The 57,671-nt window shown below is 34.4% G+C and carries 48 protein-coding genes (1 of these 48 cut by a window edge); 34 read left to right on the forward strand and 14 right to left on the reverse strand.

Translation table 11 applies throughout. The features are described from left to right. Nucleotides 1-775 carry the 5' portion of a DUF6268 family outer membrane beta-barrel protein gene (locus PMI10_RS05405; RefSeq protein ID WP_007805413.1) on the reverse strand. It extends 116 nt beyond the left edge of the window, so the window shows 775 of its 891 coding nt (coding positions 1-775); it begins with the start codon at nucleotides 773-775; the stop codon falls past the left edge of the window. 114 nt (nucleotides 776-889) lie between these two features. Between PMI10_RS05405 and PMI10_RS05410 the strand changes: the two genes are divergently transcribed. The 5 genes from PMI10_RS05410 to PMI10_RS05430 all read left to right on the forward strand — a co-directional run bounded on the left by PMI10_RS05410 (nucleotide 890) and on the right by PMI10_RS05430 (nucleotide 7,932). Next, nucleotides 890-1,465, forward strand: coding sequence for a Crp/Fnr family transcriptional regulator (locus PMI10_RS05410; RefSeq protein ID WP_007805415.1), 576 nt, complete (start codon nucleotides 890-892; stop codon nucleotides 1,463-1,465). A gap of 45 nt (nucleotides 1,466-1,510) precedes the next feature. Further along, on the forward strand, nucleotides 1,511-4,069 hold the full coding sequence (locus PMI10_RS05415; protein ID WP_007805417.1) for a ligand-binding sensor domain-containing protein: 2,559 nt from the start codon (nucleotides 1,511-1,513) through the stop codon (nucleotides 4,067-4,069). Nucleotides 4,070-4,185: 116 nt separating this feature from the next. Continuing rightward, a complete protein-coding gene (locus PMI10_RS05420; protein ID WP_007805419.1) occupies nucleotides 4,186-6,504 on the forward strand; it encodes a glycoside hydrolase family 31 protein in 2,319 nt (772 codons plus the stop codon). 142 nt (nucleotides 6,505-6,646) lie between these two features. After that, complete coding sequence (locus tag PMI10_RS05425) at nucleotides 6,647-6,949, forward strand: ArsR/SmtB family transcription factor (protein WP_007805422.1); 303 nt, start codon at nucleotides 6,647-6,649, stop codon at nucleotides 6,947-6,949. A 29-nt stretch (nucleotides 6,950-6,978) separates the two neighbouring features. Next, nucleotides 6,979-7,932, forward strand: coding sequence for a proline dehydrogenase family protein (locus PMI10_RS05430; RefSeq protein WP_007805424.1), 954 nt, complete (start codon nucleotides 6,979-6,981; stop codon nucleotides 7,930-7,932). A gap of 84 nt (nucleotides 7,933-8,016) precedes the next feature. On the opposite strand, the gene PMI10_RS05435 is transcribed toward PMI10_RS05430, so the two are convergent. Both PMI10_RS05435 and PMI10_RS05440 read right to left on the reverse strand, forming a co-directional pair. Beyond that, a complete protein-coding gene (locus PMI10_RS05435) occupies nucleotides 8,017-9,078 on the reverse strand; it encodes a cellulase family glycosylhydrolase (protein WP_007805426.1) in 1,062 nt (353 codons plus the stop codon). A gap of 383 nt (nucleotides 9,079-9,461) precedes the next feature. Continuing rightward, entirely contained in the window at nucleotides 9,462-10,400 is a 939-nt protein-coding gene (locus PMI10_RS05440; RefSeq protein ID WP_007805428.1) for a hydrogen peroxide-inducible genes activator, read from the reverse strand. 93 nt (nucleotides 10,401-10,493) lie between these two features. Here PMI10_RS05440 and PMI10_RS05445 point away from each other — a divergent pair, with 93 nt between their 5' ends. The 3 genes from PMI10_RS05445 to PMI10_RS05455 all read left to right on the forward strand — a co-directional run bounded on the left by PMI10_RS05445 (nucleotide 10,494) and on the right by PMI10_RS05455 (nucleotide 13,827). After that, nucleotides 10,494-12,014 (forward strand): catalase, encoded by a 1,521-nt coding sequence (locus PMI10_RS05445; protein WP_007805430.1) that lies wholly within the window; start codon nucleotides 10,494-10,496, stop codon nucleotides 12,012-12,014. A 17-nt stretch (nucleotides 12,015-12,031) separates the two neighbouring features. Beyond that, nucleotides 12,032-12,565 carry an ankyrin repeat domain-containing protein gene (locus PMI10_RS05450; RefSeq protein ID WP_007805432.1) on the forward strand — a complete coding sequence of 178 codons (534 nt, stop codon included), beginning with the start codon at nucleotides 12,032-12,034 and terminating at the stop codon, nucleotides 12,563-12,565. A 200-nt stretch (nucleotides 12,566-12,765) separates the two neighbouring features. Next, on the forward strand, nucleotides 12,766-13,827 hold the full coding sequence (locus PMI10_RS05455; RefSeq protein ID WP_007805434.1) for a glycoside hydrolase family 53 protein: 1,062 nt from the start codon (nucleotides 12,766-12,768) through the stop codon (nucleotides 13,825-13,827). 184 nt (nucleotides 13,828-14,011) lie between these two features. Here the strand turns inward: PMI10_RS05455 and PMI10_RS05460 are convergent, their stop codons facing one another. Next, on the reverse strand, nucleotides 14,012-18,376 hold the full coding sequence (locus PMI10_RS05460) for a hybrid sensor histidine kinase/response regulator transcription factor (RefSeq protein ID WP_007805436.1): 4,365 nt from the start codon (nucleotides 18,374-18,376) through the stop codon (nucleotides 14,012-14,014). A gap of 496 nt (nucleotides 18,377-18,872) precedes the next feature. On the opposite strand from PMI10_RS05460, the gene PMI10_RS21560 reads away from it, so the two are divergent. From PMI10_RS21560 to PMI10_RS05490, 6 genes are all read left to right on the forward strand, one after another. Beyond that, entirely contained in the window at nucleotides 18,873-21,596 is a 2,724-nt protein-coding gene (locus PMI10_RS21560) for a pectinesterase family protein (protein WP_007805438.1), read from the forward strand. Nucleotides 21,597-21,668: 72 nt separating this feature from the next. Further along, entirely contained in the window at nucleotides 21,669-23,615 is a 1,947-nt protein-coding gene (locus PMI10_RS22015) for a GDSL-type esterase/lipase family protein (RefSeq protein WP_007805441.1), read from the forward strand. 214 nt (nucleotides 23,616-23,829) lie between these two features. Beyond that, a complete protein-coding gene (locus PMI10_RS05475; RefSeq protein ID WP_007805445.1) occupies nucleotides 23,830-25,734 on the forward strand; it encodes a hypothetical protein in 1,905 nt (634 codons plus the stop codon). A 159-nt stretch (nucleotides 25,735-25,893) separates the two neighbouring features. Next, complete coding sequence (locus PMI10_RS05480) at nucleotides 25,894-26,226, forward strand: hypothetical protein (protein ID WP_007805448.1); 333 nt, start codon at nucleotides 25,894-25,896, stop codon at nucleotides 26,224-26,226. A 107-nt stretch (nucleotides 26,227-26,333) separates the two neighbouring features. After that, the gene (locus tag PMI10_RS05485; protein ID WP_007805451.1) at nucleotides 26,334-27,092 is read left to right on the forward strand and encodes a hypothetical protein; all 759 of its coding nucleotides are present in this window, start codon (nucleotides 26,334-26,336) and stop codon (nucleotides 27,090-27,092) included. 211 nt (nucleotides 27,093-27,303) lie between these two features. After that, the gene (locus PMI10_RS05490; protein ID WP_035631415.1) at nucleotides 27,304-27,783 is read left to right on the forward strand and encodes a hypothetical protein; all 480 of its coding nucleotides are present in this window, start codon (nucleotides 27,304-27,306) and stop codon (nucleotides 27,781-27,783) included. A gap of 102 nt (nucleotides 27,784-27,885) precedes the next feature. Here the strand turns inward: PMI10_RS05490 and PMI10_RS05495 are convergent, their stop codons facing one another. Next, on the reverse strand, nucleotides 27,886-28,638 hold the full coding sequence (locus PMI10_RS05495) for a carbonic anhydrase family protein (protein ID WP_007805455.1): 753 nt from the start codon (nucleotides 28,636-28,638) through the stop codon (nucleotides 27,886-27,888). A gap of 482 nt (nucleotides 28,639-29,120) precedes the next feature. Continuing rightward, complete coding sequence (locus PMI10_RS21565; protein ID WP_007805457.1) at nucleotides 29,121-30,824, reverse strand: family 43 glycosylhydrolase; 1,704 nt, start codon at nucleotides 30,822-30,824, stop codon at nucleotides 29,121-29,123. Between the two features lie 674 nt (nucleotides 30,825-31,498). Between PMI10_RS21565 and PMI10_RS05505 the strand changes: the two genes are divergently transcribed. From PMI10_RS05505 to PMI10_RS05550, 10 genes are all read left to right on the forward strand, one after another. Further along, the gene (locus PMI10_RS05505) at nucleotides 31,499-31,867 is read left to right on the forward strand and encodes a nuclear transport factor 2 family protein (RefSeq protein WP_007805459.1); all 369 of its coding nucleotides are present in this window, start codon (nucleotides 31,499-31,501) and stop codon (nucleotides 31,865-31,867) included. A gap of 179 nt (nucleotides 31,868-32,046) precedes the next feature. Beyond that, entirely contained in the window at nucleotides 32,047-32,664 is a 618-nt protein-coding gene (locus PMI10_RS05510; protein ID WP_007805461.1) for a TetR/AcrR family transcriptional regulator, read from the forward strand. Nucleotides 32,665-32,717: 53 nt separating this feature from the next. Continuing rightward, nucleotides 32,718-34,052: a TolC family protein gene (locus tag PMI10_RS05515; RefSeq protein WP_007805463.1), complete on the forward strand. Its 1,335-nt coding sequence runs from the start codon at nucleotides 32,718-32,720 to the stop codon at nucleotides 34,050-34,052. A gap of 11 nt (nucleotides 34,053-34,063) precedes the next feature. Continuing rightward, on the forward strand, nucleotides 34,064-35,155 hold the full coding sequence (locus tag PMI10_RS05520) for an efflux RND transporter periplasmic adaptor subunit (RefSeq protein WP_007805466.1): 1,092 nt from the start codon (nucleotides 34,064-34,066) through the stop codon (nucleotides 35,153-35,155). Between the two features lie 8 nt (nucleotides 35,156-35,163). Then, nucleotides 35,164-38,214 (forward strand): efflux RND transporter permease subunit, encoded by a 3,051-nt coding sequence (locus PMI10_RS05525; protein ID WP_007805468.1) that lies wholly within the window; start codon nucleotides 35,164-35,166, stop codon nucleotides 38,212-38,214. A 138-nt stretch (nucleotides 38,215-38,352) separates the two neighbouring features. Then, complete coding sequence (locus PMI10_RS05530) at nucleotides 38,353-39,156, forward strand: SDR family oxidoreductase (RefSeq protein ID WP_007805470.1); 804 nt, start codon at nucleotides 38,353-38,355, stop codon at nucleotides 39,154-39,156. 21 nt (nucleotides 39,157-39,177) lie between these two features. Beyond that, nucleotides 39,178-40,149, forward strand: a complete 972-nt coding sequence (locus tag PMI10_RS05535; protein ID WP_202948178.1) for an alpha/beta fold hydrolase — start codon at nucleotides 39,178-39,180, stop codon at nucleotides 40,147-40,149. Between the two features lie 5 nt (nucleotides 40,150-40,154). After that, complete coding sequence (locus PMI10_RS05540; protein WP_007805474.1) at nucleotides 40,155-41,180, forward strand: NAD(P)/FAD-dependent oxidoreductase; 1,026 nt, start codon at nucleotides 40,155-40,157, stop codon at nucleotides 41,178-41,180. Between the two features lie 71 nt (nucleotides 41,181-41,251). Next, entirely contained in the window at nucleotides 41,252-41,710 is a 459-nt protein-coding gene (locus PMI10_RS05545) for a methyltransferase family protein (RefSeq protein ID WP_007805475.1), read from the forward strand. A 130-nt stretch (nucleotides 41,711-41,840) separates the two neighbouring features. Next, nucleotides 41,841-42,278: a PaaI family thioesterase gene (locus tag PMI10_RS05550; protein WP_007805477.1), complete on the forward strand. Its 438-nt coding sequence runs from the start codon at nucleotides 41,841-41,843 to the stop codon at nucleotides 42,276-42,278. A gap of 187 nt (nucleotides 42,279-42,465) precedes the next feature. On the opposite strand, the gene PMI10_RS05555 is transcribed toward PMI10_RS05550, so the two are convergent. Continuing rightward, entirely contained in the window at nucleotides 42,466-42,873 is a 408-nt protein-coding gene (locus PMI10_RS05555; protein WP_007805479.1) for a winged helix-turn-helix transcriptional regulator, read from the reverse strand. A gap of 62 nt (nucleotides 42,874-42,935) precedes the next feature. Between PMI10_RS05555 and PMI10_RS05560 the strand changes: the two genes are divergently transcribed. The 7 genes from PMI10_RS05560 to PMI10_RS22190 all read left to right on the forward strand — a co-directional run bounded on the left by PMI10_RS05560 (nucleotide 42,936) and on the right by PMI10_RS22190 (nucleotide 48,456). Beyond that, nucleotides 42,936-43,850 carry an alpha/beta fold hydrolase gene (locus tag PMI10_RS05560; protein WP_238539444.1) on the forward strand — a complete coding sequence of 305 codons (915 nt, stop codon included), beginning with the start codon at nucleotides 42,936-42,938 and terminating at the stop codon, nucleotides 43,848-43,850. Nucleotide 43,851: 1 nt separating this feature from the next. Then, nucleotides 43,852-44,229 carry a DoxX family protein gene (locus PMI10_RS05565; RefSeq protein ID WP_007805483.1) on the forward strand — a complete coding sequence of 126 codons (378 nt, stop codon included), beginning with the start codon at nucleotides 43,852-43,854 and terminating at the stop codon, nucleotides 44,227-44,229. Between the two features lie 74 nt (nucleotides 44,230-44,303). Then, on the forward strand, nucleotides 44,304-45,164 hold the full coding sequence (locus PMI10_RS05570; RefSeq protein ID WP_007805485.1) for an alpha/beta fold hydrolase: 861 nt from the start codon (nucleotides 44,304-44,306) through the stop codon (nucleotides 45,162-45,164). A gap of 487 nt (nucleotides 45,165-45,651) precedes the next feature. Next, the gene (locus PMI10_RS05575) at nucleotides 45,652-46,689 is read left to right on the forward strand and encodes an SDR family NAD(P)-dependent oxidoreductase (RefSeq protein ID WP_007805487.1); all 1,038 of its coding nucleotides are present in this window, start codon (nucleotides 45,652-45,654) and stop codon (nucleotides 46,687-46,689) included. Between the two features lie 57 nt (nucleotides 46,690-46,746). Beyond that, nucleotides 46,747-47,577 carry a helix-turn-helix domain-containing protein gene (locus tag PMI10_RS05580; protein ID WP_007805489.1) on the forward strand — a complete coding sequence of 277 codons (831 nt, stop codon included), beginning with the start codon at nucleotides 46,747-46,749 and terminating at the stop codon, nucleotides 47,575-47,577. A gap of 89 nt (nucleotides 47,578-47,666) precedes the next feature. Continuing rightward, nucleotides 47,667-48,014, forward strand: a complete 348-nt coding sequence (locus tag PMI10_RS05585; RefSeq protein ID WP_007805491.1) for an MmcQ/YjbR family DNA-binding protein — start codon at nucleotides 47,667-47,669, stop codon at nucleotides 48,012-48,014. A 169-nt stretch (nucleotides 48,015-48,183) separates the two neighbouring features. Then, nucleotides 48,184-48,456, forward strand: a complete 273-nt coding sequence (locus PMI10_RS22190; protein WP_035631417.1) for a hypothetical protein — start codon at nucleotides 48,184-48,186, stop codon at nucleotides 48,454-48,456. A 101-nt stretch (nucleotides 48,457-48,557) separates the two neighbouring features. Here PMI10_RS22190 and PMI10_RS05595 read toward each other — a convergent pair whose 3' ends face one another. Continuing rightward, nucleotides 48,558-49,562, reverse strand: coding sequence for an NADP-dependent oxidoreductase (locus PMI10_RS05595; RefSeq protein WP_007805493.1), 1,005 nt, complete (start codon nucleotides 49,560-49,562; stop codon nucleotides 48,558-48,560). Nucleotides 49,563-49,839: 277 nt separating this feature from the next. Between PMI10_RS05595 and PMI10_RS05600 the strand changes: the two genes are divergently transcribed. From PMI10_RS05600 to PMI10_RS05610, 3 genes are all read left to right on the forward strand, one after another. Beyond that, entirely contained in the window at nucleotides 49,840-50,268 is a 429-nt protein-coding gene (locus PMI10_RS05600; protein WP_007805495.1) for a winged helix-turn-helix transcriptional regulator, read from the forward strand. A 105-nt stretch (nucleotides 50,269-50,373) separates the two neighbouring features. Then, the gene (locus PMI10_RS05605) at nucleotides 50,374-51,192 is read left to right on the forward strand and encodes an SDR family NAD(P)-dependent oxidoreductase (RefSeq protein ID WP_007805497.1); all 819 of its coding nucleotides are present in this window, start codon (nucleotides 50,374-50,376) and stop codon (nucleotides 51,190-51,192) included. A gap of 58 nt (nucleotides 51,193-51,250) precedes the next feature. Further along, entirely contained in the window at nucleotides 51,251-52,147 is an 897-nt protein-coding gene (locus PMI10_RS05610) for a helix-turn-helix domain-containing protein (protein ID WP_007805500.1), read from the forward strand. Nucleotides 52,148-52,242: 95 nt separating this feature from the next. Here PMI10_RS05610 and PMI10_RS05615 read toward each other — a convergent pair whose 3' ends face one another. The 6 genes from PMI10_RS05615 to PMI10_RS05640 all read right to left on the reverse strand — a co-directional run bounded on the left by PMI10_RS05615 (nucleotide 52,243) and on the right by PMI10_RS05640 (nucleotide 57,618). Then, complete coding sequence (locus PMI10_RS05615; protein ID WP_007805502.1) at nucleotides 52,243-53,385, reverse strand: aldo/keto reductase; 1,143 nt, start codon at nucleotides 53,383-53,385, stop codon at nucleotides 52,243-52,245. Between the two features lie 395 nt (nucleotides 53,386-53,780). Continuing rightward, the gene (locus PMI10_RS05620; RefSeq protein ID WP_007805504.1) at nucleotides 53,781-54,386 is read right to left on the reverse strand and encodes an NAD(P)H-dependent oxidoreductase; all 606 of its coding nucleotides are present in this window, start codon (nucleotides 54,384-54,386) and stop codon (nucleotides 53,781-53,783) included. A 28-nt stretch (nucleotides 54,387-54,414) separates the two neighbouring features. Then, entirely contained in the window at nucleotides 54,415-55,020 is a 606-nt protein-coding gene (locus tag PMI10_RS05625; RefSeq protein ID WP_007805508.1) for an NAD(P)H-dependent oxidoreductase, read from the reverse strand. 39 nt (nucleotides 55,021-55,059) lie between these two features. Then, nucleotides 55,060-55,752: an NAD(P)H-dependent oxidoreductase gene (locus PMI10_RS05630; protein ID WP_007805511.1), complete on the reverse strand. Its 693-nt coding sequence runs from the start codon at nucleotides 55,750-55,752 to the stop codon at nucleotides 55,060-55,062. Between the two features lie 132 nt (nucleotides 55,753-55,884). Beyond that, nucleotides 55,885-56,757 carry a helix-turn-helix domain-containing protein gene (locus PMI10_RS05635; RefSeq protein WP_007805513.1) on the reverse strand — a complete coding sequence of 291 codons (873 nt, stop codon included), beginning with the start codon at nucleotides 56,755-56,757 and terminating at the stop codon, nucleotides 55,885-55,887. A gap of 21 nt (nucleotides 56,758-56,778) precedes the next feature. Then, on the reverse strand, nucleotides 56,779-57,618 hold the full coding sequence (locus PMI10_RS05640) for an SDR family oxidoreductase (protein ID WP_007805515.1): 840 nt from the start codon (nucleotides 57,616-57,618) through the stop codon (nucleotides 56,779-56,781). Between the last annotated feature and the right edge of the window lie 53 nt (nucleotides 57,619-57,671).

Genomic DNA, 57,671 nt, shown 5'->3' on the forward strand with positions numbered 1-57,671 from the left:
CTTTTATTAAGCTAACTCCTGCTTTGGCATTTAGCCATAATATTCCGTCTATTCTTTTGGAAACATTTAATAATAACGGGATGTTAATTGTCCTGATATATTTTGCCTCAGTATTTGAATCTGAGCCTGCATTATAGACTGCTGTCTCAAGGTTAATCAGCATTCCATATTCCCAATTCTGATTTGGTAAAAATGTTAATTGTGCATTTCCGGGAAGAATTGCTTCAAAACGAAGTCTTTTTGATTCATAAGAAATTGCCAATAAAGGAGTTATATTGTTTTTAAAATAATCTTTACTGTATGACAGGCCATATCCAATTTTTAATTTATCATTCCTTTTTAAAGAATGATAAATAATCGCAGAAATAGCAGGAAAAAAATCTTTTGAATCTAGTTTGCTCTGAAGATCTGAACGATAAATAATTTGAGGCAATATAAACAGATACCGTCTTTCATCAAGATTATACCGAAATAAAGCAGACCATTTAGCATCAGTAAGTTGTTTTTTAAACTCATCGGAAGCATTTGTATTATTAGAAAAATCATATTCTGAAAATTTATAGGAAAGAATATTGTTCATCTTCATATTATTTCCAAGTTTAATAGTTGGGGTGATCAAGTAAGTATCTAATGAACCAATAGCCATTTCTGAGTTGCTGTTATTAAACTTTGCCGGAGTTGCCTGTGAATAATTTAATGAAAAGAACTCATTTTTTTCCTGTGATTTGCCTGACAATGAAAATAGAAAGATTAAAATAATAAGGTTAGTTTTCAAAATATAAAAGTTGATTTTAAAGTTTTATGATTATCTAAATTTTTGTTGCTATTTTGTACTTTGCAAATATGATCCATTCGGGATCTTTAAAATGTTGATTTGGATCAATAAAAAATGGAATTATTTAATACTTTAAATGCTATTGTCACAATTGATGAACATCATTGGAATGAGATTTCTAAATTGGCGGAGATTAGACATTTCAAAAGGAATGAATACTTCTTAAAAAAAGGAGATGCATGTACTATTATTGGATTTATTAAAAAAGGCAGTTTTAGATTTGTAATGCATAATGATGGAAATGAAAGAACTTTCGATATTTCAACAGAAAACGATTTTGTATCTGATTATTATGGAATCTTAAAATCAAGTCCTGCCTCCTTTGATATTATTGCCAATCAAAAATCAGAAGTAATTTGTCTTCCTACAGCAGATGTGCTTCAATTATTTGACACAGATATGGTGTATCAAAAAATAGGCAGGACAGTTGCAGAAAATGAATTTTGCCTGCAGCATAAAAGGCTCATTTCGATGATGTATGATAGCCCACAAAAACGCTATGAAGATTTATTAGAAAAACATTCTGATAAAATTTCTAATTTACCACAGCATTTATTAGCAAATTATTTAGGAGTAACGAAAGAAACATTGAGCCGCATAAGATCCAGAATTGTAAAAAAAGCAACCTAATCAATTGATTTGCAACAGCATATCAAACAGTATTTGTATAAAAAAATGAATCAGATAACCAGAGTAATTACAATCTTTCTTTTGTCAATGTCTATTGCTCAGGCAAACAATTTTGTTTTTTCTCCAATTAATGTTTTACAAGGATTGAGTGATAATCAGATACGTTATATACTGCAGCTTCCTGACGGAAGGATGGTTTTCAAAACAAGCGGTAATATTAATATCTATGATGGAGCACGTTTTAAATATATCCACCAAACTTCCCAACATATCTATCCATTAAAGGGTTATGATGGTTTCTATCGGATCTATCAAAGTGGAGATTCTCTTCTTTGGATCAAAGACACTCATAAACTAATGTGTGTTGACCTTCGTACAGAAAAATATGTATCCCGGCTGGACTCTTATTTCAGAAAAAAAGGATTTAAACAGCCTGTTGAAGATCTTTTCATGGATTCAAACCAGCGATTATGGCTTCTGACATCCGGCAGATTGTCACAATATAATTCTTCTGACTTTTTGAACATAGCGGCTAATCATGGGAAATTACAGGATTTAACATCTCAAAATAACAATCTATACCTGTTTTATAATACTGGTGAGATTGTCTGTTATGATTTGAAAACAAAAAGAAAGCTTTACAGTAATGCTGCTTATCCGCCACAGCAACAAATGTTTTTTAAGAATACCTCATTAGTGGTAAAAGGAAATAATGGTTTCTATCAATTGCGAAACGGAAGCAAAGGCGGTTTTTTCTTCTTTGATACCCGAAAACGTATTTGGAAAAAAATACTCAAAACTGACTATACACTTAACACATTAATCGTTAATTCCAATGACACTGCATACATCAGTTGTACCAATGGTATATGGATAATTAATTGCCGGAATGGAGAAAAGCAATATCTTCCAACATTACAAAAAATTGACGGAAGTATTCTGGATACTGAGATAAGCACTCTCTTTTATGACAAACAAAATGGCTTATGGCTGGGAACCATTAATCAGGGGCTGCTTTATTACCATCCTTTCCGGTACAAATTCACTAACATAGGACGTTCATATTTCCATGAATCTTCTACAAAGGATATTATAGTGCAAGCATTTGCCGAAGATCAGGCTGAAAATATATACGTTAAATCTCAATCGGCGATATATCGATATTCCTCTGTAAAAGGCAATAAGATATTGACAGCCCTCTCCCCTTCTTCAGTACCAAAAGAAGTATTAAAAAAACTAAATCAAAATCACACGGCCTCACTTACGGATGTGCGACACTGGAAATGGACCGGAACACAAGACGGCTTAAAGCTTTTTGACCCTGATAAAAAAGAAGAAAAAATCTTTTATACCAAAGATGGTTTGTCAAATAATTTTGTGCATGCCATATTGGAAGATCGCAACAATAATATCTGGGTAACGACCAGTTACGGAATAACGAAACTACAAATAGATTCCACAACTAGAAAAGTTCATTTGACCAGTTTCAGTTCAGATGAGGGAACACTAGAAGGAGAATATACCAATGGAGCAGCATTTGAAGCAACCGACGGCACCCTTTATTTTGGGGGCATCAATGGATTCAGTATATTGAATCCAGGTAACATGGCTGAGCAAAAACTACCCTTCAGGCCTGTCTTTACAAATCTGTTTTTGCGAGGAGAGAGAATCGAAGCAGGAAACAAATATGATGGTCGTATCATTATGCCGGAAACTGCACCATATACTAAGGACATAGAACTTTTTTATGATCAGAACTTCCTGACTTTTGAGTTTTCAGCCGTCAACTATAAAAATCCTTCTCAAACCTATTATCGTTATCAGCTGGAAGGCATCGATAATAATTGGAGGGAAACGTCTATTGGCAGACAAAATGAAAATACGGATATAGATGGTATTCTTAAAACTTCCTATACCAATCTGCCTCCGGGAGAATATAAACTTAGGGTGATGGCTTCGGGCAACAATCGTCAATGGAACGGACCGGTTTCTGAATTGCATATAACCATTCATGCACCATGGTGGAAAACTACTGTTGCCTATATTCTGTTTACATCACTTTTCATAATTATGCTGAGCACAGGCATCTATTTATATATTTATTATAACCGGAAAAAGCTTGAACGCAGTCACAAAGAAGACATCTTGTTGGTTCGTATTCGAAACCTGATAGAACAATGCGATTTTCTTCAGGCGGAAAATGAAACGTATCTTGCAAAAACAAATGTACACGCTGCCCAATCTGAGGATACCCACAATGAAAACCGGGCGGATACAGCATTTTTAGCACGGGCTTTGGAACAAGTAGAAAAGAATCTTGATGTTCCGGATTATTCTGTCGAGAAGCTTAGTCGTGATCTTTGCATGGACAGGACGGGTCTTTATCGTAAACTAATTGCATTATTAGATAAATCACCCTCTTTGTTTATTCGGAATATTCGTTTACAAAGAGCAGCCGGGTTAATTCTTGAAGGAGAACTCAGTATTACAGAGATTACTGAAAAAGTAGGTTTTAGCAGTTCCAGCTACCTGAGCAAATGTTTTCAGGAAATGTACGGATGTCGTCCGTCGGAATACCCTGAAAAAATGAAGAAATCAACATAATTGCTGTTTATTTCAACATGGTTGTTGTCGCATTTTGTTTACTGTTGGATACTTTTGACAGTAAGAACCACATATAATTAACAATTATGAAATTTTATAAAAAAACCTGCCTTTTAATGGTCTTCGTAACATTTTTGGCAATGAGCGGAAACGCTCAAACTATCCAGCCAACAAAACAAGGAGTGAAATTTTCTGTACAGGACCAGGATATTCAAATCGAATTCTACTCGAATAATATTGTACGGGTGTACAAAACTCCCAAAGCTGTCCCTTATGACAAAAAAAGTTTGTCTGTTGTCAAATCTCCCGAAACAACCTCAATAAAATTTGAGAAAAAAGGGAACAACACTTTATTAAAAAGCAATGCTGTCCAGGTTGAAGTTAATCCTGAAACCGGTGGCATTTCCTTTTATGATACATCCGGAAAATTGCTCCTTAAAGATAAGGATCATGGCGCGCAATTTTCTCCATTAGATGATGCGGGTACTCCGTCTTATACTGTCCGGGAAGGCTTTTTACTTGACAAAGACGAGGCTGTGTATGGTGTCGGACAGATTATGGATAATAAATTTAATCGCCGCAACTCGTCGCATCATATGCAAAATGAAAATATGTCAACTTACTCTCCGTATTTTATGTCTGTGAAAGGATATGGTGTTTTTTGGGATAATTATTCTATTTCGGAATTTAACGATAATCCACAAGAACTTTCCTTCGAAGGTTTGGGGCATTGTTCTGATTATTATTTTATGTATGGAAAAAATGCCGACGGGGTTATTTCTCAAGTTCGTGATCTGACAGGCAAAGCTCCTATGCTTCCTTTATGGGCCTATGGTTTTTTCCAAAGTAAAGAACGTTACCATACACAAGACGAAAGTCTGAACGTATTAAAAAAATACCGTGCACTCAAAGTCCCTCTTGATGTGGTAATTCAGGATTGGCGTTACTGGCCGGAACATAACAAGACCGACAGTACATGGAATTCACAAAGTTTTGACAAGGAAAGATTTCCAAATCCTAAGGAATGGGCAAATGAAATTCATAAGCTGCATGCAAAACTATTGATCGTTACCTGGCCCGGATTTGGTCCCAAGACAGAACAGCGTAAAGAATTTGACAGTAAGAAAATGATAATCAACTTTGATACGTGGCCGCCAAACAGCGGGGCACGACCTTATGATGTATACAATCCTGAAGCCCTGAATATTTATTGGCGTTACCTCAACAAAGGAATATTCAGCTATATTGGAAATGATGGCTGGTGGCTCGATTCAACAGAACCTGATCATATAAACAAAAAAGAATCTGATTTTACACTTCCAACTTATCTGGGTACGTATCGCAGTGTAAAGAATGCCTATAGTATGATGCATAATAAAGGAATTGCAACTAACCAACGTGCAACAAACGGCAACATTCGTCCGGTAATACTAACCAGATCAGGATTTATTGGTCAACAGCTTTATGGCTCCAATACCTGGAGCGGTGATGTGGTTTCCTCCTGGGAAATGCTTGAGAAACAAATCCCTGCAGCATTGAACTATACTTTGATGGGGATTCCTAACTGGAATAGCGATATTGGAGGCTTTTTTGCTGATCGCTGGAAAAAAGACGGAGGCAATAAAAGCCCGGAATTTCAGGAATTATATGTCCGTTGGATGCAGTTTGGTACCTTCTGTCCAATGATGCGTTCACATGGAACTGATCTTCCCCGTGAGATCTGGAACTTTGGTGATCGCGGAACATGGTGTTTTGATGCACAGGAAAAATCTATTAAGCTGCGTTATAAATTATTACCGTATATCTACAGTACATCCTGGGATGTCAGTCACAATAACGGAACATTCATGCGTCCGTTGATTATGGATTTTGCGGCAGATAAAGAAACACATAACATTGGTAATGAGTATTTGTTCGGTCACTCCCTTCTGGTGGCTCCCGTAACCCAATATAAAGCAAAAACATGGCCTGTTTATCTGCCACAAGGAAGTGATTGGTATAATTTCTGGACAAATGAATACTTTAAGGGAGGACAAACAATCAAAACCGATACACCTATAGATATGGTGCCCCTCTACGTCAAAGCAGGTTCCATTCTTCCTTTTGGACCGGAAGTACAATATTCTACTGAAAAAAAGTGGGATAATCTTGAAATTCGTATTTATCCGGGAGCCGATGGTGAATTTGTATTGTACGAAGATGAAAATGATAATTTCAACTACGAAAAAGGAATCTATTCGACTATCAAATTCAAATGGAATGACACAGCAAAAACACTTACTATAGAAAACAGACAAGGCAATTTTGCCGGTATGCTAAAATCCCGTAAGTTTAAAGTTGCCATTGCCGGCCATAATCAGGCAATAGCTGATACTCCTGCAAAACCAATTAAGACTATTTCATACAATGGAAAAGAAACAGTTATAAAACTTTAAGGGATTTTTTCCACAAACCAAAAAAAGCCTTTAAAATCAGTGATTTTAAAGGCTTTTTAAATTTTAGCTTTAAAAGATCAATTAAATTTAAAAAACATACCATCAAATCGAAATATCTCGATTTAATGATTTAAATTTGATTATGGATTTTATAGAAATAAATAAAGTATTATCAAACAAAGTGCGAATTGATATTCTTCATTGGCTTAAAACCCCCGAAGAAAATTTTCCACAGCAAGTAAATGTGCCCGATTTTAGCGATGGAGTTTGTGTTTGCCATATTCAGGATAAAACAGGTTTGTCTCAATCTACAATTTCACATTATCTCACAATGATGCATAAAGTAGATCTCGTAATTGCTAAAAGAATAGGGAAATGGACATATTACAAAAGAAATGAAGAAGAAATTCTGAACTATATAAATTCATTAAAAAAGGAACTTTAACTTTATTTAAAAAAACAAAGAACACTATAATGATGGAACAGGAATTACTTTTAATGGGAGCTCAGGCGCTACGAAAAATTGCGATGAATACTGAAGCAAAAGAATTTATTCTTTCTAATGATATATTATTTAAAACAATTAAAAAAGCAGCAGACAGATATATTGGCGGTGAAACACTTGAGGAAACAATTCTTAAAGTTAAGGATCAAAACAAACAGGATTTTAAGTGTTCGATAGAATTCATGGGAGAAAATACGCTAACTGAAAAGGAAGCAAATGAAGCCACTAATGAATTTATTACCATAGCTCAGGAGATTAAAAAACAAAAACTTAATTCGACTTTTTCACTTGATCTTTCTCATATAGGTTTAGCGATATCAAAGGATTTGTGTTTAAATAATTTAGCCTTAATATGTAAGGAAGCTGAAAAAGATAATATTGAAGTAACTATAAGCGCAGAAGGTGTAGAAAGAACCGATGCCATAATTGAAACCTATAAAACAATTTCAAAAACCTACGCAAACGTTTCTATAACATTACAGGCCTATTTGCATAGGTCAAAAGATGATTTTAAAGATTTAATTCGGGAGAATGGCAGAATCAGGATGGTAAAAGGCGCTTTTGAAACACCTCAGCATCTTTCTATTCCCAGAGGAAAGGAATTAGATGAGAGATATCTTTATTTTGTTGATCAATTATTGTCCCAAAACCATAAATGCTCAATCGGAACGCATCATCATGAAATTCAGCAGGAGGCGGTGAAATTAATTCAGCATTATAATACTAATCCCGAAATTTATGAATTTGAAAGTTTATATGGCATTCAGACTGAGCAGCTGATAAATTTAAAAAACCAGGGTTATCCAACAAAATTATACTTTGTTTATGGCAAAGAATGGTACCTCTATTTATGCAACAGAATAGCCGAATATCCCATGAATTTATTTCGGGCTTTACATGATATTGCAGAAGTTAAGAACTAAAAAAAATACTTTCATATTTCAATAAAAAACAAACCCCTATTTTAATTCAATAAAATAGGGGTTAAATATTAATTGGAGAATAACTTAATTAAGTCCCCATCCATATCTTAATCTAAATACTCCCGAAGAGTTTACCGTTTGTAACGTAATGGCAGTACCACTACCCCCTCGTCTTTGAAGGCTATAAGAATCATTATCTCTTAATCCCGGCCAGTAAACGCTGGCAATTTTATCGGTTCTGCATACATCACTGGTAGATACAATATACGCTATTTCATTGTCAGACTGTGATCCGTTTTGGTAATCTTTACCTGAATTCATAGTTGCACCAAATTCAGTAATAACAGTACGGGCACCATAATTTCCGATTCTATTACGCCAATCAGTACGCCATGCTGCTGCGGTGCGTGTAGCCCAAAATGCATAGTTGTGCAATGATAATAAACAACTGGTAAAACGACTATCAGCTCCAACACCTTTTACATCCTCGCTATATCCGGTTCCTGATAATAGTATTCTACCCCTTGGCACACCTGGATATCTTGAAAGAAATTCGGCATAAATAGGTGTTAATTGACTCAATGTATAACCATATGGCTCATTAAAGACTTCAAAATAAACTCTGCTGTTACCACTATATTTATTTACTACAGTTGACCACATATTCCAAAACTTAGTCGTGTCATCTATTTTCCCATCTCTTGCCGAGGAAGACTCCCAACAAGCTATAATCACGTTCCATCCTTTGCTGGTTGCCATGTCAATAACAGCATTATAACTATTCCACCAGCTTTCTGAAACTGATGGCGGATTGATTGGAATACGAACGGTATTTACTCCATTAATATTAGTTGTAAAAGCATTTAAAACAGAATTAGTTTTTGCTGAAACTGTGGCATAACTATCGCCAGCTTCCAAACCGGACGGAATTACCCAGCCATCAACAAAATTATCCCTGCCATCTGCCCAGTTTACACCTGCTATACCGTTAACACCAAGAGATTTACCTGTAGGACTAGGTTGTGCAACTGCTGCATTAGCTACTTCCGCCTGTTCGGTTTCGGTATAAGACTCATTTTGAGTACAAGAATTTAATGATCCCAATAAGACCGCTCCTAAAAATAAAAAGGAATTTAGTTTTTTCATAAAATAAGATATTTAATGTTAAAAATGAAAGCCAAAAATATGCTTATTTTACCCACTCAACAGGGGATGAAATTGAAAAATTAAGGGGGCAGTTTTGCCATTTTTTAATAATTAAACAATTTAAATGTTAATTTTTTTAATTAATACATATTACATAACATATTTTTTATGTTTTTAATTTTTACATATTATTTAAATTTTACTATTAAAAACAACAAATAACTAATATTTTACATTGTTTTTTAAAAATACTTTACAAATAACACAACCATTAAAGCTTAACCATTTTAGAATTTAAGTAATAATCGATGTATTTCCTGTATCGTCCATTAACAGGAAAAGATCGATCAATTTTTCAGTCAATGTTGTTCGCAACCCTAAAGCTATTTGACAGGTATAACACACATATCCTTTTTCAACAGCATCGTTTCCGGAATAGTGGCAAGTATAGATTTTTTTAATGCATCAATCATACTCTTTTTAGTGAAATGACGATAATAAACCAAGCCAATTTCCCTAACCGGGAATGGAGATACAAAAGTGCTTATTTTAGATTTTTGATTTTCAGTAAGGGTAAGAACCGATAATCCCGGCAATATTGTTGTTCCCATGTTTAAATCTACCATCTGTTTTAAAGTTTCAATGCTTCCGGATTGATAATCCAATTTTAAAGCTGAATTATCCTTAACTCTTAACTCACATAAGTTTATAACCTGATTTCGGAGGCAATGCCCTTCTTCCAATAATAAAAGTTCATTCATATTTATATCTTCAGGAAGAATATATTTTTTTTTCTTACCTGAAGAATTCAGTTTCCCATAATGATAAAACTCTTCATAAAATAAGTTTTCTTCCTTCAAATCTTTATCAAGCAGCGGAATTGCCAAGATGGCCACATCAATGTGTCCTTCTTTTAATTTTTCTTTGATTTTCTCTGTTGTTAATTCATTGATAATTAATTTAACCTCTTTATATGTTTCCATAAAATGCTGTATAAACAGAGGCAATAAATATGGAGCCAATGACGGAATAATTCCAATTCTCAATTCTCCTTTTATTTCACCGGTATTTTCACTAATTATATCCCGAATCCTATTCGTTTCCTGTAAGGCAATTTTAGCCTGCCCTATTATTTTCTTTCCAATATCTGTTGGCTGAACCGGATGTTTACTCCTGTCAAATAAGATAACATTTAACTCTTCTTCCAGTTTTTTAATCATACCGCTTAAAGTCGCCTGGGTAATAAAGCAAGCTTCGGAAGCTTTCAAAAAGTGACGGTGTTTATCTAATGCTACTATATATTCTAATTGCTGTATATTCATTTGTTAGTTTTTACCTATATCATGTTAGTTAAAATCAGTTTGTATCTATTAAGCTGTAAATATACATTTGCTTAAATAAATAATAACTTAAATATGATGAAAAAATTAATTCTATGCGCCTTGATTTTCTATACCGCACAAGGAATAGCACAACAAAAGCAAATTACAACAAACAGCGGTGCACCAATTGGAGATAATCAGAACTCAAAAACTATTGGTCAAAACGGACAGGTTTTATTAGAAGATATGCATCTAATAGAAAAGTTGGCTTCATTTGACAGAGAGCGAATCCCTGAACGAGTAGTACATGCAAGAGGCGTAGGTGCCTATGGAGAGTTTGTTTCTTCCGGCGATTTTACCAAGTATACAAAAGCATCATTATTCCAAAAAGGAAAAACTACTCCGGTATTCGTTCGTTTTTCTACAGTAGTTCACGGAAATGGTTCTCCGGAAACCCTAAGAGATCCAAGGGGTTTTGCAACCAAATTCTATACTGACCAGGGGAATTATGACTTGGTGGGGAACAATTTGCCTGTTTTCTTTATTCGTGATGCCATGAAATTCCCTGATATGGTGCATGCATTCAAGCCATCACCAATATATAACAAGCAAGATCCCAACAGAGTTTTCGATTTCTTTAGCAACATTCCGGAGGGAACACATATGCTAACACGTGTTTATTCGGATTATGGAATACCTGCAAACTACAGACAAATGAACGGGTCCAGTGTTCACGCATTCAAATGGGTAAATGACGCTGGTGAGGTAACTTATGTGAAATATACATGGAAATCAATGCAGGGTGAGAAAAATTTAACTGCAGATGAAGCAAGTGCTCTCCAGGCCAAAGATTTTCAGCACGCAACTGTAGATTTGTATGATAATATCAAAAAAGAGAATTTTCCATCCTGGGAGCTATATGTTCAATTATTAAAAGCTACCGATTTTGACAAATTAGACATTAATCCATTGGATCCAACAAAAATTTGGCCTGAAAATACCGCCCCATTACAATTGGTTGGAAAAATGACTTTAAACAGGATTCCGGATAATTTCTTTCAGGAAGTAGAACAATCCGCTTTCTCTCCAGGTACATTAGTCCCGGGAATTGAACCTTCGGAAGATAAATTATTACAAGGCCGTTTGTTTTCTTATTCCGATACACAACGTCACAGAATTGGAGGCAATTTTCAACAGTTACCAATCAATGCACCTAAAATTGCAGCAGTAACCAACAATCAGGATGGCGCATTTTCTACCAGAAAAATAAATGGTGATATCAACTATCAACCAAGCTCAACACAGAATGGTTTTACAGATAATGAAAAATACGAATATTCAAAGTCAACTTTTACAAATACCACAACCGTACAACAAAAAATCAGTAAACCAAACGATTTCAAACAAGCGGGTGAATTTTATCGTTCATTATCAGAAAATGAAAAACAAAGCCTGATTAAAAACCTGACAGGTGATTTAAGCAGTGTAACCAATAAAGATGTAGTACGCAAAATGGTAGGTTATTTCTATATGGCAGACAGCGATTACGGAAAAAGATTAGCAAAAGCTTTGAACTTAACCAGAGAAGAAGTTGAAAAAATGTTTTCAAAATAGCAGCACTTTTTAAAAAGATGAAAAAAATAATAGCCAATAAAGTATCTATTTTAATTCTAATACTGGCTTCATCTGTTAATGCTCAGGAAACTATTTTTACAGCAGCTCGCAGCAATAATTCAAAATTATTGAGCGAGCTGTTGCTCAAAAAAGCAGCTATAGACAGTACAGATGAGCGAGGAAGTACAGCTTTGATAATTGCATGCTACAATGATAATTTTGAAGCAGCGAAAACACTTCTGGAAAAAGGAGCAAATCCAAATATTCAGGATAAAATGGGCAATACTGCTCTCATGGGAGTATGTTTTAAACGACTTGATAAAATAGCTCAATTATTATTAGAGCATAAAACAAATTTAAACCAATCTAATTATAATGGAGCAACAGCTTTAATTTTTGCTGCAACCTTTGGAGCGGACAATATAATAAAAATGCTGATTGATAAAGGGGCCGATAAAACGGTAAGGGATAATTATAACAAAACCGCACTGGATTATGCACTCCTTCAGGAAAATGAAACAACAATTCAGCTCTTAAAAAGAACACAGTAAATAAGTATGACATCAATATTTAAGTTGACTGGTCTGTTATACATGAATTAGTTAAATCACTAAATAATTTTCGTAATTCACTATTTGTTAGATATTTACAAATAAAAACAAATAACTAGTATGGAAACGATCTGTATTAATGATAATGTAATTATTTTTAATAATAAAAACACATTATACAAATTACCCAACTTAAAATTATGAAAAAACCAATCACTTACTTTTATTTGCTGCTTTTTTTACTCACAATTGGGTGCGACAAGCAAGATGTCACTACAGATAATTCGGAGATAACGGCTGTTACTAAAACCTCATTAACAAAAAAATTAGTAACCGGGTTTGCCAAAGGAGCAGACATTGGATGGTTAACCGAAATGGAGGCTTCCGGTAAGAAATTTTACAATTCATCAGGTGTGCAACAGGATATGTTTGCTATTTTAAAATCAAAAGGGATGAACTCTATTCGCATACGTGTATGGGTAAATCCTTCGGGAGGATGGAATAATCAGACCGATGTAATAGCAAAGGCAAAGAGGGCGAAAGCTGCCGGAATGCGCATTATGATTGATTTTCATTATAGCGATACCTGGGCAGATCCGGGGAATCAGGCTAAACCAGCCGCATGGTCGTCTCATAACATTAGTCAATTGTACACAGACGTATGGAATCATACCGTAACAGTCTTAACAGCATTAAAATCTGCAGGAATCACTCCTGAATGGGTACAGGTAGGAAACGAAACCAATAACGGAATGTTATGGAACGAAGGCAAAGCCTCCGTAAATATGAAAAATTTTGCAGGACTAATAACCAGCGGATACAACGGTGTAAAATCAGTCTTTCCAAATGCTAAAGTTATTGTTCATGTTGCCAATGGGTACGACAATACCCTTTTTAGATGGATTTTTGACGGCTTAAAAAATAATGGAGCAAGTTATAATGTAATAGGAATGTCGCTTTATCCTGAAACTAATAACTGGCAGACATTAAATAATCAATGCCTGACCAATATGAATGACATGGTAGCCCGATATGGAAAAAAAGTAATGGTTTGTGAAGTTGGAATGTCCGTAACCGCAGCAGCAACCTGTAAATTATTTGTAACTGATATCCTTAATAAAACAAGTTCTGTTACCGGAGGTAATGGTTTAGGTGTCTTTTATTGGGAACCTGAATCTTATAATTGGAATGGCTATACAAAAGGAGCATGGGGAAGTGACGGAAAACCTACCGTAGCCTTAGATGCTTTTTTATTGAACTAAGCCGTTGGGTGTAATTCAAAATAGGTGTCAGACTGAGTCCATTCGGCTTCACTCAGGATAAACTTAGTCGAAGCCCTTTCTGTATAAAAAGCCTTCGCCTCCGCTCAGGATGACAATCATTTCTGGAAATATAAAAATTCCCAAATCAGACTTTATTTAAATCTGTTTTGGGAGTTTTTCATTATTACAATTCATCTTTTAAATTATCTTGTTTTTGTTTTAAATAATCTGAAGGAGAAATTTTGCAGGATTCTTTAAAGCACGTACTGAAATATCCGGCACCATTAAATCCAACTTTATAAGCAATATCTGCAATATCTGTTTCGCCGGCATCCAGAAATTGTTTCGCTTTTTTTATACGCACATCCCTAACAAACTCTACTGGGGTCATATTGGTAAGACTTTTAAATTTCCTGTTAAATGTTACTCTGGACATATTCAGTGAGTTTGCTATAACATCAATATTAAATTTTGGATCGATTAAGCTATTTTCTACTATAGCAATAATATCCTTTAAGAACTGTTCATCTTTGGTTGTAATGACTATTTCACCGGGTTCTAATGCAATTGTTTTTACATTAGTCTGCAAACGCTCAAAAATTTTCTTTCTCTGTCTAATTAAATTTTCGATGGAAGCCATTAGAAAATTGGTATCAAAAGGTTTTGTAATATAATAATCTGCCCCATAATTTAACCCTTCAATTTTATTCTCTACAGAAGATTTTGCAGTTAATAAAATTACCGGAATATGGCTGGTTTCTGTTGCATTTTTAAGTGCATCAAGTAACTCAATACCATCCATCTGCGGCATCATAATATCACTCAAAATTAAATCCGGAAGTTTGCTTGTGGCTATTACTAAACCTTCTTTTCCGTTTTCAGCTTCTAATATGCGGTAAAAACGCTGTAGTTGGCTTTTCAAAAATGCTCTTAATTCATTGTTGTCCTCTACAATAAGAACCACGGGTAAATTAGTATCGTCATTATTTTGCAATACCCGATCTTCCTTATTTTGCTTGTTGACAATGTGCTGTAATTTTTCTTCTGCTAAGTTTACTTTATCAACCTTGTTTTGAAAAATTTTATTACTTAAGTCTATTTCTATAGAAACTGTCAGGCCTCCCCTATCATTATTTGCGGCATAAATGGTACCCTGATGTAATTGTACATATTCCTTGCAAAGTGCCAGACCAATTCCGGTTCCTACATTTTTACTTTTACCAGTATCAGTTTCATAATAAAGCTTAAAGATATCCTCAAGCTTATTTTCATCTACACCGGTTCCCTGATCTGAAACATTAATTTTTAAAAAGGTATCATTTTCCATTTTCACTTCTACCGTAATCAGGCTATCATTAGAAGAAAATTTAATAGCATTAGACAATAAATTATAGATTATAATATCCATTTTTTCTTTGTCCAGGGTTACATTAAGGGTTTCAGAATTGGATAGTGTTTTAATTTTTATATTCTTTTCATATGCAGCCTGAGTAAACAAAGTATTAATTTCATTTATAAAAGATACTAATTCAACTGGCTCAATATTAAGTTCTTCATTGCCGCTTTGGACTTTTCTAAAATCAAGCAGCTGATTCACAAATCGTACTAATCTGTTGGTGTTTTTTCTTACTGTCTCTATATAATCAATACCTAAAGGACTTAGTTTTTCGTTTCTGGCAATTTCCTCAATTGGGTTAACAATCAGGGTAAGCGGTGTTCTTAATTCATGAGAAATATTGGTAAAAAAACTCAATTTTAACTCCGTCATTTTTTGTTCTACCACAACTTTGTTTCGTAACCGAATCATAGAATACGCTATTCTTCTGGAGGTTTCCAATAAAATCAGAATGATAATTGCATATAAAAAATAAGCCCAATTGGTTTTCCAAAATGGAGGAGCAATTGTAAACGATAAACTTTTTTGAGGTGTATTGATATACAATTCCGTGTTTAGGCATTTTACTTCAAACTGGTAATTTCCGGGCGGTAAATTTGTAAATGTTGCTTTTTTCTGGTTTTTCACATGATGCCATGTATCATCTAAACCTTTTAATCTGTAGGCATACAATTGTTTATTATTGGATCTGTAATCTAAAACCGTGTAATAAATACTAATGGTATTTTCCCGATAATATAATTGAATATTATTGTTGTAATTTATATCCAGCTTTAAAGGAAATTCTGCAGATTTTACATTTGAAATTTTATTGTTAATTTCAAAATTAGTAAAAACCATTTTTGTTGTATTCTTTTGATTTTCAACTTTTTTAGGATTGAAGGTTAAGTAACCATTTTTACAGCCAAAAATCAAAGTGCCATTTTGTAATTTTGAATTCGATGATTCTGAAAATCTGGTTTTAAGCAATCCGTCATAGGAATCGTAATTTCTAAAGATGCGATTCAATAAATTAAATTTTGAAATACCGTTTTCAGTAGCCAGCCATAGATTTTTTTCGTCATCTTCAATCATACTCAGTATAAAATCACTAGGCAAACCATTTTCCTTTGTGAAATTTTTAAATCTTAAACGATTATCTTTCGTTTCTATAGCCAGATTAAGCCCTCCACCGGCTGTCGAAATCCACATTTTATCTTCTGAATCTTTGTACATGAACAATACATCATTACTGCCCAAACTGGATTTATCGCTGGATACCTTTACATATCTTGAAAATTTTAATTCATTTGGATTGTAGTTATCGGGATTAAATGTTACCAATCCATTTGTTGTTGCCACCCAGATTTGACCTTTATAACCTTCTGTCAGATATCTTACTTTGCCGGACTCAGTAACAGGATAATTTTTAAAATTATGTATAAAGCTAAATTTATCATGGTTTTCTTCCAGCAAATTGATTCCATTATCATAAGTTCCTATCCAGATCCGTCCTTTTTTGTCCTCTAATACAGAATAGATTAAATCACTGCTTATACTTTCAGGGTCGTTTTTGTCAGCTTTAAATTGTTTTAATATATATTGAGATTTCTGAACATTTACGGGAGTTGCTTTATACAAACCTTTTCCTTTTGTACCCAGCCAAATATTTCCTTTTGCATCTCCGGTGATAGTGTAAATAAGACCAATATCCTCCGTTTTATAATTCAAAAACAGGTTTTTTAATTCCTGGTTATCCTGATAAACTTTTAATTTCCCTGCTTTTGATGCAATCCATAATCTATTTGTTTTATCTGTAAAAAGAGCCCTGATTTCATTCTCATATTTATTTTTGGCATCAGGCACCAAAAGCTGTTGTTGAAAAATATTCTTTTGAAGAATGATTTTATTAATACCTCCATCGTTACTGCTAATCCAAAGAATCCCCGAACGGTCAAAATACAAGCTGGAAATGATATTTGAAAATTTTTGGTTTTCGTCTCCCGGTTCATTAAAAAAGTACTCCAATGTATTGTTTTTCGGATTGTAATATCCAAAACCACCGCCTTTTAATTTTACCCAAACCCTGTCAAAATTATCTTCAAAAATCCCAAAGCTATTTTTTGTCTGCAAAAGAGAAGCATCCTTTTTTTGTAAAAAAAGCTGAATACTTTTTCCTTTCGGATTAATCATAAAAACGCCATTGTTATCGGGCTCAACCCACAACAGACCTTGTTTATCCTGATAAATTTTGTAGACCGGAGAATCAGAAATTTTAAGGATAGATTCTGCCTTTAAAGTCTTAATATTAAAAGTAATCAACTCTCCTGTTGAAGAGGTAATGAACAATAAATTTTCATTTTTTGATTTGATTATTGAGTTTATGCTTTTTTTGGAAATAACTGCTTTCCAATAATTTTTATGTTTTTTATTGTAACAAAGCAGTTCCCCTTCATTGGTACCAAACCAGGCAATACCATCTTGTATGAAGAAACTTTCTACCTTGCTCTCTTTTACTATATTTTTGCTCTTATAATCCTGACTTTTAGATTTGATTATCATATCTAATCCCTTATCAGAGCCAACCCAAACAGTATTGTTTTTGTCTATAGAAACAAAATTTAAATCATTGGAGGCGATTGAAAAATTGTTTTTTGAACCTTCTTCGAAATGAATAATTTTAATTTGATCATTACCTTTTTTTTGTACCAGATAAATCCCCTTATCATTTGTAGTCAACCAGACATTTCCGTCACCGGCTGTAAAAATATCTTTAAATTCAATTTTGTTAGTCCCCAAAATGTTTGCGACAGAAAGAAAGGATTCTGTCTTTTTATCGAATCTGTAAATCTGATTATCATAGGCTTTAAGCCATATATATCCGGAAGAGTCTTCCTTAATTAAGTCAATGCGATTGTTCCCTAAACTACTATTATCACCGGCAGTTGCTTTATAAGTGATAAAATTTTTCCCATCAAACCTATTAATACCATCCCAGGTTGCAAACCACATAAAACCTTCTTTACCTTTTATTATATCTCTGATGGCATCATGGGAAAGGCCGTCTTCTGTAGAGTAATTCTCTATTTTGCATTTTATTTGAGCTTTTAATTCATTTTTAGAAGTAATCAATAAAAGTGCAATTAAAAATTTAAGCAATAAAAGTTTTTTCATTTAAGGATTCTGGTTTTTATTTTTTTATAAAATATACAACTGATTATATTAGACCGTTGGGTGTAATTCAAAATAGCTGTCAGGCTGAGTCCCTTCGACTCCGCTCAGGGTGACTTATTGAAAATTATCAATTTCCTCATTTTCAAAGTCTTTTCTGATTAATTATTTAAAATTCACTTATTTAAAACAGAATTTCTCAATCATATCCATCATTAAACACGCTTACTGATCAAAATTTAGAAGTAAATGACCAAAATTTAAAAGTCATTACTGTTTTATTAAAATATATTTGATTCAATATTAAACATTAATCAAAAATTTAGCATTAAAAATATTGTATTGATAATTTATTTTGACCAAATATAAATATTAATTGTATTTATACCTTATAAATTAATCAATTCTACACTTAAGTTTAAAGCCTCATCAGATTAATATTTTTATTAAGCATACAAAATAATTAAACCAAACTAACTTCTAACCAACCAAAAATTTCATGAAAAAACTCGACTTTCTTATCCTCTTTATTATAGGATTATTATCAATTAATCAATCTACAGCACAAAGTTTTAATCCGGATATTGTGGTAGATATCAACGGAACCGGAGATTTTACTTCTATACAGGCAGCTTTTGATGCAGTACCGGCAGGTACGCCTACTATTATTTATGTAAAACGAGGTTTGTACGACAAGGAAAAATTAATTATACCTGCAAACAAAACCAATATTACTTTAATTGGTGAAAGCAGAACAGAAACTATTATTTCTTATGATATTTATAACTGTAATGATGGCGGTGATGGTTTATGTCCGGACAATAAGGTAGCGCTTTGGGCTAGTAATACTAATTTAGTAAAAACAGCTGCCACACTTACCATCATGGCAAATGATTTCAGGGCAGAAAATATAACTATTCGGAATACAGCAGGGCCAGTTGGTCAGGCGCAGGCACTTACGCTTCAGGCAGACCGAAATGTATTTATCAATTGTGACATACTTGCCTATCAGGATACTATTTATTTTTGGACGGCTGAAACCTCACGTGCTTATTTTAAATCTTGTGTGATTTTAGGCCGTACCGATTATATCTATGGTCGCGGGGTAGGTGTTTTTAATGAATGCGAAATTAGAAGTTATGGAGGCGCGTGGATAACTGCACCTTCAACGGAAGCAACACAAACCTACGGTTTTGTATTTTATAAGTGTAATTTGACTTATCAGCCTAACAGCCCTAGAAATGGCGATGATGGAGTAAAAATCAAATTTGGCCGTCCATGGCATGCCTATCCCAAGGTGGCATGGCTTTATTGTACAATGCCTGCAGAAATTGATCCTCTGGGCTGGGGAGATAAATGGAATATGGACTATTCAGATACAAGTACAGATCTGCATTTATATGAATGGATGAATACAGGCCCGGGTGCAGATATGAGCGGAAGGGCAAATTGGGCAGGTCTTAGAGCCATGACGAACCAAACTGAAGCCAATTTATACGAGCCAAAAATTGTATTGGCAGGTTCAGACAATTGGGATCCTACAGCTATTGCTCCAACTGTAACAGTATTTGACTGGGATGGAGGTGCTGCCAATAACGGATGGCTGGAAGCAAATAACTGGAATCCTAACGGTGTGCCGGCTATTTCTGAGGTTGCAAATGTTAATGGAAATTTGACCATAAATGCAAATGGTGGAAATTTTGCCGCAGATTTAAATTTAGTGAATGGTGCAGCCATTGACATTTCTGCAAATAGTTCAGCAACTTTACTTACACTTAATCAATCAACTGTTTCTTCTTCAGCCAGTGCATCATTATCGGGAAATATCAAAACTAAAGGAACGGTAAATATCAACGTCTCCGGTAATCTGAATATTACTGCAATCCTTAGTGGAGTACACCAAATTACTAAGACCGGCACAGGTATTTGCCAGCTTAATAGCAGTAATTCAGGTTATACCGGTAATTTAGTTATTGAAACTGGTGATTTACAGGCTAAAGTAGCAAATTCATTAGGAAACTCTCCAAAAATAACCGTAAAAACGACTGGAAAGCTGACTATAGATGTTAGTACTGCCATTCAGACAAAAACAGCACTTTATACTGAAGGATCAGCATCTATTGTACTTAATAAAGATATTACAATTAGTGAGTGGTATATTAACGGTGCTTTACAGCCTACAGGTATATATGACGCAACAACTAATGCAGCAACTATTAGCGGAACAGGTAAAATAGTTATCGGAAGACCGAGCGAATTTACTTTTCTGGGAGGACTTTGGGATGATGTAACTAAGTATTCTCCGACTTTATTGCCAAAAGCAGGTGAAAAAGTGAATGTTAACACCGGTATAACTATTGAATCTGCACTTTCGCAATTCGAGGGCGATATGTATGTAAAAACCGGCGGGACTATTCGTTTAAGACAAACAAAAGATTCAAAATGTTTAGGCCCTGTGAGAATGTCTCAGGGAACCACAATTACGTATGCGACAAGCGGTACAGGTTTCTATTTAAATGCCCCAATTGTTTTAGAAGGCGATGTTTCTCTTACTATGAGCAGTAGTAATGTTGCCGGCAGTATTATGGATTTACCGGGTACGTTTTCAGGCACTTACAAAGTAATAGTGCGCAACATAAGAGATTTGGCTAATACGGCAACTGCAAAGCTGGGAGGAGATAATAGCAATTTTACAGGAATCTGGGATTTAACTCTCGCTGCCACTAATGCCGGAGGATCATCCGCAATTAATGGAGCTGTAGAAAATGCTTTTGGAAAGGGTACAATTAGTCTGGCTTTTAACAATAAAGCTATTTTTAATCATGCAAAATGTGCGGGGGATATTTTAAATATGAATATAACCGGTTCAGCTTCAGCCGTATTAAACACTGCTGTTACGGTTAAGAAATTTACTTTAAACGGAACCCAGCTTGCAGATGGAATATACAATGCCACTACAAATCCAGGTTTGTTTACAGGTACAGGTTCAATTACTGTAAATTCTGCTAATTTAAGTGTAGATGAAAAAGTTTATTTAGAATATGGTATGTTGAGAGTAAATGGCACACTTGAAAATCTTGATGTTTACTCCCTTACCGGACAGCGTGTATACCATACTAAATCTGCTACCGAAATAGATTTAAATGGGTTGAAATCGGGCATCTATATTGTTCGTTATAAAATTAATGGAAAACAAGGGACAGTTAAGGTTTATAAAAAATAAGACTATCCTTTTTAAATAAATACCACGAAGTATATGTTTCATATACCCAATAATTACATAAAAATAAAAAAAATGAAATCACTATTATCAAAATTATTCATAGTTGTTTTAGTTTTTTGCAGCATCATTTCTGCAAAGGCACAAATTACCCTTCATACCATTGGTGATTCTACCATGGCCACTTATGACGAAAGTACTTCCGATATACGAGGCTGGGGTATGATGTTTCAACAGTTTTTTACTTCAGGCGTCACCGTTAATAATCGTGCGAAAAATGGTGCCAGCAGTAAAAGTTTTTATATGGAAGCCCCTTATTGGACCACCGTAAAGCAACAGATAAAAACCGGTGATTATGTCATCATTCAATTTGCTCATAACGATGAAAAAAACGGAGGTCTTGATGGTGGGACTGATGCTCTAAATCCAATCAACGGAACTGACTATAGAGGGACAAATCCACAAACAACTTATAAAGATTATCTTAGAAAGTATATTGATGAGACCCGTGCTTTGAATGCTACACCAATTTTGGCAACCTCTTTATGTCGAAAATATTTTAGCGGTGGTACTATTACACGAAAAGGTGCTCATGATTTAGGTGCTGACTTTAGCCTTCCCGCAACAGATCACACTTATGATTATGCCTATGCTATGAAAGAAGTTGCAACAGAAAAAGGAGTGCAGCTTATCGACTTAACAACCTTAACAAAAACATTGGTTGAGTCTTATGGCGATGCTGCCAGTACAGCCCAGCTTTACGTTTCTGCAGATTCTACCCACCCTACAGCATTATTAGGAACATTAACTGCCAGATTATGTGCTCAGGAAATGGTAAAACAGAATATTTTAGCTTCTTATATCAATACATCAACAGATGTTCTGATTAATCCGACCAGCTGTGATTTTGGGGATGCATACACAGGTCAGACACTTACAAAAGAAGTAACTATTACCGGTTTTGATCTTGTTCCCGATGCAGGAGCCTTTAGCCTGTCCGTGAGCGATGGTTTCTTAATTGCTGCAAATAAGACAGATACTTTTGGTTCTTCCATCAATATGAATTACACAGGCGGTAATCTTGCATTTACGAAATTTTATATTTCAGTAACTCAGTCTGTTGGCGGAACTAAAACCGGAACACTTACCGTTACTAACGGAACCGTGACAAAAACAGTTCCCCTAACCGCTAATTTTATTCAATTAACCGGAGGAACAGAAGTGAGTGTTTTATGGCCATTAATTACAAATAATACCCCGGTGTTGCAAGGTCCGGCTACTATTGTTGATCAAACTCATTCAGGCATGAATGTACAGTCGTATGCTGCACCTAACGGGACTGCAACTATATGGCCTGCCGGGAGTGGGTATGATACTACAAGAAAAACACAACGAAACCTGATTGATGGTGGTGCGTGGCCAGCAGGAGAGATTGATGAAGTCTCAACACGTTATATTCAATTTGGAATTAAAGCCAATGCCGGAACAGAATTAAATATTGATTTGATCAGTTTATATGTCGGTGGCGCAGGAGGAAGCGGTATGCGTTGCCGTATTTCTTATTCAAAAGACGATTTCGCTACTACATTTGTTGCAGGAGAATTTCAGAGTATGACATCCAATACGATGAACGCTGTTTCAAAGATACCGGTTATTAAACTTGTTAATGGAGAAACCTTAAAACTACGCGTGTATCCTTGGTATAGCTCAGCATCTACAGGAAAAACAATATGCCTCGCAGATGTTAAGATTCATGGCGTAGCTATGCCTGTTTCAAATTTATCTGTAAATCAGTTTTCGGAAAATCAATTAAAATGGATAGTAGAAGATGGTTTTATTAAAATAAAAAATGCTCCTCAAAACAGTAAATTCACAATTTATGACTTAACCGGAAAACAAGTACATAAATCATCAATTATTAGCGGTGATTCAAATATAGAATCACCAAAAACCAAAGGTGTCTATATTGGTAAAGTTGAATCGCAGGAAGGTATAAAAACAATAAAGTTTTTGGTTTTTTAAAATGGTAATTAAGTACTTGCGAAAAGGCAGGTAATATTTAAATCAGGTTTTATTAAAAGGAAAGGGATTAATCTCTTTCCTTTTTCTGTTATATCGAACTAATGACTTCTCTTAAACACAATAAATAATGGAATTTTTTATAGGACTTTTTATATATCTTTGATGCTCTTTTGCCTTGTATACCAACTAAACCATTTAAATAAGTACAATTAAAATGACACTATCTAAAGTACTTTTCACAATACTATTTTCTTTTTTGATTAGTAACTCCTTTGCTCAGAAAACAAAACAGGAATTACTCAAATTAATCGGGCAAAAAGATTTGTCTTTAGAAAAAAAAGGAGATTATTTATGTGAATTAAGCTGTATCTATAAAAAAACAGATACCATAAAGGCTTATGGTTGTGCTAATCAGGCGTTGAAAATTGCTCAGGAAACAAAAGCTGTAAACAAACAAGCTATTGCTTATGAAGCTTTATCAGATGTGGCACGATATCTCGATAATGTTCCTCAACAAATAAAATTTGCCGATTCCTGTTATCTATTCGCATCAAAATCAAAAGACCCGGAAGCAATGGCCTATGCAAATTATGCGATCGCTTATAAACATGAAGTTATTGGAAACATAGAAAAGTACATTTACTATATGCTTAAGTCCCTGTCATACTTTGAAAAACATAAACTAAGATATGATAAACTGGTTAATGGATATGAAAACCTGGCAGCAAGTTTTAGTGATAATAACGATTTGAAATTTAGCAAAAAATATAATAAAAAAGCCCTGGAATTAAGTTACGAAAGTAAAAATCAGGTCAATATTGCAAATGCTTTAACCAGCTGGGCCTTATTTCTTGTAAACAGTGCCGAACAAAAATCACCTCTAGATTTAAATTTACTAAAAACTGCCGAAAAGGATTATTTAAAAGCCATAGCAATATTTGAAGATGAAAAAAAGAAAGGCAATATAAATGTACCTTATGGCAGAACTTGCTTAAATCTGACGAGTCTTTATTTGTATCATTTTTTTAAAACAAAACCAGACAAAACATTAGAATATTTAAAAAAAACCGAAGAAGTCTGCCTTAAATTGAATGTACCGATACAGTTAATGGTAATGTATGGTCAGCAGGCCCAATTTTATACGAACTTAAATGATATACCTAACATTGAGAGAGTATTGAAAAAGGTAGAACAAAACATTGCAAAAAACCCAAAAGTAAGCACCCGATATTATTGCTTATTATATAAAAATTATATGGATTTGGCCGAAATAAAAAATGATTTTCCTTCTTACAGAAAATACTTTGGTTTATATGATAAAGCGCAGAAAGTGATGATTGAAAAGGAAAACAGAGTTAAAGAATACAATGCCTCTATACGTTTTGAGACTGAGAAAAAATCGCAGGAAATTCAATTATTGAGAGATAATTTAGAATCACGCAAAAAAATCAACTCGCTGTATATTGCACTTTTAATTTTTGGCTTTTTTACACTTTTATTCATGTTGCGTTCCTATCATTTCCGACAAAAATCATATATCAAAACGAATCTGTTACTCCAAAAAGCAAATGAAGAAGCTACCCTTTTATCCAAAATCAAAGAGGAAGAAGCCATGATTGCCCTGCTGGAGTCTGAATTAACAGAGAAAGAACTTCAAATTGCCATTCAGGAAAAAAAATTAAACGAACAGCAAAAAATTAAATTGCAGCAGGAATTAATGACCAATAGTTTGCAATTAGAAAAGAAAAATGAAGTTTTGAAAGACATTCAAAATAAGTTATCGGTAATGAAAGCAGAAAAATCTACAGACATCAAAACGATTTCTAAAACCATTGATAAAAGTATGGAAGTCGATGACGAATTTGAATTGCTTAAAACAAGTCTTGAAAATACAAATCCTGTCTTTTTTTCGACTTTACAGGAAAAAGCTTCAGGCACACTTACAAAGCTCGATTTTAAATATTGCGGTTATATAAAATTAGGAATGAGTACCAAGGAAATTGCAAATCACATGAATATTGAAACCCAAAGCATGCGAATGGCACGTTACCGAATTAAACAAAAATTAAATCTCGACCGCGAAACCGATTTAGATTCTTACATCACTTCAGTCCAGTAAAATCAATAGATTCAGCGTTTTTTAATTCAGAATATAATGTTCTTTGTAGATATAAAATAGATACCCAAAATGATTGCTGTAGATGGTTAGTATATACAAGATTTGATTTTTCTTACAATTTCATGAGTAGTTTTGTATTGAATTTAAAAACTATAAATCATGAACAAAAAGACGCTTTCAATTATTTCGTACATTACTATTATCGGATGGATTATTGCTTATGTAAATTACAACAAATTAACTGTGAAAGATTCTCTAACAAGATTTCACTTAAAACAAGGATTAGGAATAGCTATCTTAGGAATCGTAATTTCTGTTGCCTTAAGTATCATCGCAATTGTAGTACCTACTTTGGCCAGTATTTTAAGTTTAGTAAATCTTGTTGTTTTAGTATTATGGATTATGGGAATCATTAATGCAAATAACGAACAGGAAATTCCAGTTCCTATTGTAGGTAAATTATTTACAGACAAATTTGATTTCATTAAATAAAAATTAAATTAAACCAGTATGAAACCTTATGTTTTGTGCTGGTTTTTTTAACTGAAAATTACACATCTTTCAATTATACCAATGAAGAGATAACCAAGCAATAAAAAATGAAAAAAAGCTGTCTTTTATTACTTTTAATTTCTTTCTCTAATTTGATAAACTGTCAGGTTATAGATAATAATATACAAGGATACTATCAAGCCAAATCTGATTCGAGTATGTATTCGTTTTTTGAGTTTGACGGGAATGGTAAAGTAAATATCGTCGGATTGGGGACTGGCGATTATTTTACCAAAGGCGACTCGCTGATTATATATCCCGACAAAAGTATTTTTAAATTTAAAATAAAAAACAATACACTGGTTGGAGCTTCAAGTTGGGTTGAAAATGAAACATGGGTCAGAAAAGATACTATCGTTACCAATAATAGAAAAGATGTTGCTTTATCAAAGAAAAAAGCAGTTTTATTGCATGAATATTATAAGGTAGCCGACACCAAATCGGCACTTGATTTTATGCTGAATGATGCAGCTGCAAAAGCACAAACTGAAAAAATCAGTAAACTGTGCAATCAGGGTTTAAGTAAAGCCTGTCTCGATTATTTTGGAATACTGCTCATGGAAGATCAGGGTTTAGGAGCAATTTTAGATCCTCAAAAAAATGAAAAGGCAAAAATACCTAATCCTGAAATTATTGCTCTTGGAAATAAAATTATTGCTCAGGACGAACCTGAAGGTTATACAGTATTAGGTACTTATTATTATATATTAGGCAACAAAGAAAAAGCTGCAGAACAATGGAATATTGGTGTTAGTAAAGGAAGTCAAAAATCCGGAATGGCATTAATTCAAATTGAAATGGAATAAATTCAAATATTAATTATGATAGAATTAATTACAACTATTATGCTGGTTTTGATAAAAACTCTTAGCGAACTTTTAATTTTAATTTTATAACTGATTTAAAGATTCGTTTAAAGTAAACTTCAAATATAGTGAGGCACTAAAAAATAAAATGAAAACAAAAATTATACTCATAGCAACAGCGTTGTTATTTTTTGTCTTACAATCTTGTAAGATGGAAAATACACCTGAAGAATATTTTGATATAACATCCTTAAATACAAATCTGTTTATGGAGTTTGGCGCCAGAGATTTTAAAAGAATGGGAGAAACCAAAAGTGCCAGTCAACTTATGGCATATGATGAAAGAGGTACGTTTCCTGCAAAATCTTACGAAGACCATATTTTAAGATTTAAAATTCCTTTTATTAATCAGGCTATTGAAAAAATAAAAGATTTAAAACCCACAGAAGAAACTACTCCCATGATTAATGCTTCATTGGATCTTTTTAATTATGTAAAAGAGAAATACCAAACAGATTATGTAAAAATAGCCCGTTTGATGGATAACAAGGCTTCAAAAGAAGAAATTGAGAAAGCAATTTTTGAAATGGAAACGGTAACCTTTGCTACCTTTGATCAGAAATATAAAAAATTATGGGATCTGGCACTACCCTATGCAAAAGAACACGGGATCGAAGTAAAGACTTTTTAGGAAAACATTTAAATTATCTCAAATAGTTAAAGAAATTTCAGCTATCAAATAATAATTAAAAAACAAAACCCTCTTGAAACAAGAGGGTCTAGAATGATTTTATTACTTTATAAATTCAAGGCTCCCATCTGTTAAATTATAAAACACGCCAACAATTTTTATCTCTCCTTTGTCTTCCATCTCTTTAAGAATAGGGCTCTTTTCACGAATTTGCGCAATAGCGTAACGTACATTGTTTTCGGAAACATATTTTACAAAGTCATCATTTTTTGAAAGTTTTTTACCTGTAAAATCCTGGCTCATTTTTACTGCTGGTTTTATTTTTGAAAGCATAGCTGTAATATTTCCAAGTTTTACATCATCAATTGCACCTTTTATAGCTCCACAATGCTGGTGTCCCATTACTAAAACTAATTTTGCACCAGACACTTTACAAGCAAATTCCATACTGCCTAATAAGTCTACGTTTACAAAATTTCCCGCTACTCTTCCAACAAAAATATCACCTAAACCCTGGTCAAATACATCCTCAACCGGTACACGGCTATCTACACAACTTAACACAACTGCTTTTGGAAACTGCCCCGGTGCAGATTTTCTGGCTTGTTTACTATGGTCTCGCACGGTAGTTGTACCACTTTGAAAACGTTTATTCCCTTCTATAAATTCCTGCAAAATAGCATCAGGTGTAAGCCTTGTTTGTTCTTCCTTGGTCATTACATGAGAAATTACAGGTTTTTCATTTTCTTTTACAGTAGAAAGTAAATTTGATTTTTCTGTTTTTGTTCCGTTGTTACAAGAAAACAAAAGTGCTGCTGCAGATAGCATTACTATTGATTTAAATTGATTGCCCATTCTTTTTTTTAAATTAATCTGCCTACTTTGTAAAGCGGTGTTCAGCGTGTCCGTTTATTATTTTATTGATATTTTTCCTGGCGCAAAATTAGATATTTTTTTACTATTTTTTTATTTTTTTCTCATGGATTCTCCTTTGAATTCAAAGTGTATTGCCAAGTATAATCCAATCCAAAATAGCATCTGCAACAGTCTTTTCCCCTATTCAATCATACCGGCTTTTTACCCGTCATTGCAAACAAAAAACAATATTCCGACCTTCCATCTGATCCATTGATATATCTGTTTATTATTATTGATAGCCTCACAACAATTTAGAATCAAATCAGTAGTTTGGTAAGATTGTAATCAAAAGTAATTATGAGCTGCCTTTTTATTTATAAGCATTATTTCAATGGAGTTCTCTGTTTTCTTTACTGCTTTCATTTGGACAACTTATTGCCTGTTATCCTGATATTGACGCAATTTTATGTTGGAAATAGTTAATTTCGAATAATTTTTGCTGTCTTATTCCCTGTTTCTGAACTCAGGTTTACAAGGTATGTCCCTTTTGAGAGTGTTGATGCATTTACTGTATATCTGAACTCGCCGGGCTTTGTAATACCCAAATTTTTAGTATAAACAGTCTGCCCCGACATATTTGTTAATGTAACCGTAATGCTAGTCTCTGATTTATTGTACATAATTATTTCAAATTCATTACCACGTACAGGGTTAGGCACAATAGAAAGGCCCGCATTTTCATCAGCAAAAGGTTCGTCAGATACGACACTTTCTGCATTTGACATCTTCGCAGTTGACGAACTCACAAATTCCAATGTCCACTGCTGATTGAAACTTACATTGCTTGGCCAGAATTGCATAACAGCACCATCGGTAGTTACACCGCCATTGTCTACACATTTACCATTTGACCTGTTGATTATTTTATAATAAGGTCCGGCAGCACTTATCGTCCATTGCTGGTTAGTACTGGTTCCTCCTGTCCACTGCCCTACGGTAGAACCATCGGCGGTATGGGCAATATTATCCAGATACTTGCCGCCTGTAACGCATTTTAACTTATAATACCCACCCGAGTAGGTAATTACCCAACGCTGGTTATTAGACGAGCCACCAGCCCATTGTGCTACATTTGCACCATCTGTCGTAGCTCCAAGATTATCTAAATATTTACCTCCGGTACGGTTTACAAGCTTGTAAGTACCATTCGGTATTATCTGGCTTGCACTACCCGGCACTGGCCATCCGTTTGACCAGCTCAGCGTTGTGGTCATAAGTTTTGGAGCACCACCATCATTTCCGTCATAAAAATGATAACTCAGCGTCGACTCGCCATATCCCACATGTCCGGGACCAATATACCTGCCATTTTTGTTTGGCAAAAAAGTAGTTCCGCCATCATTCATAAGGCTGATGCCATTTTGATCTAAATAAGGTCCGGTAATACTTGTAGAACGCCCTACCTGAGTATAGTAACCTGAATTTACACCATTACAACATAATCCCCTTTGAAAAAACACATAATAATAGCTTCCGTTTTTCATAATGTACGGAGCTTCTACATTTCCTGCCACAAGGTCCCAACGGCTGGAGTTAAGCCTTAATCCGGTAGAAGGGTTAAGCTGTATCAGGTCGATACCGCTTTGCCAGTTACCATACACCATGTACATATTTGAGCCATCTACTAAAACTGCAGGATCAATGGCGTTATTTCCGGCAACTATCATTCCCTTGTCCGTCCATGGACCAGATAAGTTGGTAGCCGTTGCCAAACCAATAGCAGCAGGAGCACCATCGCCTGCGCAGGAATAATAACAATAATAGGTACTTCCTATTTTCACAACATCCGGTGCCCAAAAATTACCGGCAAAACCGCTGACATAGTTAGCTATCCAGCTTGGCCAGGTACCTATAGGAAAGACGGTATTTTCTGTTTGCCAGCTCCCAAAACTTGTAGACGTTGATGATATTGTATAGATACCATTACCTGTGGCAAAGTGCCAATATCTGCCATCCGTATTTCTAACGGTAGAAGAAGGATCGTGTATACCAGGTTGAGCAAACATTGGTATAGCTGTGCATAAAAATAGAATAAATGTAAAAAGGGACACAATATTCTTAGTAAAAGAAATTGCCGGAAATTGCTGGAATTTCTGGTCGAATTGGAGAAATCGTAACTTCATAAGTGGTTTGGTTAATTGGTTAAATTAGTATGTAAATATTGCCCTGACTCGTGCACTAATCAGAATGAATATTAATTTTGAAACTGAAATTCGGGAAAGAATTTCATAAAAATTTAGCCTGTGCTTTTACATTTTACTGGTTCTGAAACCAATTATCTCACTTAATCAGGCTGGATAAATAGCATTAATAATATTACAGCGTTCAATTATGCCGGTGAAATAAATTTACTTTAAAAAAATAAGTGTATTTATTACATTTGTAAAAATAACAAAATAAATCCGATAAAAAAATGAATACTTAACAGTAAAAAGACGTCAAGTACTAACCTTTGAAATCAATTTCGAAGTTTTGTTATGAATAATTCAAAAAAAATATTAAAATGAAGATTAAAATAAATTAAATTCATTACTTATAGAATAAGTGTAATTATATAATAAAAATGAATTATTTATACAAATAGTTAAAAAACAACGAATTTACCTATATTAACAACCATCCTAATCATTCAAAATCCTTTAATTGCATATTTTAATGAATATTTAATTATGTAATCATTTTCTAAATTTATATAACACTTATCATTTCAGGCTTTATTATTTTTAAACTGAGAGTATTTTAAATCCAATTTGATAGTATTTTAAATCAAATTAATTTAAACTAAAGAGAGATGATAATGAAAAAAGATGCAGGATCTAGAGAAGACAGCGTTAAAAATATTGTTCTGACATTTTTAAACGCTCTAAACGATGAAGATTTTGAAAAAGCAAGACAATGCTTAAGCGATAATATGACTTTTGATGGTGTTCTCGGACATAGAGATGGTGCCGAAATATACATCAGCGATATGAAAAAGATGAAGTTTAAATACAGCATCAAAAAAACATTTGAAGACGAGAATGATGTATGTATTTTCTATGATATTGATATGTCCGGTAAAAAAATATTTACTTGCGGATGGTATATTGTAAACAACAAAAAAATTAAATCAATAAAAGTGGTCTTCGATCCTCGACCAATACTTGAACAAGCGGAAAAGAAATAAAACCTCTAAAACCAAATGATTTTTAGGATTTTCTATTTTTTAGCACTCCTTTATAACACACACAATATCAATACTTTATTTCTTAAATTTTAAAACATATACCATTTCAAAGAAAATATTTTATAAAAAATGAACGTTGTTCAAAAAAAATACATACATTTGCAAAGAAAATAATATTTATGAGTGTAGCAGATAGAAAAGCGCGAGAAAAAGAAGCATTAAAAGCATTGATTTTAAAAGGAGCAAAAAAACTTTTTTTAGAAAAAGGAATTGAGCAAACAACTATTAGAAATATAGCTGATGAAATAGATTATAGTGTTGGAACCGTATATGTTTACTTTAAAGATAAAAATGCTATTTTGCATGATTTGCACTCTATTGGTTTTCAAGAACTTGGAAGTAATTTTCAGGAATTGTTTATTATTGAAGATCCAATGGAGAGATTAAGAAAAATGGGGATTGTATATATCAAGTTCGGAATCGAAAACCAGGAAATGTATGATTTAATGTTTAATGTTAAGGCACCAATGGAGTATCTTGAAAAATCCGATAACGATCTTTGGGATGAAGGCGCTGTAACTTTTGACCTGGTTAAAAAAACAGTTGAAGAATGTATGAATAAAGGACATTTTGAAGGACATAATGTAGAATCGCTTTCGTTTATGATTTGGAGTTTAGTACATGGTATGTGTTGTCTTGAAATCAGACAAAGAACAAAAGGTGTGAAATTCACGAACCCTGATACTATCCTATTTGACGGATATAATGCCTACTTGAAAATAATAGATAAATTATAATTTTTTTTGTTCAAAAAAATGAACAACGTTCAATAAACAAACAATGTAATAAAATGAAAAAAACACTAATTCTAATGACAATTTTACTTGGGTATTATGGATATTCCCAGAGTAAACTAGACGGTTACATTGAAACCGGATTAAAAAATAACGAAGTAATAAAGCAGCACAACTTTGATATTAACAAAAGTATGTATGCTTTAAAAGAAGCGCGCTCCCTGTTCTACCCTACCGTTTCCTTAAACGGAAGTTATACCAAGGCTGAAGGAGGAAGAACAATTGATATTCCGATTGGCGATATGTTAAATCCGGTATACAATACCCTGAATCAAATTACAAATTCGAATGCTTTTCCAACTTTAGAAAATCAATCTGTTCTAATTAATCCGGATAATTTCTATGATGCTAAAATTCATACCACAATGCCTTTGCTGAATTTTGAAATTATTTATAACAAGAGAATTAAAAACCAGCAGACTTCATTACAAAAAATAGAACTGGAAATATATCAAAGAGAATTAGTTAAGGAAATAAAAATAGCCTATTACAAATACATTCAATCGGTTGAAGGAATTAAAATTTATGAGGATGCTTTAGCATTGGTTAAGGAAAACCAACGAGTAAACAAATCCTTATTTAAAAATGAAAAGATAAACCGTACAGCTGTCTTACGAAGTGATAATGAAGTAATACGTATACAGGCAAACCTTGAAACGGCAAAGCAAAACAGTAATAATGCCAGGTCTTATTTTAATTTTTTGCTTAATGAAAAGCTGGATGCTGCAATTGAAGTCGATGAAAATGAAGCGCCACCAATTGACGCTGTTTCAGAGAATACTCAAAACAGGGAAGAATTAAAAAAACTTACTCAGGCAAAAGAAATAAACGATAATGTAAGCAAACTTACGCAGTCGTATTGGTTTCCTAAAGTAAATGGTTTTGCCGATTTTGGAATTCAGGATTTTGATTTTGAAGTAAACAAACAGTCACGCTACTATTTTGCAGGAGTAGGTTTAGAATGGAATATTTTTTCAGGAAACAAAAACAAATACAAACTCAAACAAACTGAAGAAGACAGTAAAAAAATAAGTTCGCAAATCGATAATGTAAAACAGCAGTTACTGCTTCAGTTTCAGGTTTCCCAGAATAATTTAAAATCCGCTTTGGAGCAATTCTACGCTGATAAAAATCAAAAAGAATCCGCCAAAAAATATAATGAGGATATAACTAAATTATACAAAGAAGGTCAGGCTATATACATTGAACTTCTGGATGCACAAAATCAATGGGTAAATGCCCAACTTAATACCAATATCGCCCTTTATAATTCCTGGATCGCTTTTGCAGAATTAGAAAGAGCCAATGCAACTTTTACTTTAAACAATTAAAAATTAAGATCATGAAATCAAAGATTCACGAATACCAAAAAAACAATTTTACACTTATGAGTAATAAATCAATAATTATTTCCCTATTCGTATTACCTCTCTTCTTCGCTTGCAAAGAAGAAAAAAAAGCACACACACCTTTTGAAGCTGCAGATGTTATTTCCATTAAAACTGCAACTGCTGAATCTTTGGCACTTACAAATAATATAAGTGCATCAGGATTGGTAACAACAGAAAATCAAGCCAATTACTCGTTCAAAATTGGTGGAGTTATCAACCATATTTTTGTGGAAGAAGGACAGTTTTTCAAAAAAGGACAACTTTTGGCAACTTTAGACGCAACCGAAATCGGTTCAGGCCTGAATCAATCTGATTTGAATGTTAAGAAATACGAGCGTGATTATACCCGGGCTTTAAACCTTTATAAAGACAGCGTATATACTTTAGAGCAGCTTCAAAACACAAAAACAGCTCTTGACATTGCCAAAAAACAGAAAGATGCTGTTGCTTTTAATGCCCGTTATGCAAAAATTTATGCCACAGCCGATGGTTTTGTTACTTCAAAAATTGCCAATGAAGGTGAAGTTGTGAGTGTAGGATCTCCAATTTTGGCAATAAACGAAACCCGCCAAAACAACAATTATTTGCTAAAAGTCGGCCTGACAGACCAAGAATGGGCAGCTGTAAAAATAGGTCAAAAAGCAACTGTTACCCTTGATGGCTATCCTGACGAAAGCTTTGATGCCTCTGTTTTTAGAAAGTCGCAAGCGGCAGATGCTGCATTGGGTTCTTTTCAGGTAGAATTAAGACTGAATATGAAAAACAGCAAGCCGGCAGTTGGTATGTTTGGAAAGGCAGAAATTAAAGCAGATAAAGCCGAAGATTTTATCATCATTCCTTATAATTCACTTATTGAAGCCGACGGAAACAAAGCCTTTGTATTTACCGTAGAAAACAACAAAGTAAAACGCCAGCCTGTTACGATTAATAAATTTGAAAAGGACAAGGTATCTATCAAAGACGGACTTCAAAAAACCGATCAAATAGTTATTTCCAACAGTGCTTATCTCAACGAACAATCAACTATCAAAATCATTAAATAACGAATCGTATGAAAATTACAAACTTTTCCGTTAAGAATTATCAGTTCACACTGATTCTGGCGCTATTAGTCGCTGTGGTAGGGGTCCTTACCTTATTCACAATGCCAAGATCTGAAGATCCGTCAACACATCCGCCACAATATTTGATTACCGTTATTTATCCCGGTACGAGTCCAAAAGATATGGAGGAACAAGTCGTAAAACCTATTGAAAATAAGATTTACGGATTAGAAAATATCGAAAAAATACTAACAACCGTAGAAGATGGTGTAGCCGCTTTTCAGGTAAAATTCAAATACGGAGTCGATATTGATAATAAATATCAGGAAATATCTACTGAAATGAATGCCCTCAAGAGTAGCGAACTTCCGAAAGATATTTATCAGATAAAAACCGAAAAAATTTCGTCTTCGGATGTGAAAATTCTTCAGGTAGCCTTGGTTTCCGAAAATGCATCCGACAAAAAATTGCGTGATGAAGCAGATAAACTAAAGGCAAAAATTGAAAAAATAACCAATCTTAAAGAAGTGAAATACTCAGGAATTCCGGAACAGGAAATCCGGGTGGATCTGAATTTGGAAAAATTAGCACAATTAAAAATTCCATTAAATATAGTAATGGGAAGTTTACAAAGTGAAGCTGCCGATATTCCTGGTGGAAGTATTGATTTGGGCACCAAAGTATTCAACGTAAAAACAAGTGGTAAATTCAAAAATGCAGATGATGTTGCCAATACGGTGGTTTACAATGCCAACGGAAAAATCATCTATATGAAAGATGTAGCCGAAGTAAACTATAAATCTGAAGTTGTAAATCATATCACCAGAATTAACGGACACCGATGCGTTTTGGTTACTGCCGGAATGAAAGACAATGTAAACATTAGCGATGTTCAAAAAGAATATTTGCCACTAATAGATGCATTTTCTAAAGATTTGCCTGCTAACATCAAACTAATAAAAAACTTTGACCAGGCCGATATGGTATCAAGACGTTTGGGGCATTTAGGTTTTGATTTTGGTTTAGCTATTCTTTTGGTTGTTATCACATTGATACCGTTAGGAGGGAGAGCATCTATTATCGTAATGATATCCATCCCTTTATCTTTGGCTTTAGGGTTAATTGCAATGAATGCTTTAGGATATTCCTTAAACCAATTAAGTATTGTTGGGTTGGTGGTCGCTTTAGGATTGCTGGTCGACGACAGTATTGTGGTTGTCGAAAACATTGAACGTTGGCTGCGTGAAGGACATTCTAAAATGGATGCCGTTTTAAAAGGAACAAAGCAAATTGGTATTGCTGTTGTAGGTACTACGGCTACTTTGGTTATAGCCTTTATACCACTGGCCTTTCTTCCAGATATGGCAGGTGAGTTTCTCCGAAGTTTGCCTATGGCGGTTATCACCAGTGTATTGGCTTCTATGATTGTGGCGCTGACATTGGTTCCGTTTTTGGGAAGCCGATTTTTAAAAACACACGAACACGGTGAAGGAAACATCTTTCTTCAATATTTGCAAAAGTTTCTTACCAGAGCTTACAGGGATATTATGCCAAAAGCATTGAAATTTCCAAAAACTACGATTGCCATTTCTCTATTTTTAAGTGTTATAGCGTTTGGATTGTTTTCGGTAGCCGGATTTAAATTGTTCCCAACTTCGGAAAAACCTATGTTTTTAATCAACATAAAAATGCCTCTTCAAGCTAATATTTCGGAAAGTGACAGGGTAACAAAATTGGTGGAAAAAGAATTGAAAAACCACAAAGAAATTGTGTATTTCACTTCAAATGTGGGACACGGAAATCCGCAGATTTACTACAACGTGCATCCACAGGACAGAAAATCTGATTTTGCCCAAATTTTCGTGCAATTGGACGATGAAGCAAAACCTTCAGATAAAACCAGTCTTATACAAGAATTGCGTGAAAAATTTAAAACGATGCCTTATGCTAAAGTGGAGGTAAAAGATTTTGAACAAGGGCCACCATTGGAAGCTAATATCGTAGTGCGATTATTCGGCGAAGACCAAGCGGTTTTACGTAAGTTATCTTCTCAGGTAGAAACTATCCTGAGAAATCAGGAAGGAACAGTTTATATCAATAACGAGTTGAATACCTATAAAACCGATGTCAAAGTAAAGATTAATAAAGAAAAAGCGAGAACATTGGGCGTACTGACCAGTGAGGTCGATAAAGTAATTCGACTTGCTGTTGCCGGTTTAACAGTTGGAGATTATATAGATGACCGTGGAGATGCAAGAAACGTGACCATTACTTTACCAAGGGATAAGTTTTCTAATCTTGATGCATTGAAAAATTTATATGTAAATAATGTTCAGGGAACACCAATTGCATTGAATCAAATTGCAACAGTATCTTTTGAAACTGCACCAACAGCCATAAACCACTTTAACAAATCGCCTTTTTCAAAAGTCAGTGCGATGACAAAAGATGGTTATTTAGCAAATGACCTGCTGGTAGATATTATACCAAAATTGGATAAACTTGAAATGCCAAAAGGTTATTATTACAAACTATCCGGAGAAAAAGAATCAGAAGGTGATGCTTTGGGAGGTAACTTTCTTTCTGTAATTATATTGAGCACGTTCTTATTTATTGCTGTTTTATTGCTTCAATTTAAAACATTTAAAGGAATCATTATCGTAATGTCAATCATTCCGTTAGGTATTTTAGGAGGTGTATTATTTTTAATAGCATCTGGGAATCCAATGTCGTTGGTTTCTATAATCGGTTTCATTGGATTGTCGGGAATTCAGGTCAAAAACTCCCTTCTTCTGGTCGATTTTACAAATCAATTAAGACAAGAAGGAAAGTCCATTGACGAAGCGATTGCTATTGCAGGTGAAACTCGTTTTCTTCCGGTAGTTTTAACATCAGTTACCGCAATCTGTGGTTTGATTCCGCTGGCGGTGAATCCTAATCCTCAAATATCTCCATTGGCGATTGTGCTAATTGGCGGACTTATAAGTTCAACAATCCTTGCAAGAATTGTAACACCGGTAATGTATAAACTAATACCGCCAAACTTAGAAAAACTATAAATAAACCATTTAATTAGTAAAGACATTTACAACTAATAAACCACACAGAAATATAAAATAAAAAAAGCTGCATAGTCAAAACATCTTCAAAAGGTATAAAAAACTATGTTTCTGTGTGGTTAAAAAAAATAAAATAAGATGAAAAAAACAATTTTAATTACAGGAGCATCATCAGGTTTTGGATTAATGTTAGCAAACAAGTTGCACACAGAAGGACATAATGTAATTGGTACTAGTAGAAATGCAGAAAAACTGCAAGCCACAGTTCCTTTCAAGGTATTGTCTTTAGATGTTACAAATGAAAAATCGATAGAAGAATTTACAAAGCAATTATTTGAAACCGTAAAACAATTAGATGTTCTGGTGAATAATGCGGGTTATATGCTCATTGGATTAGCAGAGGAAACTTCAACAGAGGCAGGGAAACTTCAATTTGAAACTAATTTTTGGGGAACAGTAAATGTAACAAAAGCAATTTTGCCTTATTTCAGGAAACAAAAGTCTGGTCAAATTGTTACAGTTAGCTCAATGATGGGGCTTTTATCTTTACCTATGCACCCAATATATGCTGCATCCAAACATGCCTTAGAAGGATTCTTTAAGTCATTGCGTTTTGAGGTAAGCCAATTTAATATCAAGGTTAGTATGGTAGAGCCTATGTGGGCAAAAACAAATATTGGCACAAATATGATTGCTATTGATGAAAATATAACAGAATACAGGAACTATAAAGAGCAAGTGAATAAGTATATCAAAAATGGTTTGGCAAATGGAGATGAGCCTTCTCTAATAGTGAACAAAATTATTAAAGTGATAAATGCTAAAAATCCAAAATTCCGAAACATCGTAGGAAAAATGGCAGGAATGGTACTATTCCTTAATAATTACGCCTATACACAGTTTGAAGGAGCAATATATAAAAGTGTAAAAACAGCAAAATAAATCATCCTAAATATGAATACAATGGAGAAAATTCCTAACGAATCAGAACAAGGTGAATCCATATCAAAAAGCAAAGACATCGTCTCTCATCCAACGACTCCTGAAAAAGAGATGACACACATGGAGTTCGAACACGTCACCTTCGACCTGCCACACGGCACCTTTCACGCGCTGCAGGGTGGTGATCCCAATGGTCAACCAACTGTCTTCTTGCACGGCTTTCCAGACCATCCGCCGACCGCAAGGCTCTTCCTGGCCGAGCTCGGCCGTCGCGGACGTTACGTCGTCGCACCTTGGCTTCGCGGTTACTCTCCGTCCCCGACCGCTGGGCCGTTCGACTTTGTATCCCTCACCAGCGACGTGCTCGCACTAATCGACCGCTGGTCTCCGGGACGGCCTGTGGAGTTGATTGGTCACGACTGGGGCGCCCTGATTACATACGATGCCTGCGTCACAGCACCGGAGAAGATTGTACGTGCGGTCGCGCTCGGAATCCCTCACCCACTCACGTTCATGAGCAGGCTAACGCACCTGGCTCAGCTACGCCGGAGTTGGTACATGGGGCTTTTTCAACTGCCAGGAAGCGGCTGGGTAGCCACCGCCCGCGATCTCTCCCTCATCGACCACCTCTGGCGTCAGTGGTCGCCAGGCTTCTTGCTCGATCCTGCTCTCAAGGCGGAGTTACATGAGCACCTGCGGGCGAGCATGCCTGCACCTCTTAAGTACTACCGGGCGATGTTGCGACCTGGCATGCTTGGGGCGACGCGACGCATGTCTAAGCCGATCAAGGTGCCCCTGTTGCAGCTTTACGGTGCCAACGACGACTGCATCCTCCCCGCGCAGGTTGACGACCGACATCGGTTCGCCGCCCAGCATGCAATGGAGGTCGTCCCAGACACCGGCCACTTCCTTCACATCGAGGCACCCGAGGCGATCGCGGAACGGATCGCGGTATGGAGCCTTGCAACTTTAAGAAACGGCACAGATCTATAAAACAAATGACTGAAGCGAAAAAAATATCAAGACGAGAACTGATAAAACAAGGTGGACTTGCTTTATCAGTTTTAGCTTTACCTTTACCATTAACATCATTTTTAAATTTTAATGAAATGACAGATAACAAAAATTTTGACGTAATCATAGTTGGCGGAAGCTATGCAGGACTTTCGGCAGCAATGTCTTTGGGACGGGCATTAAGAAATGTTCTAATCATTGACAGCGGTTTGCCTTGTAACCGACAAACACCACATTCACATAACTTCATTACGCAGGACGGAGAAAAACCAGGCGTTATTGCGGAAAAAGCAAAAAGAGAAGTGTTGAAATACGACACAGTAAAATTCGTAACTGACCTTGCCGTTAATGGAACGAAAACCGATAAAGGATTTGAGATTTCAACGCAATCAGGGAAAGTATTTTCAGCTAAAAAACTCGTTTTTGCAACAGGCTTAAAAGACACAATGCTAAAAATTGATGGATTTTCTGAATGTTGGGGGATCACCGTAATTCATTGTCCCTATTGCCACGGATATGAAGTAAAGAATCAAAAAACAGGGATATTGGCAAATGGATATGGTGCATTTCATTTGGCCCGGCTCATTCGTAACTGGACAAAGGATTTAACCCTATTTACCAATGGAAAATCGGAATTGACGCAAGAGCAAACCGATGAAATCAAAAGGCACAATATTTCAATAGTTGAAAAGGAAATCACTTCATTGAAACACAAAAACGGTGTTGTTGAAGAGATAATTTTTTCAGACAATTCAAGTTTTGAATTGGAAGCTATCTATTCAAGACCTCCTTTTGAACAACATTGTAAAATTCCCGAATTATTGGGTTGTGAATTGACAGAACTGGGACTTATCAAAGTAGATGGATTTCAGCAGACAACTGTGGATAATATATTCGCTTGTGGAGACAGTACCAATCCTGTTCGTGCTGTATCATATGCTGTATCGACAGGGAATAATACAGGAGTATTCTTAAATAATGCAATGACAGAAGAAGATTTTTCAAAATAACAATAATAGCTGCATATAATCTGCGGCTGGCGTTAACCGTCAGCAGCAAGCAATTTTTAAATCAAATCAGCATGAAAACTTCAATACCCCGCATACCCCCTCCAATTCATTTACTTGTAGGATTAACTGCGATGATACTACTCAGTTCATTTGTTCCAATCGGACATTGGTTAGTTTTTCCTTGGAGATACATAGGAATTATAATAATTGTTCTTGGATTTTCTCTTGCTATTGGAAGTGGCATGTTCTTTCGAAAATTTGGCACAGATCCTCGCCCAGGTAACCGGGCATCCCTAATTGTAACAAAAGGGCCATTCAAGTTTACAAGAAATCCGATGTACCTGGGATATATCACTATACTTATTGGCACTTCAATACTTTTAGGAACATTTTCCCCTCTCATAGTAATCCCAATCATTTTTTTAATACTTCACACGCAATTTGTACTTCGAGAAGAGAAATGGATGGAAGAATGGTTTGGCAAGCCATACTTAGAATATAAGAAGAAAACCCCAAGGTGGCTAATTTAAGAAAAATACCTGCCTCTAATACAGGACAAAGTACACAACAGCACATCCATAATAAATTAATTAAAAAAGCAAAAGAGGCATTAACGACTACGAAGCTTTAGACTTTTTGGGAAATTAAATAGAAAATAAAATGGAAAAGAAAAGACTTCAGCTACTTCAAAGTTTCATTGGAAAACCATTTTCAGGAAGCCCGTCCCCATTCGCCAAATGGCTAAATGGTACGGTGATTTCTATTGATGAAAATTCAGTTGAATTTCAATTTGAGGTAAGAAAAGAGATGACTAATCCAGCCGGGACACTTCACGGTGGAGTTATTTGTGGAATGTTTGATGATTGTATCGGTGTAAATTTTATGATTTTAGGTACAGAAAATTTCTTCCCTACAATTAATCTAAACGTGGAATTTTTTAGTTCGGTAAAAGAAGGAGATACTGTAATAGTAAAAACAAATGTTGTAAAAAGAGGAAAATCTGTAATCAATGTAAAAGCTGATATGTTTAGCTCAAAAAGAATTATAGCTTCCGCTACTTCAAACCTTGTTATAAGTGAAATGAAGATAATCATGTAGGCATGTTTTACATAAATCTCATCGATTATAATTAAACTTTTAATATCATGAGTAGAATATTTACTGTTTATCAATTATTTTTAATTTTTAAATAAAAGCAATAAATTTCTAAAGAATTTATTAGTTCAAAAAAAATACGAAACTATTTGTTTCGTATTTTTTTTTTGACAATATCAAACAAGAATACTTAATTTTCAAGTTTGTTTGTTGTAACTGCAATAAATCCAATTTTATCCTTTTTTATAGTTTCAATCATTTCTTTTTTGTCATCAGGAATTTTATCATATTTATCAAACCACAAATGCATTTCAATTATAATAGGTAATAAATCAATCCCTTTTTTTGTCAGCTTGTATAATACTTTTGCTTTGCTGTTTGGATGCTCTAATTTCTCGATAACTTTATTCTCCTCTAACATAAGTAGCCTAGAAGCTAATATATTAGTTGCAATTCCTTCTTCCGATTTCAAAAAATCACCATAAGTACATTCTTTAGCGGATAATAAATCCCTAATAATTAAGAAAGACCACTTATCACCAAACACGTCTAAAGTGCTGCTAATTGGGCAATCAGACCTTTTTTTTACTTCTTTCATAAAAATAATTTAAAAATTACTTGCATATTGCAAGTAATTATATTTATATTTGTACTTGCAAAATGCAAGCAAATTTAAAAATAATTTTTGAAACAATGGAATTAATAGAACAATTAAATAATGATAAAATGAAAAAAAACGCATTAACAGCAGAAACTCAATATGCAAATATTGATAATAAACAAATTGCTTACCGCAAATTTGGGAATGGCACTCCGATAATTTTAGCAAATCGATTTAGAGGTACATTAGATACTTGGGACCCTCTTTTCCTTGATTTATTAGCAGAAAAAAATACGGTAATTACTTTCGACTATTCAGGTATTGGCTACTCCGAAGGTGAGTTACCCCTTAATTTACATGAAGTAGCAGCAGAAGTTGTGAAAATAGCAGATTACCTAAACTATGATAAATTTATTGTAGGAGGTTGGTCTTATGGCGGTTTAATTTCACAGTACACTACTTTTTTATATCCTGCAAGAGTATTAGGTACAATAGTAATTGGTAGTAATCCAATGGGTAAAAATGAAGTCCCTCTTTCTTCATTATTTTTGGAAAAAGCTTTAAAGCCAGATTATGATTTAGAAGATATAATTACACTATTCTATGAACCAACATCTGAAAAGAGCCGAGTAGCGGCTCAAGAATCAGCAGTTCGTATTGCTCAAAGACTTGACCAATCAAAAGTGCCAGCTACTCCCGAAATATTCCAACGTTATTTTGCCGTTACCACTCAATTAGAAGAAGATGCAGATAATTTCAGAGAAGCATATAAAACGTTACAAACACCTGTGTTAGCTATTTCTTCCGATAATGATATATCATTTGCAGTAGAAAATTGGTTTCCGCTTTTAAAAAATGCTCCAACACTGCAACATATAATTTTACAAGATTCCGGACATGCACTGCATTACCAATACCCTGAGTTGACCACAGCTTATATTAATGCATTTATTAATTCTATAAACAAAAAATAAAATGAAAAAAGACAAAATTATTTACTGGGCAACAACTGGTTTATTTAGTGCATTAATGTTTATGAATGCATACATGTATTTTACAGCCCCTAAAATGATAGAAGGTTTTAGACACTTAGGCTTTACTGACTTTTTCAGAAAAGAACTTGCAATAGCTAAAATAATAGGAGCCATTGTATTACTTGTCCCTGCCTTTCCAAGTAAAATAAAGGAATGGGCTTATGCAGGTTTTGGCATTACTTTTATTGCTGCCGCACTTGCACATTATGCAGCCAACGATCCAACTACAAACATAGTAATGCCACTTTTCTTCTTGGTATTCCTTTTCGTTTCAAACTTTTATTTTTCTAAAACAACTAATAACAACCATAAATATTAATACATTTATTAATTCTATAGACAAGAAATAAAATGAAAAATATATTTTTTCTAACAATTTTAATGCTCTTAAAAATGACAACATCAAATGCACAAAGTGTAAACTATTCTTACGCAACAGTTCCCACTCAGTTTGTGGAAGCTAACGGAATAAAATTCGCTTATCGTTCTTATGGAAAAGCAGGCGATATACCCGTAATTTATTTCAATCACTTAACAGCAAACCTTGATAATTGCGACCCAAGAATTATGGATGCAATTGCGGCACACCGTCAAATTATTTCCTTTGACTATCGTGGCGTTGGTGCAACAACTGGCAAGCAAGGAACAAGTATTCCTGATATGGCAAAAGACGGCATTGCATTTATTCACGCTTTGGGCTACAAACAAGTAGATATTTTGGCATTTTCAATGGGTGGCTTTATTACGCAAGAAATACTTTTGACAGAACCTACTTTGGTTCGTAAGGCCATACTGGCAGGTACGGGTCCAAGAGGTGGTGAAGGCGTGAGTGATGTGGTCGGATTAACTTACAAGGATATTTTTAAAGGACTATTTACATTCAGAGACCCTAAATTTTATTTATTCTTTACACAAAATAAAGTAGGTAAGGATGCTGCCCGTGATTTTCTGAAACGATTAAAAGAAAGAACAGAAAACCGTGACAAAAAAGTAAAATTAAGTGTTTTGAAAGCTCAACTAAAAGCCATTGAAACATGGGGGCATGAACAGCCAGCCGATTTGAGTGTTTTCAAACTTCCTGTATTTATTGCCAATGGCGATGCAGACAGAATGGTGCCAACACCAAACTCTCATGATATGGCAAAGCGTTTTCCTAATGCTATTTTAAAAATATATCCAAACTCTGGTCATGGTGGTATTTTTCAATACTACAAAGAGTTTATACCACAAGCTATTGAGTTTCTAAATAAATAGTAAGATGAAAAAAACATATTCTTATGTTTCAAGTGGTCGAGCAAAAGGAAAGGTTGTTATTAAAATAAAATAACAAAAATCATTAAAAAGCATATTTCTTAAATCATTTTTACTTAAACATAAAAAACACGAAATTATCATTTCGTGTTTTTTGCATACATTAAAATAAAAAAATAACAATTTAGCTTTCAAGCATCTTAGTTACATTTTCTATAAACCCTCCTTATATCTTTCTTAGCAATTTCTTTCATTATTATCTCTTTTGGAATTATTAAATGAAGCCTTTCTATTTGAATAAACTAATGTTACATTGGCTTATTCAAAAATGATTATGCAAAAGTTAAAGTCATTATAAAAGTTAAATATTTAATCTATCAAAATTTCAAAACCAAAACCGCCCTTTTAAACAAAGCGATTCGGTCTTTAGAACAAAACTGCACAACAAAACGCTGAATATCTTTGTCTCATTAAAAATTAATTTAAAAAAATGGAACAAACAAATTACAAAGGAGCATTTCAGAAACCAATTGGCTCTGGCTTCAACGCAAAATCAACCACTACAGATGTTATTAAAGGGATTGACCTTACAGGCAAAATTGCAATCGTTACAGGCGGTGATGGAGGTTATGGTTTAGAAATCACCAAAGCATTAACTTCAGTAGGCGCAACGGTTATCATTCCTGCTAGAAATATTGAAAAAACAATGGAAAATCTGAAAGGAATTTCCAATGTAGAAGTAGAAGCATTAAACTTGACAGAACCTACTTCTATTGACGCTTTTGCAGCGAAGTTTTTAGATTCTGGAAGACCATTGCATTTGCTTATTAACAATGCTGGCATTATGTGGACACCGTTACACCGGGACCAAAATGGAAACGAAGGACAATTTTCTACCAATCATTTAGGACATTTTCAACTTACAGCAAAACTTTGGGATGCATTAAAAAAAGCAAAAGGAGCAAGAGTGGTAAATGTTTCGTCATCGTCACACCATTTCTCACCTATTCTTTTTGATGACATAAACTATAACACAAAAGAGTACGACAAATTTAAAGCTTATGGACAATCCAAAACAGCAAATGTACTTTTTGCATTAGAATTAGACAAAAGAGGACAACAATTTGGCGTTCGAGCTTATTCATTGAATCCTGGCTTGAGCCTGGAAACCAATTTGGGTAAACATTTAACCTTTGAAGATTTTATTACTTTAGGCATTTTACATCCTGATGGAACACCTAACACTGAAGCAGAAGAAGCGATGAAAAAAATACAAAAAACGAAGGAACAAGGAGCTGCAACAACGGTATGGGCTGCAACGAGTCCTCAGCTTCAAAACATCGGAGGTGTGTATTTAGAAAATGTTGAAATTGCTCAATATGATGAGGCTAATTATGATAGTATTGCTGCAGCCTATAAAAGCCCTGCCGGATTTGCTGGTATAGCACCATTTGCATTGGATACAGAATCAGCTCAAAAACTTTGGACTATAAGTGAAAAAATGACTCAGACAAGATTTGATATATAAATTTAAATAATGAGGCTCATCAATTTGAGCCTCAATTGTTTTTTTTAACTTTGCACTATGCCAACAAAACAAACAAATACTAACGCTGAAATAGTTTTCACTTGTAGCGAAGCGTCATTCTATAATACCGAAATAATAGCAGAAGAGCATTCCATTGTTCGCGTGCTGTCGGGCGAATTAAAAGTGATTCAGTCAAATAAAACCTATGTTTTTGGAGTAGGTGAAACGTATCTGTTTCCGAGAAATCGACTAGCTACTTTAATAAAATCCCAAAAAGACGGATTGCCTTACAAAGCCATTGTCGTAAAACTAACCCAAGACGTTTTGAGAGTTTTTTACGAGCAAAAAAAAATACAAGTCAATTTGGTTTCTAAAACCGATTGCATTATTCCATTGCCCAAAAGCCTCTTGCTCGATAGTTTTTTCAGTTCGATGCTGCCATATTTTGATCTGGACTACAAATTGCCGCAGGAACTTTCCCAATTAAAAATTCAGGAAGCGATTACCGTTTTACGCTCCATAAACAAAGATATTGATAACGTTTTGTCCGACTTTTCGGAACCACATAAAATCAACATTGTTGAATTTATGGAACATAATTATATGTTTAATATGCCAATTGAAAAATTTGGCTACTTAACCGGGCGAAGTTTAACGACTTTTAAACGCGACTTTAAAAAGGCATTTAATACCACTCCGCAAAAATGGCTGACAGAAAAACGTTTGGAACTTGCCCGTTATCAACTGATAAAAAAACACAGAAAACCTATTGACGTATTTTATGAAGTTGGATTTGAAAATTTATCACATTTCTCTTTTGCTTTTAAAAAACAATTTGGACAGTCGCCAACAGAATTAGTTAGTCAAAAAGATAATACCAGTCGCTAATAAAGCATAGATGTAAGTATTGAGAAACTGGATAATCAGATGGTTTAATTAAAAAAATCAAAGTATATATTCTTTGAAAATCATTAGATATGGACATTGAAAAATTCAGATTATTTTGCTTATCACTTCCTGATACAGATGAGGGAATGCCTTTCCAAGGTTTTTTTCTCAATTCCCGTTCCATACTGGTTTTTTATGTTCACAGTAAAATGTTTTGTTTACTAGATATAGATAATTTTGAAAGCTGCACTATAAAATGTCATACTGATAAAATAGAGGAGTTGAAAGACAAGTACCTTGCTGTTGCAAATCCATTCAATCTTAGTAAAAAACATTGGATAAGCGTGGGATTTGACAAGGATCTTTCGGATGAAAAAATACTTAAATTAGTAGAGGATTCTTATGAATTAGTCAAGAAAAATCCTAAAAAAAACTAATTTATAAGTTGGGTTCTTATACACCTTTAAAAACAATTCGGATAGTCACCAACAGAACTATCCGAACGAAAAACAAATACCAGCCGCTACAGCAGTTTGCAAAATGGCGGGTTTAGTGCAAAACTCAAGGCAGTTCTTCAATTGAACTTTTGTACAAAACTGAACATTTGTGCTTCGATTTCCACCACTTCACCAAGCTGCAAAACGCAGTGTAAACACAATTATTAAAATCATTGATTCCAAAAACCCAAAATTCAGTTATCCAGTTGGCAAAGGAACATCAATGATTCTCACTTTGCAACGATTTGCACATAACGCTTTTGAAAATGTTGTTTTAAAAGGAATAAAAAATCAAAATAATACGGAAAACAAAAGACTTCAACTACTTCAAAGTTTCATTGGAAAACCATTTTCAGAAAGCCCGTCTCTTTTTACCAAATGACATTGGAAAATAAACTGCAAAGTTATTTCAATCTAAAGGCTGGCGCAAATGTTAGCCGTCACCCTATGAGCGACGGTTCAAACACTCAGCAAACAGGCAAATTACTTGATCTTTACAACAACTTTTCCTTTGGCACGACCAGTTTCAACATAAGCCATTGCTTCGTTAGTTTGTTCAAAAGGAAACACTTTATCAATTATTGGACGGATTTTTCCTGCTTCAATCAAAGCTGTAATTTCGCTTAACTGTTTGCCTTCTGGTTTCATAAACAAAAACTTAAAATTGACATTCAATTTTTTTGCTTTTCGTCTTACAGAAAAACTCAGCAAATTGGTGAGCATTTGTAAATGCCAACCCAAACCAATTTCTTTGGCAAATTCGGCTGTTGGCGGACCTGTAAGAGAAACCAATGTACCACCTTGTTTCAAAATTTTCAAAGAATTTTCAAGCACTTTTGCATCTTTATTACTATGTAGCACAACATCATAATCTTTTAAAATATTGACAAAATCTTCTTTTTTGTAATCAATTACTAAATCAGCACCCAAACTTTTAACCCATTCAATATTTGTTGTGCTTGTAGTGGTAGCAACATAAGCACCAATATGTTTTGCCAGTTGAATAGCAAATGTACCAACACCGCCAGAACCTGCCTGAATAAATACTTTTTGACCCTTTTTGAGTTTTGCAATTTTAACAAGTACTTGCCATGAAGTAAGCCCAACCACAGGAATAGAGGCAGACTCTTCCATTGAAAGATTTTTCGGTTTTAAAGCCAAATCATTTTCATTTACAGCAATATATTCTGCAAAAGTGCCAATTTTAAAATCAGATGGTCTTGCATAAACTTCATCGCCAACTTTAAATTTAGCAACCTTTGCACCTACTTTTATAACAACACCTGCCATATCCTGTCCATTGACAAAAGGTGTTTTGTAGGGCAGAAATATTTTAAAGTCACCATTTTTAAGAAGTGTATCTGACAAGTTTATGGCTGCTGCATTGATTTGAACCAATACTTCATTTTCATTTACTGTTGGTTCTGACCAATCAGTTAAATGTAATTTTTCTTTTTTTCCGTAGCGTTTTACTATGAATGCTTTCATTTTTATTTAAATTTTGATTAATGATTTTTCAAATGTTTTATAAGCGAAATACTGAATTGTCAAAAACAACAAAACACCTTTGCCAACAAGATGGCTGAATTTTGGTCTTCTATCAAACCAAAGCCTGGCGAAGCAAATTAAAATTGTTTGTTTCTTTTTATACTTTGATTATTTATTTGTAAATTTACTTTCGTTTTGCAAGTGTAAAAATATAAAATTACTTTCAAAACGAAAGTAATTATTTTACATTATTTTTAAGAAGTTTATAAATAAGAGAATGAAAACAGTTAAAAAAAGATCCCAATGCCCAATCAGTTGTTCACTTGACATCTTTGGCGACAAGTGGTCGTTATTGATTATTAGAGATATGATGTTCGCTAATAAATCAACTTATGGTGACTTTTTAAAATCAGCAGAAGGTATAGCGACAAACATTTTAGCATCAAGACTTCAAAGTTTAGAAGATAACAAACTCATCGAAAAGTTAGAACACCCGGACAGTAAGGCAAAAGTGTTATATAAACTTACTCAAAAGGCAATAGACTTATTACCAATAATTGTAGAAGTTCATTTGTGGGCAGAAAAGTATTTGGACATTCCAGCCGACTTAAAAGTAATGATAAAGGAAGCAAAGAAAGACAAGAACGAATTTATTAAGGTAACGACACGACAATTAAAGAAACAAATTGCACCCTTATGTAAATAAATTATGTTTCGTTAAAACGTTCCATTATTACCCACTTTTGTATCATAATCGATAGCGGTAATTAACGGAGATTTGCCTTGATATTAAAACAATAAAATTATTACAATGAAAAAAACAATTTTTATAACAGGTGCATCCCGTGGATTGGGGAAAATTTGGACTGAAGCATTTTTAAAACGTGGCGACAATGTTGTAGCAACAGTAAGAAATACAGAATCACTAAAGGATTTGGCGTCAGAATATCAGCAAAATTTATTGGTCCTGCAATTAGATGTAACTGATAAAAAAGCATCCTTTGAAGCAGTTTCAAAAGCAAAAAGCCATTTTGGAGCAATTGATGTATTGATTAATAATGCGGGATACGGGCATTTTGGTGCTATTGAGGAATTGGAAGAGCAGGAAATCCGTGCACAGTTTGAGACTAATGTACTTGGATTGATTTGGGTTACTCAGGCAGTTATTCCTATTATGCGTGAACAAAAATCAGGTCATATCATTCAGGTTTCAAGTGTTTTGGGCGTTATTGCATTACCTACTTTAGGGATTTACAGTGCTTCTAAATTTGCTGTTGAAGGCCTGACTGAATCTTTAGCTGCTGAAGTTGCAGGTTTCGGAATCAAAGTCACTCTTGTAGAACCAAATGGCTATGAAACCGATTTTGGCGTATCTTCTGCAGTACAAAGTAAATCTTTGCCACAGTATGATGCTGTAAAAACAGCACTTCAGGAAGGAAACAAAAAAGAAGATTATGGTGTACCTGAAGCAACTTCAGAAGCTGTTTTAAAACTGGTAGATGCCGAAAATCCTCCGTTAAGATTGCTTTTAGGCAAAGCTGGTGTACAATGGACTAAATACGCTTATGCCGAACGTTTGAAAACCTGGGAAGAGTGGCAGGACGTTTCTGAGGCGGCACATGGAAAATAAAGTTTAAATTTGCAGAATCCGATTCGTCGGGTTCTGCTTTTCTTTTAAAATTAAACAGATGAATCATTTCGATAAAATAAGTAGTTACAATCAGGCTATCGGACTTAAAGCTCCCGAGCATCCGTTGTTTTATATTTCCCGGGGCAATAAAGAATGTTGTAGTGTTAGGAAGGAAACTGAATTTACGGCTGATTTTTATATCATTATTTTCAAAAAGGTCGAGTCGGGAAGCATGCAATACGGAAAAACAAAATACGATCATAACCGGGGAAAAATGTCATTCATTAAACCAAGGCAGATTACCGGATGTAAAAACATTCGTTTAGAGGAAGATTGTTTTACAATTCTTATTCACGAAGATTTTTTATCCGGAACAGCTATGCATAATGAAATCAAGAAATATGCTTATTTTGAATATGAAGTAAATGAAGCCTTGCACCTTTCGCCAAGTGAAGAAGAAACAGTTTGGAATCTGGTGTATGCGATGGAAAAAGAATACCACAATAACGTTGATGATTACAGCAAGACCATTATTCTCAGTCATTTTGATACGATGCTTAAATATGCACAGCGCTTTTACAAAAGACAGTTTATCAATCGTGAGGAATTATCCGGGGCAACATTTACCAGGTTTAATGATATTCTTTCTTCGTATTTTGATAATAGAAAAAATAATGATTCAGGACTTCCTACGGTAAGTTATATGGCTGAAAAACTAAATATTTCTCCACGTTATTTGAGTGATATGCTAAAACAGGAAACCGGAAAAACTGCTTTGGAACTTATTCATCTTTATTTGATTTCAGAAGCAAAAAACTTATTGAAAGAGGGAAAAATGAATATTACCGAAATTTCTGTTTCTCTGGGGTTTGAAAATGCTACGTACTTTTCCCGTTTGTTTAAAAAAGAAGTTGGAATCCCGCCAAATATATTCAGAGAGCAAAGTTTAAATTAATAATTTAACACCTTTTAAAATCATTTCTGCTTTCCATCAATTTCGAATAAAAGCCTTCAAAATTAATGATTTTGAAGGCTTTTTAAATTCAAATTTTACTGGCAAAAAGTCATCTGCATTGTATTCATTCTGCCGCCATGTACTTTCAGTTTTGAGAATTCATTTTCTAATTCCTGAAAATCGGACGCTGTTAATTGAATGTTGGCCGCACCTAAATTTTCATTAAGATGTGGAATATTTCTTGTTCCGGGAATTGAAACAATAAAAGTTTTTTTTGCCATTAACCAAGCAAGTGCAATTTGCGAAACTGTTGCATTTTTGTCCGATGAAAATCGGTTTAAAAGATTCACAATCGGCATATTAGCCGCTAAATTTTCAGGAGTAAAACGGTCAAATGCAGAACGCAAATCCAATTTATTATCAAAAGGAGTCTGTGCATTCAGCTTTCCTGTCAGATAACCTAATCCTAGGGGTCCCCATGGAACAAAACCGATTCCTAATTCTTCGCAAATATCCAAAACTCCATTTTTCTCAACACTACGCTCCATAAAGGAATACTCTGACTGGATGGCGGAAACGGGCTGTACTAAATGTGCTTTGCGAATGGTCGCAGTATTGGCTTCCGATAAACCAAAGTGCAAAACTTTCCCTTCTTTTATTAAATCCTTTACCGCTCCGGCAACATCTTCTATAGGGACATTTGGGTCAACTCTATGTTGATATAAAAGGTCAATATGATCCGTTTTAAGTCGTTTCAATGATTCTTCAACTACTTTCCTGATGTGTTCCGGCCTGCTATTTAAAGTAATCTGTGAAGCCCCAATCTGAAAACCAAATTTTGTAGCAATAGCTACCTTATTTCTGAATGGGGATAAAGCTTCACCCACAAGGGTTTCATTTGTATAAGGACCGTAAACTTCTGCAGTATCAAAAAGCGTAACACCATTTTCATAGGCTTTACGAATGGTTTTAATACCTTCTTCCGGTCTTGCAGGTGCACCATAATTAGCACTTATACTCATGCAGCCTGCTCCCAATGCTGATACTTTCAATTTTCCGAGATTTCTCGTACTCATTTTATTATTTTTATCGCTGTCCGTATTATCTATTTCTAAAGGGTTGACAGATGAAGACATTAGGCCAGGTGCAAGCAGTACTCCAATTCCGCCAAAAGCACTCTTTTGAAGAAATTTTCTCCTTGGATTTCCACTGATGTTATTACTTTCGTGATCTTTCATTTTCTAATGTTTAGTTTAAAATTTAAATCTAATTTTTAGGTATAAGATTACTCCATTTTATGATAATTAGGCTACTGCTATTTGGAATAGGAATATATATTAATTCGCTCGACTTATCGTAATATAAGTCTGCGGTACCTCTTGTGTTATCACTTATTGTATGAGTAGTCGAAGTGTTTTTCCGGAAATCATATACAAATACATTTTCGTTGGTCCAATCATCTGTTATAAATTTGTATCGTCTATTAATTCCATTTTGAAATTTCTTTTTTATGATTGTTCCATCTGAAGATAATTCCGTCAGCTGATAGTATTTCCTTTTGTTTAATACTTTTTTAATCCACGTTTGGTAGCCAGATGCTCACAAAAAATTATTTCTTATAGTTCTTTCTCAGTTATATCCCCAAAACTTCTGCCAAATGAACCGGATATTTTTCAAGGTCTTTGGCAATATCGCTGCTTCTGAATATATCAAAACAATTGTAACTGTCTACAATATCGTAGCCTGAAAAACGGTAGTTACTTGTAATGGGTAAATAAATATCTGTCACTCCTTTTCCTTCAAATGTCTTATTTGCAGGATTGTCAAATGATTCAGCTGGTGCATTCCAGGTGGCACATATCATAAACCTTTTTCCTTGCATCAGTCCGCCGGAACCATATTGTTTTGTAGTGTCTTCTCTTGTTCTGCCATCACCGAGGAGTAATTTTTTACTTGCAAAACCACTATTAAATACTTCGTCAACATATTTTTTGTAAATCCAGGGTGCCCCAAACCAATTTACAGGGGTTTGGAGAATCACAATATCTGCTTCAAAATGTTTTTCTACTTCTTCGTCAGCATTGTATCCGTCTTCAATTTTTGTTTCTAAAACTTCAAAACCTTTTGTTTCAAAAAAATCTTTTGCTTTTTGAATAAATGAATTATTTAGGGTTCCCTCTGTCCAGCCGGCATAGGTTAAGTGTGTATTAATGAGCAATACTTTTTTATTGTTTTCCATCGTATTATTGGTGTTTTTTTGTATTGTTTTATAAGTTTAAAACTTTTTCCAGGTGAGAAGGATAATTATTAAGATCATTCGTAATATCTCCTTCTTTATAAATATCAAAGCAATTATAATCGGACAAAGTTTCGGCACCACAAAAGCGATAATTACTTGTTATTGACAGGAAAAATTCTGCTGTGCTTTTACCTTCAAACAATTTTTGCTCAGGATTGTCAAATGCTTCTGCCGGAGCATTCCAGGTGGCACATATCATAAACTTTTTTCCCTGTAAAAGCCCGCCTGTACCATATTGTTTTGCTGGATCTTCAGGTGTTCTGCCGTCACCTGTTAAGAATGATTTACTAACCAGTCCGCTATTGAATACTTCGTCAACATACTTTTTGTATATCCACGGTGCACCAAACCAATTTACAGGCATTTGCAAAATTACAATGTCAGCTTCCATATGTTTTTTTACTTCTTCGTCAACAGTGTATCCATTTTCAATTTTTGTTTCTAAAACTTCAAAACCTTTCGCTTCAAAAAAGTCTTTTGCCTTCTGAATAAATGAACTATTTAAGGTTCCTTCCGTCCAACCGGCATAGGTTAAATGAGTATTGATCAACAATACTTTTTTGTTATTTTCCATTGTAATTATTATGATTTAAATTGTCTTTTCTGAGTTAATTTATAAGCCTAAAACTTTTTTCAAGTGAATTGGATAATTCTCTAAATCCTGCTTGATATGAGTGTTGTGAAAAACATTAAAGCAATTATAGCCTTCAAGAATTTCAAAACCCGAAAAGCGATAATTGGTTGTGATATTAAAAAATACATCGGCTGGTTTTTTACCTTGAAATAAATATTGTGCCGGGTCATTAAAATCCTTTTCAGCAGCATTCCAGGTTGCAGAGATCATAAATTTTTTCCCTTGCATTTTTCCACCTGTTCCATATTGTTTGGAAGGGTCTGTTTCTGAACGTCCATCGCCCGAAATAAATTTTTTACTAAACATTGCGCTGGTAAAAACCTCATCGACATATTTTTTGTAAATCCAGGGTGTACTTATCCAGTTTACGGGAGTCTGCAGAATAATGATGTCGGCTTGCAAATGTTTTTCTACTTCTTCATCAATATTATAACCGCTCTCGACCTTTGTTTCCAAAACTTTAAAGTTTTGTGAAAGGAAGAATTCTTTAGCCTTATCAAAAAAAGCTTTATTTAGCTTACCTTCCGATAAACCCGGATAGGTTAAATGTGCATTGATTATTAATACCGTTTTGGGTTTAATTGCTGCTTTTGACGGTGTCGTTTGTCCAATTGATTTCATTCCGAATGATAACATCGTTATCAATGTTAGAAAAATGATTTTTATCTTCATTACTTGATCTATTTAATTATTAAACAAAGATATAGGCCGGAAAAAAAATTGAAGGAAACATTCTACCAATAAAAAAGAAACAAATTACTTATAAAAAAACACTTTGATAAAAGCGTTTTTTTAATGAACATACTATTCTTTGATTACTTGTAAACGATATTGTTTTGGTGCGAGGTTTAGCTGCTTTTTAAAAAATTTAGAAAAGTAGTTTGGGTATTCAAAACCAAGTGCATAAGCTATTTCTGTGGTATTTAAATCATTCCTTTTTTCGAGCATTTCTTTTGCTTTCACCATAACAAACTCGTGGATATTTTCAATCGCAGATTTTTGGGTAAAGTGTTTGATAATATCACCTAAATAGTTTGGTGTCAAGCCTAATTTTTCTGCAAAGTATTGAACCGTTGGGATCTGATTAACTGGCTGATTGTAATAATTGATCAGGAGCTGCTGAAATTCAGATACGATAGGACTATACTGTACAGGATTTGACAAAAATTGTCTTTTATAAAATGATTCCACTAAAGAAACTAAAACGTGAACATAAGAAAGTAATACTGATAAATTTTCTTTTCTGGTATCATAGTATTTCAGCATCAGACCAAAAATAGTCCTGATTTCCTGCTCTTCTTTTTCAAGTAGGAATAATGGTTCATGCTCTCCATAATCATAATAGTTTTTGAACAGAAAACGGTTATCATCAATGAATTTCTTAGAAAACTGTAAATAGATTCCATTGAATGCAGGTTCTATATCCCAACCGTTCAATACCTCAGGGCTATTGAAAAAAAGAGCAGTAACGGGTTTCTTTTTGTCCGGATTAAAGTCCGAAACAGATTTATCTATGAAATTGCTCTTGATCGAAATCCGGTAAAAATCAATTGACACAGATTCTGATTTTAAACGCATTTTGTTAACATCATAATACCCAATATCAATGTTGCTGTCTAAAGGTTTTGGTAATCCCAGGTATTTATTGAACGATTCAATGTCTTTGAACAATGTCATTTAGATTAATTTTAAATGTTATTAATCAAATGATAAAGAGGAAGACAAGTCACGGTAAGCATCTGCTTGTTCTTGCAGTTCTTTTATCTTTCTTTCTGCTTCCGCAATGCAGTCTGCACCTGCCATCCAACGTTTTGGAGGTTTGCTTTCACTGGCAATTTTAAGCAATGCTGCAGCCAATTTAGCAGGGTCTCCGCCTTGTGTACCGCTCACGCTTTCCCAACCCGGGCGAAGCATAGACGTACGTTCTGCGTAATCCGCTATTACATTTTCAGACCATGTTGTTGAAGATGGCTCCAATAAATTAGTTCTAAAAAAACCCGGATTTACAATAGTTGTATTGATTCCAAATGGAGCCACTTCCAACTGTAAAGATTCCATCCAGCCTTCTAATGCAAATTTAGAAGTAGCATAGGCAGTACAAAGTTCATACCCCATCAATCCGGCAGTAGATGAAATTGTTATAATGTGTCCTGATTTATTTTTTCTGAAAATTGGCAAAACAGCCCTTGTTACATTCATTGGACCAAATAAGTTAGTCGAGATTTGACGTTCTATCTGTTCCTGACTCAATTGCTCAAAAAAACCTGCGTAGAAATTACCTGCATTATTGACCAATACATCGATCCTTCCAAATTTCTCAATTGCAGCATTTATACCAACACTAATTTCTTGTGGATTTGTAACGTCCAGCTGAACCACCAATAAATTTTCGGAAGTGTCAGCAAATGCTTTTGTTACTTTACTTAAATTTCTGCCTGTTGCAACAACTTTGTTACCTGTAGCAAGTGCGGCTTTAGCAATTTCCAACCCTATTCCGCTGCTTGCACCGGTTATTAACCAAACTTTATTTTCTTTCATTGTGTTATGTTTTAAATTCATGACAAAGATAGAAGTTGGCTATTTTGGCAACG

It is taken from the genome of Flavobacterium sp. CF136 (assembly GCF_000282055.1).
In the GTDB taxonomy this organism is placed as follows: Bacteria; Bacteroidota; Bacteroidia; order Flavobacteriales; family Flavobacteriaceae; genus Flavobacterium.

What these genes read in the sequence shown, in the direction of transcription:
- PMI10_RS05410 (WP_007805415.1), top strand. Translation starts at nt 890, where the DNA reads ATGGAATTATTTAATACTTTAAATGCTATTGTCACAATTGATGAACAT.
- PMI10_RS05415 (WP_007805417.1), top strand. Translation starts at nt 1,511, where the DNA reads ATGAATCAGATAACCAGAGTAATTACAATCTTTCTTTTGTCAATGTCT.
- PMI10_RS05420 (WP_007805419.1), top strand. Translation starts at nt 4,186, where the DNA reads ATGGTCTTCGTAACATTTTTGGCAATGAGCGGAAACGCTCAAACTATC.
- PMI10_RS05425 (WP_007805422.1), top strand. Translation starts at nt 6,647, where the DNA reads ATGGATTTTATAGAAATAAATAAAGTATTATCAAACAAAGTGCGAATT.
- PMI10_RS05430 (WP_007805424.1), top strand. Translation starts at nt 6,979, where the DNA reads ATGATGGAACAGGAATTACTTTTAATGGGAGCTCAGGCGCTACGAAAA.
- PMI10_RS05435 (WP_007805426.1), bottom strand. Translation starts at nt 9,078, where the DNA reads ATGAAAAAACTAAATTCCTTTTTATTTTTAGGAGCGGTCTTATTGGGA.
- PMI10_RS05440 (WP_007805428.1), bottom strand. Translation starts at nt 10,400, where the DNA reads ATGAATATACAGCAATTAGAATATATAGTAGCATTAGATAAACACCGT.
- PMI10_RS05445 (WP_007805430.1), top strand. Translation starts at nt 10,494, where the DNA reads ATGATGAAAAAATTAATTCTATGCGCCTTGATTTTCTATACCGCACAA.
- PMI10_RS05450 (WP_007805432.1), top strand. Translation starts at nt 12,032, where the DNA reads ATGAAAAAAATAATAGCCAATAAAGTATCTATTTTAATTCTAATACTG.
- PMI10_RS05455 (WP_007805434.1), top strand. Translation starts at nt 12,766, where the DNA reads ATGAAAAAACCAATCACTTACTTTTATTTGCTGCTTTTTTTACTCACA.
- PMI10_RS05460 (WP_007805436.1), bottom strand. Translation starts at nt 18,376, where the DNA reads ATGAAAAAACTTTTATTGCTTAAATTTTTAATTGCACTTTTATTGATT.
- PMI10_RS21560 (WP_007805438.1), top strand. Translation starts at nt 18,873, where the DNA reads ATGAAAAAACTCGACTTTCTTATCCTCTTTATTATAGGATTATTATCA.
- PMI10_RS22015 (WP_007805441.1), top strand. Translation starts at nt 21,669, where the DNA reads ATGAAATCACTATTATCAAAATTATTCATAGTTGTTTTAGTTTTTTGC.
- PMI10_RS05475 (WP_007805445.1), top strand. Translation starts at nt 23,830, where the DNA reads ATGACACTATCTAAAGTACTTTTCACAATACTATTTTCTTTTTTGATT.
- PMI10_RS05480 (WP_007805448.1), top strand. Translation starts at nt 25,894, where the DNA reads ATGAACAAAAAGACGCTTTCAATTATTTCGTACATTACTATTATCGGA.
- PMI10_RS05485 (WP_007805451.1), top strand. Translation starts at nt 26,334, where the DNA reads ATGAAAAAAAGCTGTCTTTTATTACTTTTAATTTCTTTCTCTAATTTG.
- PMI10_RS05490 (WP_035631415.1), top strand. Translation starts at nt 27,304, where the DNA reads ATGGAAAATACACCTGAAGAATATTTTGATATAACATCCTTAAATACA.
- PMI10_RS05495 (WP_007805455.1), bottom strand. Translation starts at nt 28,638, where the DNA reads ATGGGCAATCAATTTAAATCAATAGTAATGCTATCTGCAGCAGCACTT.
- PMI10_RS21565 (WP_007805457.1), bottom strand. Translation starts at nt 30,824, where the DNA reads ATGAAGTTACGATTTCTCCAATTCGACCAGAAATTCCAGCAATTTCCG.
- PMI10_RS05505 (WP_007805459.1), top strand. Translation starts at nt 31,499, where the DNA reads ATGAAAAAAGATGCAGGATCTAGAGAAGACAGCGTTAAAAATATTGTT.
- PMI10_RS05510 (WP_007805461.1), top strand. Translation starts at nt 32,047, where the DNA reads ATGAGTGTAGCAGATAGAAAAGCGCGAGAAAAAGAAGCATTAAAAGCA.
- PMI10_RS05515 (WP_007805463.1), top strand. Translation starts at nt 32,718, where the DNA reads ATGAAAAAAACACTAATTCTAATGACAATTTTACTTGGGTATTATGGA.
- PMI10_RS05520 (WP_007805466.1), top strand. Translation starts at nt 34,064, where the DNA reads ATGAAATCAAAGATTCACGAATACCAAAAAAACAATTTTACACTTATG.
- PMI10_RS05525 (WP_007805468.1), top strand. Translation starts at nt 35,164, where the DNA reads ATGAAAATTACAAACTTTTCCGTTAAGAATTATCAGTTCACACTGATT.
- PMI10_RS05530 (WP_007805470.1), top strand. Translation starts at nt 38,353, where the DNA reads ATGAAAAAAACAATTTTAATTACAGGAGCATCATCAGGTTTTGGATTA.
- PMI10_RS05535 (WP_202948178.1), top strand. Translation starts at nt 39,178, where the DNA reads ATGGAGAAAATTCCTAACGAATCAGAACAAGGTGAATCCATATCAAAA.
- PMI10_RS05540 (WP_007805474.1), top strand. Translation starts at nt 40,155, where the DNA reads ATGACTGAAGCGAAAAAAATATCAAGACGAGAACTGATAAAACAAGGT.
- PMI10_RS05545 (WP_007805475.1), top strand. Translation starts at nt 41,252, where the DNA reads ATGAAAACTTCAATACCCCGCATACCCCCTCCAATTCATTTACTTGTA.
- PMI10_RS05550 (WP_007805477.1), top strand. Translation starts at nt 41,841, where the DNA reads ATGGAAAAGAAAAGACTTCAGCTACTTCAAAGTTTCATTGGAAAACCA.
- PMI10_RS05555 (WP_007805479.1), bottom strand. Translation starts at nt 42,873, where the DNA reads ATGAAAGAAGTAAAAAAAAGGTCTGATTGCCCAATTAGCAGCACTTTA.
- PMI10_RS05560 (WP_238539444.1), top strand. Translation starts at nt 42,936, where the DNA reads ATGCAAGCAAATTTAAAAATAATTTTTGAAACAATGGAATTAATAGAA.
- PMI10_RS05565 (WP_007805483.1), top strand. Translation starts at nt 43,852, where the DNA reads ATGAAAAAAGACAAAATTATTTACTGGGCAACAACTGGTTTATTTAGT.
- PMI10_RS05570 (WP_007805485.1), top strand. Translation starts at nt 44,304, where the DNA reads ATGACAACATCAAATGCACAAAGTGTAAACTATTCTTACGCAACAGTT.
- PMI10_RS05575 (WP_007805487.1), top strand. Translation starts at nt 45,652, where the DNA reads ATGGAACAAACAAATTACAAAGGAGCATTTCAGAAACCAATTGGCTCT.
- PMI10_RS05580 (WP_007805489.1), top strand. Translation starts at nt 46,747, where the DNA reads ATGCCAACAAAACAAACAAATACTAACGCTGAAATAGTTTTCACTTGT.
- PMI10_RS05585 (WP_007805491.1), top strand. Translation starts at nt 47,667, where the DNA reads ATGGACATTGAAAAATTCAGATTATTTTGCTTATCACTTCCTGATACA.
- PMI10_RS05595 (WP_007805493.1), bottom strand. Translation starts at nt 49,562, where the DNA reads ATGAAAGCATTCATAGTAAAACGCTACGGAAAAAAAGAAAAATTACAT.
- PMI10_RS05600 (WP_007805495.1), top strand. Translation starts at nt 49,840, where the DNA reads ATGAAAACAGTTAAAAAAAGATCCCAATGCCCAATCAGTTGTTCACTT.
- PMI10_RS05605 (WP_007805497.1), top strand. Translation starts at nt 50,374, where the DNA reads ATGAAAAAAACAATTTTTATAACAGGTGCATCCCGTGGATTGGGGAAA.
- PMI10_RS05610 (WP_007805500.1), top strand. Translation starts at nt 51,251, where the DNA reads ATGAATCATTTCGATAAAATAAGTAGTTACAATCAGGCTATCGGACTT.
- PMI10_RS05615 (WP_007805502.1), bottom strand. Translation starts at nt 53,385, where the DNA reads ATGAAAGATCACGAAAGTAATAACATCAGTGGAAATCCAAGGAGAAAA.
- PMI10_RS05620 (WP_007805504.1), bottom strand. Translation starts at nt 54,386, where the DNA reads ATGGAAAACAATAAAAAAGTATTGCTCATTAATACACACTTAACCTAT.
- PMI10_RS05625 (WP_007805508.1), bottom strand. Translation starts at nt 55,020, where the DNA reads ATGGAAAATAACAAAAAAGTATTGTTGATCAATACTCATTTAACCTAT.
- PMI10_RS05630 (WP_007805511.1), bottom strand. Translation starts at nt 55,752, where the DNA reads ATGAAGATAAAAATCATTTTTCTAACATTGATAACGATGTTATCATTC.
- PMI10_RS05635 (WP_007805513.1), bottom strand. Translation starts at nt 56,757, where the DNA reads ATGACATTGTTCAAAGACATTGAATCGTTCAATAAATACCTGGGATTA.
- PMI10_RS05640 (WP_007805515.1), bottom strand. Translation starts at nt 57,618, where the DNA reads ATGAAAGAAAATAAAGTTTGGTTAATAACCGGTGCAAGCAGCGGAATA.